Annotated in this window: 59 protein-coding genes and 3 pseudogenes (1 of these 62 cut by a window edge); 36 read left to right on the top strand and 26 right to left on the bottom strand. The window is 63.9% G+C overall.

All coding sequences use genetic code 11. The annotated features are described in order from the left end of the window. Positions 1 to 225 precede the first annotated feature (225 nt). The 3 genes from CA237_RS10825 to CA237_RS10835 form a co-directional block, all read right to left on the bottom strand. Positions 226 to 510, bottom strand: a complete 285-nt coding sequence (locus CA237_RS10825; RefSeq protein ID WP_066782290.1) for a hypothetical protein — start codon at positions 508 to 510, stop codon at positions 226 to 228. 140 nt (positions 511 to 650) lie between these two features. After that, complete coding sequence (locus CA237_RS10830; protein WP_066782291.1) at positions 651 to 983, bottom strand: helix-turn-helix transcriptional regulator; 333 nt, start codon at positions 981 to 983, stop codon at positions 651 to 653. Positions 984 to 1,121: 138 nt separating this feature from the next. Beyond that, the gene (locus CA237_RS10835) at positions 1,122 to 1,619 is read right to left on the bottom strand and encodes a hypothetical protein (protein ID WP_126014072.1); all 498 of its coding nucleotides are present in this window, start codon (positions 1,617 to 1,619) and stop codon (positions 1,122 to 1,124) included. A 162-nt stretch (positions 1,620 to 1,781) separates the two neighbouring features. On the opposite strand from CA237_RS10835, the gene CA237_RS10840 reads away from it, so the two are divergent. The 25 genes from CA237_RS10840 to CA237_RS10955 all read left to right on the top strand — a co-directional run bounded on the left by CA237_RS10840 (position 1,782) and on the right by CA237_RS10955 (position 23,951). Further along, positions 1,782 to 2,105 (top strand): hypothetical protein, encoded by a 324-nt coding sequence (locus tag CA237_RS10840; protein WP_007406353.1) that lies wholly within the window; start codon positions 1,782 to 1,784, stop codon positions 2,103 to 2,105. Between the two features lie 40 nt (positions 2,106 to 2,145). Continuing rightward, positions 2,146 to 2,430 carry a type IV conjugative transfer system protein TraL gene (traL, locus tag CA237_RS10845; RefSeq protein WP_007406330.1) on the top strand — a complete coding sequence of 95 codons (285 nt, stop codon included), beginning with the start codon at positions 2,146 to 2,148 and terminating at the stop codon, positions 2,428 to 2,430. Continuing rightward, a complete protein-coding gene (locus CA237_RS10850) occupies positions 2,431 to 3,018 on the top strand; it encodes a type IV conjugative transfer system protein TraE (RefSeq protein ID WP_007406332.1) in 588 nt (195 codons plus the stop codon). It begins immediately after the preceding gene. Further along, positions 3,015 to 3,827, top strand: a complete 813-nt coding sequence (locus tag CA237_RS10855; RefSeq protein ID WP_007406304.1) for a type-F conjugative transfer system secretin TraK — start codon at positions 3,015 to 3,017, stop codon at positions 3,825 to 3,827. Before CA237_RS10850 ends, CA237_RS10855 begins: the two co-directional genes overlap by 4 nt. Beyond that, complete coding sequence (locus tag CA237_RS10860) at positions 3,824 to 5,143, top strand: TraB/VirB10 family protein (protein ID WP_066760161.1); 1,320 nt, start codon at positions 3,824 to 3,826, stop codon at positions 5,141 to 5,143. Before CA237_RS10855 ends, CA237_RS10860 begins: the two co-directional genes overlap by 4 nt. A gap of 20 nt (positions 5,144 to 5,163) precedes the next feature. After that, a complete protein-coding gene (locus CA237_RS10865) occupies positions 5,164 to 5,976 on the top strand; it encodes a DsbC family protein (protein WP_064312057.1) in 813 nt (270 codons plus the stop codon). Beyond that, positions 5,973 to 6,758, top strand: coding sequence for a hypothetical protein (locus CA237_RS10870; RefSeq protein WP_064312058.1), 786 nt, complete (start codon positions 5,973 to 5,975; stop codon positions 6,756 to 6,758). Before CA237_RS10865 ends, CA237_RS10870 begins: the two co-directional genes overlap by 4 nt. A gap of 5 nt (positions 6,759 to 6,763) precedes the next feature. Then, complete coding sequence (gene traC / locus CA237_RS10875) at positions 6,764 to 9,328, top strand: type IV secretion system protein TraC (RefSeq protein WP_064312059.1); 2,565 nt, start codon at positions 6,764 to 6,766, stop codon at positions 9,326 to 9,328. Continuing rightward, the gene (locus CA237_RS10880) at positions 9,325 to 9,699 is read left to right on the top strand and encodes a hypothetical protein (protein ID WP_064312060.1); all 375 of its coding nucleotides are present in this window, start codon (positions 9,325 to 9,327) and stop codon (positions 9,697 to 9,699) included. Before traC ends, CA237_RS10880 begins: the two co-directional genes overlap by 4 nt. Next, positions 9,692 to 10,372 carry a TrbI F-type domain-containing protein gene (locus tag CA237_RS10885; RefSeq protein ID WP_064312061.1) on the top strand — a complete coding sequence of 227 codons (681 nt, stop codon included), beginning with the start codon at positions 9,692 to 9,694 and terminating at the stop codon, positions 10,370 to 10,372. Before CA237_RS10880 ends, CA237_RS10885 begins: the two co-directional genes overlap by 8 nt. After that, positions 10,356 to 10,949, top strand: coding sequence for a S26 family signal peptidase (locus CA237_RS10890; RefSeq protein ID WP_126014073.1), 594 nt, complete (start codon positions 10,356 to 10,358; stop codon positions 10,947 to 10,949). Before CA237_RS10885 ends, CA237_RS10890 begins: the two co-directional genes overlap by 17 nt. Continuing rightward, complete coding sequence (traW, locus tag CA237_RS10895; RefSeq protein ID WP_126014075.1) at positions 10,946 to 11,605, top strand: type-F conjugative transfer system protein TraW; 660 nt, start codon at positions 10,946 to 10,948, stop codon at positions 11,603 to 11,605. Before CA237_RS10890 ends, traW begins: the two co-directional genes overlap by 4 nt. Next, complete coding sequence (locus CA237_RS10900; RefSeq protein ID WP_069320829.1) at positions 11,602 to 11,889, top strand: hypothetical protein; 288 nt, start codon at positions 11,602 to 11,604, stop codon at positions 11,887 to 11,889. The genes traW and CA237_RS10900 overlap by 4 nt, the downstream gene beginning before the upstream one ends. Before the next feature lie 26 nt (positions 11,890 to 11,915). Continuing rightward, positions 11,916 to 12,899, top strand: coding sequence for a conjugal transfer pilus assembly protein TraU (traU, locus tag CA237_RS10905; protein WP_241215474.1), 984 nt, complete (start codon positions 11,916 to 11,918; stop codon positions 12,897 to 12,899). A gap of 9 nt (positions 12,900 to 12,908) precedes the next feature. Beyond that, positions 12,909 to 13,652: a type-F conjugative transfer system pilin assembly protein TrbC gene (gene trbC / locus CA237_RS10910; RefSeq protein ID WP_007406318.1), complete on the top strand. Its 744-nt coding sequence runs from the start codon at positions 12,909 to 12,911 to the stop codon at positions 13,650 to 13,652. Between the two features lie 3 nt (positions 13,653 to 13,655). Further along, complete coding sequence (locus CA237_RS10915) at positions 13,656 to 15,791, top strand: conjugal transfer protein TraN (RefSeq protein ID WP_010409243.1); 2,136 nt, start codon at positions 13,656 to 13,658, stop codon at positions 15,789 to 15,791. Further along, entirely contained in the window at positions 15,788 to 16,195 is a 408-nt protein-coding gene (locus CA237_RS10920) for a hypothetical protein (RefSeq protein ID WP_126014077.1), read from the top strand. Before CA237_RS10915 ends, CA237_RS10920 begins: the two co-directional genes overlap by 4 nt. A gap of 1 nt (position 16,196) precedes the next feature. Then, entirely contained in the window at positions 16,197 to 17,105 is a 909-nt protein-coding gene (traF, locus tag CA237_RS10925) for a conjugal transfer protein TraF (protein ID WP_064312069.1), read from the top strand. Then, positions 17,105 to 18,547 carry a conjugal transfer protein TraH gene (locus CA237_RS10930; RefSeq protein WP_126014079.1) on the top strand — a complete coding sequence of 481 codons (1,443 nt, stop codon included), beginning with the start codon at positions 17,105 to 17,107 and terminating at the stop codon, positions 18,545 to 18,547. The genes traF and CA237_RS10930 overlap by 1 nt, the downstream gene beginning before the upstream one ends. Before the next feature lie 22 nt (positions 18,548 to 18,569). After that, positions 18,570 to 21,833: a conjugal transfer protein TraG N-terminal domain-containing protein gene (locus CA237_RS10935; protein WP_126014081.1), complete on the top strand. Its 3,264-nt coding sequence runs from the start codon at positions 18,570 to 18,572 to the stop codon at positions 21,831 to 21,833. A 375-nt stretch (positions 21,834 to 22,208) separates the two neighbouring features. Then, positions 22,209 to 22,565, top strand: a complete 357-nt coding sequence (locus CA237_RS10940) for a hypothetical protein (RefSeq protein ID WP_126014083.1) — start codon at positions 22,209 to 22,211, stop codon at positions 22,563 to 22,565. A gap of 26 nt (positions 22,566 to 22,591) precedes the next feature. Continuing rightward, positions 22,592 to 23,257 (top strand): SOS response-associated peptidase family protein, encoded by a 666-nt coding sequence (locus CA237_RS10945; RefSeq protein WP_277600135.1) that lies wholly within the window; start codon positions 22,592 to 22,594, stop codon positions 23,255 to 23,257. Between the two features lie 43 nt (positions 23,258 to 23,300). Then, positions 23,301 to 23,582 carry an HU family DNA-binding protein gene (locus CA237_RS10950; RefSeq protein ID WP_126014085.1) on the top strand — a complete coding sequence of 94 codons (282 nt, stop codon included), beginning with the start codon at positions 23,301 to 23,303 and terminating at the stop codon, positions 23,580 to 23,582. Positions 23,583 to 23,629: 47 nt separating this feature from the next. Further along, on the top strand, positions 23,630 to 23,782 hold the full coding sequence (locus CA237_RS19670; protein WP_164523865.1) for a hypothetical protein: 153 nt from the start codon (positions 23,630 to 23,632) through the stop codon (positions 23,780 to 23,782). Further along, positions 23,757 to 23,951, top strand: a complete 195-nt coding sequence (locus CA237_RS10955) for a hypothetical protein (RefSeq protein WP_126014087.1) — start codon at positions 23,757 to 23,759, stop codon at positions 23,949 to 23,951. Before CA237_RS19670 ends, CA237_RS10955 begins: the two co-directional genes overlap by 26 nt. Before the next feature lie 178 nt (positions 23,952 to 24,129). On the opposite strand, the gene CA237_RS10960 is transcribed toward CA237_RS10955, so the two are convergent. Next, positions 24,130 to 24,579, bottom strand: a complete 450-nt coding sequence (locus CA237_RS10960) for a hypothetical protein (protein WP_007406364.1) — start codon at positions 24,577 to 24,579, stop codon at positions 24,130 to 24,132. A gap of 116 nt (positions 24,580 to 24,695) precedes the next feature. On the opposite strand from CA237_RS10960, the gene umuD reads away from it, so the two are divergent. Further along, a complete protein-coding gene (umuD, locus tag CA237_RS10965) occupies positions 24,696 to 25,109 on the top strand; it encodes a translesion error-prone DNA polymerase V autoproteolytic subunit (RefSeq protein WP_007406310.1) in 414 nt (137 codons plus the stop codon). Positions 25,110 to 25,114: 5 nt separating this feature from the next. Further along, a complete protein-coding gene (locus CA237_RS10970) occupies positions 25,115 to 26,374 on the top strand; it encodes a Y-family DNA polymerase (protein WP_069321268.1) in 1,260 nt (419 codons plus the stop codon). A 2-nt stretch (positions 26,375 to 26,376) separates the two neighbouring features. Here CA237_RS10970 and CA237_RS10975 read toward each other — a convergent pair whose 3' ends face one another. From CA237_RS10975 to CA237_RS10990, 4 genes are all read right to left on the bottom strand, one after another. Further along, positions 26,377 to 26,685, bottom strand: coding sequence for a hypothetical protein (locus CA237_RS10975; RefSeq protein WP_010409222.1), 309 nt, complete (start codon positions 26,683 to 26,685; stop codon positions 26,377 to 26,379). A gap of 259 nt (positions 26,686 to 26,944) precedes the next feature. Next, entirely contained in the window at positions 26,945 to 27,178 is a 234-nt protein-coding gene (locus CA237_RS10980) for an arylsulfatase regulator (protein ID WP_231372556.1), read from the bottom strand. A 333-nt stretch (positions 27,179 to 27,511) separates the two neighbouring features. Further along, positions 27,512 to 28,078 carry a GNAT family N-acetyltransferase gene (locus CA237_RS10985; protein WP_082731249.1) on the bottom strand — a complete coding sequence of 189 codons (567 nt, stop codon included), beginning with the start codon at positions 28,076 to 28,078 and terminating at the stop codon, positions 27,512 to 27,514. Next, the gene (locus CA237_RS10990) at positions 28,075 to 28,749 is read right to left on the bottom strand and encodes a YgjV family protein (protein ID WP_082731248.1); all 675 of its coding nucleotides are present in this window, start codon (positions 28,747 to 28,749) and stop codon (positions 28,075 to 28,077) included. The genes CA237_RS10985 and CA237_RS10990 overlap by 4 nt, the downstream gene beginning before the upstream one ends. Before the next feature lie 492 nt (positions 28,750 to 29,241). Here CA237_RS10990 and CA237_RS10995 point away from each other — a divergent pair, with 492 nt between their 5' ends. Next, positions 29,242 to 29,676, top strand: coding sequence for a hypothetical protein (locus CA237_RS10995; RefSeq protein WP_093068363.1), 435 nt, complete (start codon positions 29,242 to 29,244; stop codon positions 29,674 to 29,676). Between the two features lie 65 nt (positions 29,677 to 29,741). Here CA237_RS10995 and CA237_RS11000 read toward each other — a convergent pair whose 3' ends face one another. The 3 genes and pseudogenes from CA237_RS11000 to CA237_RS11010 all read right to left on the bottom strand — a co-directional run bounded on the left by CA237_RS11000 (position 29,742) and on the right by CA237_RS11010 (position 33,572). Beyond that, positions 29,742 to 31,886: a TonB-dependent siderophore receptor gene (locus CA237_RS11000; RefSeq protein WP_037569529.1), complete on the bottom strand. Its 2,145-nt coding sequence runs from the start codon at positions 31,884 to 31,886 to the stop codon at positions 29,742 to 29,744. Positions 31,887 to 31,990: 104 nt separating this feature from the next. Then, a pseudogene (locus CA237_RS11005) lies at positions 31,991 to 32,272 on the bottom strand (transposase); the annotation flags it as partial. 301 nt (positions 32,273 to 32,573) lie between these two features. After that, a complete protein-coding gene (locus CA237_RS11010) occupies positions 32,574 to 33,572 on the bottom strand; it encodes an IS110 family transposase (protein WP_081610024.1) in 999 nt (332 codons plus the stop codon). Positions 33,573 to 33,638: 66 nt separating this feature from the next. Between CA237_RS11010 and CA237_RS11015 the strand changes: the two are divergent. After that, a pseudogene (locus tag CA237_RS11015) lies at positions 33,639 to 33,956 on the top strand (IS21 family transposase); the annotation flags it as partial. Between the two features lie 34 nt (positions 33,957 to 33,990). On the opposite strand, the gene CA237_RS11020 reads toward CA237_RS11015, so the two are convergent. After that, positions 33,991 to 35,162, bottom strand: a protein-coding gene (locus tag CA237_RS11020) for an IS3 family transposase (protein ID WP_126014090.1) whose coding sequence is annotated in 2 segments (ribosomal slippage) — positions 33,991 to 34,898 and positions 34,898 to 35,162 — 1,173 coding nt in all. Because the reading frame shifts where the segments join, the coding sequence is not laid out codon by codon here. 68 nt (positions 35,163 to 35,230) lie between these two features. On the opposite strand from CA237_RS11020, the gene CA237_RS11025 reads away from it, so the two are divergent. The 3 genes from CA237_RS11025 to CA237_RS11035 all read left to right on the top strand — a co-directional run bounded on the left by CA237_RS11025 (position 35,231) and on the right by CA237_RS11035 (position 36,284). Further along, complete coding sequence (locus tag CA237_RS11025; RefSeq protein WP_198356474.1) at positions 35,231 to 35,596, top strand: hypothetical protein; 366 nt, start codon at positions 35,231 to 35,233, stop codon at positions 35,594 to 35,596. Positions 35,597 to 35,712: 116 nt separating this feature from the next. After that, the gene (locus tag CA237_RS11030) at positions 35,713 to 35,991 is read left to right on the top strand and encodes a type II toxin-antitoxin system ParD family antitoxin (protein ID WP_021233332.1); all 279 of its coding nucleotides are present in this window, start codon (positions 35,713 to 35,715) and stop codon (positions 35,989 to 35,991) included. Then, complete coding sequence (locus tag CA237_RS11035; protein WP_021233331.1) at positions 35,988 to 36,284, top strand: type II toxin-antitoxin system RelE/ParE family toxin; 297 nt, start codon at positions 35,988 to 35,990, stop codon at positions 36,282 to 36,284. Before CA237_RS11030 ends, CA237_RS11035 begins: the two co-directional genes overlap by 4 nt. A gap of 11 nt (positions 36,285 to 36,295) precedes the next feature. Here the strand turns inward: CA237_RS11035 and CA237_RS11040 are convergent, their stop codons facing one another. The 14 genes and pseudogenes from CA237_RS11040 to CA237_RS11100 all read right to left on the bottom strand — a co-directional run bounded on the left by CA237_RS11040 (position 36,296) and on the right by CA237_RS11100 (position 52,153). Then, positions 36,296 to 36,877: a PRC-barrel domain-containing protein gene (locus CA237_RS11040; RefSeq protein WP_062127261.1), complete on the bottom strand. Its 582-nt coding sequence runs from the start codon at positions 36,875 to 36,877 to the stop codon at positions 36,296 to 36,298. Positions 36,878 to 36,929: 52 nt separating this feature from the next. Further along, entirely contained in the window at positions 36,930 to 37,571 is a 642-nt protein-coding gene (locus CA237_RS11045) for a family 1 encapsulin nanocompartment shell protein (RefSeq protein ID WP_241215470.1), read from the bottom strand. 34 nt (positions 37,572 to 37,605) lie between these two features. Continuing rightward, positions 37,606 to 37,866: pseudogene (locus CA237_RS20195) on the bottom strand (family 1 encapsulin nanocompartment shell protein); the annotation flags it as partial. Next, positions 37,751 to 38,848, bottom strand: a complete 1,098-nt coding sequence (locus tag CA237_RS11050) for a Dyp-type peroxidase (RefSeq protein WP_126014092.1) — start codon at positions 38,846 to 38,848, stop codon at positions 37,751 to 37,753. The gene CA237_RS11050 and the pseudogene CA237_RS20195, both read right to left, overlap by 116 nt. A 56-nt stretch (positions 38,849 to 38,904) precedes the next feature. Continuing rightward, positions 38,905 to 41,559: an excinuclease ABC subunit UvrA gene (locus tag CA237_RS11055; RefSeq protein WP_126014096.1), complete on the bottom strand. Its 2,655-nt coding sequence runs from the start codon at positions 41,557 to 41,559 to the stop codon at positions 38,905 to 38,907. A gap of 22 nt (positions 41,560 to 41,581) precedes the next feature. After that, positions 41,582 to 43,558: an excinuclease ABC subunit UvrB gene (gene uvrB, locus CA237_RS11060; RefSeq protein ID WP_062126562.1), complete on the bottom strand. Its 1,977-nt coding sequence runs from the start codon at positions 43,556 to 43,558 to the stop codon at positions 41,582 to 41,584. 64 nt (positions 43,559 to 43,622) lie between these two features. After that, the gene (locus CA237_RS11065; protein WP_241215472.1) at positions 43,623 to 44,945 is read right to left on the bottom strand and encodes a DUF3422 family protein; all 1,323 of its coding nucleotides are present in this window, start codon (positions 44,943 to 44,945) and stop codon (positions 43,623 to 43,625) included. After that, a complete protein-coding gene (locus tag CA237_RS11070; protein ID WP_062126557.1) occupies positions 44,938 to 46,272 on the bottom strand; it encodes an NAD(P)/FAD-dependent oxidoreductase in 1,335 nt (444 codons plus the stop codon). Before CA237_RS11070 ends, CA237_RS11065 begins: the two co-directional genes overlap by 8 nt. 20 nt (positions 46,273 to 46,292) lie before the next feature. Then, the gene (gene fghA / locus CA237_RS11075) at positions 46,293 to 47,123 is read right to left on the bottom strand and encodes an S-formylglutathione hydrolase (protein WP_062126555.1); all 831 of its coding nucleotides are present in this window, start codon (positions 47,121 to 47,123) and stop codon (positions 46,293 to 46,295) included. Positions 47,124 to 47,270: 147 nt separating this feature from the next. Further along, positions 47,271 to 47,669 (bottom strand): VOC family protein, encoded by a 399-nt coding sequence (locus CA237_RS11080; protein ID WP_062126553.1) that lies wholly within the window; start codon positions 47,667 to 47,669, stop codon positions 47,271 to 47,273. A 52-nt stretch (positions 47,670 to 47,721) separates the two neighbouring features. Further along, a complete protein-coding gene (locus CA237_RS11085) occupies positions 47,722 to 48,831 on the bottom strand; it encodes an S-(hydroxymethyl)glutathione dehydrogenase/class III alcohol dehydrogenase (protein ID WP_017980840.1) in 1,110 nt (369 codons plus the stop codon). Between the two features lie 341 nt (positions 48,832 to 49,172). Further along, complete coding sequence (locus tag CA237_RS11090; protein WP_020486678.1) at positions 49,173 to 50,384, bottom strand: glutathione-independent formaldehyde dehydrogenase; 1,212 nt, start codon at positions 50,382 to 50,384, stop codon at positions 49,173 to 49,175. A 231-nt stretch (positions 50,385 to 50,615) separates the two neighbouring features. Continuing rightward, a complete protein-coding gene (locus tag CA237_RS11095; protein WP_062126550.1) occupies positions 50,616 to 51,536 on the bottom strand; it encodes a LysR family transcriptional regulator in 921 nt (306 codons plus the stop codon). Positions 51,537 to 51,862: 326 nt separating this feature from the next. Then, positions 51,863 to 52,153: a metal/formaldehyde-sensitive transcriptional repressor gene (locus tag CA237_RS11100; RefSeq protein WP_062126547.1), complete on the bottom strand. Its 291-nt coding sequence runs from the start codon at positions 52,151 to 52,153 to the stop codon at positions 51,863 to 51,865. Positions 52,154 to 52,441: 288 nt separating this feature from the next. On the opposite strand from CA237_RS11100, the gene CA237_RS11105 reads away from it, so the two are divergent. The 4 genes from CA237_RS11105 to CA237_RS11120 all read left to right on the top strand — a co-directional run. Beyond that, positions 52,442 to 53,854, top strand: a complete 1,413-nt coding sequence (locus CA237_RS11105) for a cytochrome ubiquinol oxidase subunit I (RefSeq protein WP_062126544.1) — start codon at positions 52,442 to 52,444, stop codon at positions 53,852 to 53,854. 2 nt (positions 53,855 to 53,856) lie between these two features. Further along, positions 53,857 to 54,861 (top strand): cytochrome d ubiquinol oxidase subunit II, encoded by a 1,005-nt coding sequence (cydB, locus tag CA237_RS11110; RefSeq protein ID WP_062126541.1) that lies wholly within the window; start codon positions 53,857 to 53,859, stop codon positions 54,859 to 54,861. Further along, entirely contained in the window at positions 54,861 to 54,977 is a 117-nt protein-coding gene (locus CA237_RS11115; RefSeq protein WP_082824896.1) for a DUF2474 domain-containing protein, read from the top strand. The genes cydB and CA237_RS11115 overlap by 1 nt, the downstream gene beginning before the upstream one ends. A gap of 67 nt (positions 54,978 to 55,044) precedes the next feature. Next, positions 55,045 to 55,684, top strand: partial view of a bestrophin family protein gene (locus CA237_RS11120; RefSeq protein WP_062126538.1) — the 5' portion only. The gene runs 257 nt beyond the window's last position; the window shows 640 of its 897 coding nt (coding positions 1-640); the start codon lies at positions 55,045 to 55,047; its stop codon lies off the right edge, out of view.

Raw genomic sequence — 55,684 nt, forward strand, 5'->3', positions numbered from 1 at the left:
CGACAGACCATCGAACATCGGCGCTTGCAGCACCGCAAGTTCGCCGCCTAACATCAACCCCCTGACGAGGTCCGCACTCCGCTAATCTACGCCGCGAGTTGTGCCGAATGTTCTGACGACGGACAGTCAGCACCTTCGAAATAGGTGTGAGCGAAGCCGTAATTCTCGGGGCTGTGCGGCAGTCGATGCTCGTCGAGAAAATCGACAATGGCATGACCCGACTCGTCAGCTGGTGGCCTTTGCCGCATGTCCGTGGTCCGCTGTCTCGTGGTTTGAAGCCTCGGGTTCGGCCAGCGATGGTGGCGAACGGAAGCCCTCTGGCCCTAGAAATTCGTATTTGAGATATCGATCGGAGTCGATGCGCTCGAAAACCGCGTTGATGACAGCTTCCCTGGAGCCGAGGCCCAGACGATCCTGAAGTCGCTCTGCGATCGCTAATGCTACGGGCGACAGCGCCACGGTCGACCGCCGGTACCCCGCATTGTCTTCCCGCTCCTTTTTCAGGCGCATGGACCGCGTGCTTTTTTTGATCTCGGATGGGTCGCTGGGCATAAGCAAGCGTCATTCTGCCACTCGGACGCTTAGCGCAAGGTGATGTGACGGTAAGACGGGGCGGTACATTTCGAGACTGGTAGTGTCGACGACCGACTTCAGCCGGTCAGCCCAGTTCGACCGATGCCGCGTTCGGAGCCAGTCACTATCTCGGGGATGTCGGGATCGGAAAGGATTGCCGAGAAATACTCGAGGCTTTCGGTAACTGCGGTCGCGAACCTCGGGCTGTAGTACACCATCGGCTCGTGAAGGATGTCGACGGCGATATAGGCGCGGACAGGGTCGATCTGCAGGATATCAACAAACTGGTCGATCAGTCGCCCTGTGAAGGGCGTTTGGCCGGCTCGGATTTTGTTGACGAGGCTAAGGCTCTTGCCGAGGCGGCGAGCCATTTCGGCATTTGTCACTTTCTTCAGACGCCACTCAGCCATGAACAACGCGTGAAGACGTTGTTGCCGCTCTTCGCAGACTGAAGCCTTTGTAGACTGGTGGTACATACTGCGACCCCCGTTAGGGGTCTAATACGCATCTATCCGTTCACGTTGTCAACCACCGCCACGCAGCGCGATTCATGAACTCTCCGTAAATGTTCCATGAAATGCGGCGAGTAGCCCGATAATGAAGGTGAGCCGAATTGGCGCAAGCGATCCGGATGCGTCGCCAGCATGGGCACGCGCGCGCTGAAACAGGTCATTCTGGTGCATCTGAATGCGTAACGTGACCCGAATCGGACCGGGGATGTCGGCATCTCGCGCCTCGTGAACAAAGGGGGCAGGATCACGGCAAACGACGAAATTCTCCAACCCTTTCATAGAGGTAGCGGAAACAGTCTCAAATCCGCATGTGGCCAATGAATGAATGCGCATCGCATCCACGGCGAGGCGGAACAGCGAGTGATCCACTTTGAAGGTATAAAGCGCCTGGGGCATATCGGACCGTACGACAAAGCGGCGGGTGTCGCCATCGGCCGCATAAAGCCGACCAGATGCGATACGATGCGTAACCGGATCTCCTCCGGCAAGGCGCATCAACAAATAGTGTAATTTTTTTACACTGATCCAAGTCATACCGCCTTAGAATCCGCAGTAGGCGGGGCGTTGTTCCGGGCGACCAAGATGTACTTGGCGCGAGACAAATAGTGTAATTTTTTTCCATCTTGCGGGAGTCAGTTTCTTCCTCCCTTTTAAGGGTGACGCAGCAATCCGCTTCGTCTTTCAAGGGGAAAGAGCATGTCTGCACTTTCAATGCCGAAGGGTGGCCAGATCAATGGCGTCCTTCTCGGCCTGGCGATCATCGCGATGGTGATGGTCCTGGGCGCGTCGGCGGCGTTCGCCGGCGCCGATACGACGTTCAATACCGCGCTGACGAAGTTCACGGACTTCCTCGAGGGCTCGGGCGGCAAGATCATCACCGTCATGAGCCTGGCCGGCGGCATCGTCGCGCTGGCGTCGGGCCGCTTCAGCCTCGGCCAGGTGGCCGTTCCCGTCGCCGTCGGTGTCGGCGCGGGCACGGGTATCCCGATCGTCACCTCGACCGTCACCGCGACGATCTGAGGCGTCGGCTGGATCAACCGCTGGGAGGGCGGCTTAGCTTATGGACCGGTACACCATCCCTTCGCATCTCGACGACCCGGAGCTGATCGGCTTCTGGACGCTGGACGAGTTCCTCGCGATGGCGATCCCCTTCATCTGGGGGATCCTGTCGCAGCACGTCGTGATCGGATTGATGGTCTCGTTGCTCGGATGGTGGGGATTTCGGAAACTCAAAGCCGGCAAGGCCACGTCGTGGATTCTCCACATGGCCTACTGGCACCTGCCGTCGAGTTTTACCGGGCTGAAGGCGACGCCGCCCTCCCACCTTCGCGTGATGGTGGGCTAAATGGATTATTCTGTCGGTCTCGCGCAGTCGCAGCGCGTCCTCAAGCAGCGCAACATGCTCGGCATCGTCGCGCTGGTCCTCGCGGGCCTCGTGGTGCTGCTGTTCCTAGTCGGCGCGACCCGTGACCGGGAGATCGTCCTGCAGCCGATCGTCCGCTCCCCGTTGACGCTCTCGTCGAGCGGGGTCAGCGAGCAGTATCTGGAGATGGTCACGCGCGACACCGCGCTGATGACGCTCAACCGCTCGCCCGAAAATCTCGAATACTGGATGGACTCGATCCTGGCGATCGCCACGCCGGAAGCACATGGTTCGCTCAAGCGCGACCTGATGAAGATCCTCAACGAGCAGCGCGGATCGAGCATCAGCCAGTATTTCACGCTCGCCGGCATGAAGGTCGATCCCGAGAAACTGACCTCGGAAGTGACCGGCACGCTGCACACCGTCGTCGGCTCGAAGTCGGTCACCGCCGAGCCGAAGACCTTCCGCTTCTATTGGGCGTATCGCGGCCTGACCCTCCAGCTCAAGGGCTTCGGGATGGTCACCAAGGCCGACAAGGACGCCGCGGCAACCATCGGAGACGACGCATGACCGCCTGGGTCGCAGTCGGGCTGATCGGGGGCGGGACCGCCTTCGCATCGCGCCTGTGTTCGCTATCGCGCCTGATCGGGGCGGGGATGATCGTGGCGGGCGGCGTGGTCCTCGCCGCGCCGGCCTTCGCCGACGAGCATGTGCTGGCAAAGGACAACAGCGAGGTCGCCTGCACGATGTCGAAGTCGGGGCTGACCCGCGTCAGCCTCAAGGACGATCGCTTCGCCAGCGTCTCGAAGCTGACCACCGGGGTCGATACCGACGATTTCACCGTGGTCAATGAACCGACCCGGGGCGACATCTATGTGTCGGTCCCGGAAGCCTATTCGCGGCCGAACGTGTCGTTCTTCGGCACGACGTCGAAGGGTTATGTGTACAAATTCTCGTGCCGGCTCGCCGGCGACGACGCGCAGCAGGTGTTCGTCGAGAACAAGGATATCGGTGGCGCCGCGGAAACGCAGGTCGCGGCCGTCGCGGCATCGCCGCAGGAGGCGTCCGCCACGCTGGTCCAGGCGATGTTCCAGTCCGCGCCGCTCGAAGGGTTCGAGGTCAGGCCCGCGGTCACCGACCCGGTGATGATTGGCTCGCTCAAGGTCCAGATGGTCGCCGAGTATCGCGGCGCCAGCCTCGCAGGCCGCACGCTCAGGATCGAGAACCGGGGCAAGGTTCCGGTCGCGCTGGGCGAGGGAACGATCGCACCGTCGAACGCGATCGCGGTCTCGGTCGCCAACCCCAACCTCAAGCCCGGTGAAGCCACCACCGCCTATATCGTCACGCCTTCGGGCCTCGCCAACGGAGTGCGGCCATGAGCCTCAAGGACATCTTCCAGCGTAACCGTGCCAAGCAGCTCGATACCGAGCCGGAGGAGGGCGGGGACAGCGAGCTGATGGCCGGCAACGATGCCGTCCGCAAGAAGCAGCTGCTCTACCTCGGCTGTGGTGGCGCCGTCGCGCTGGTGCTGGGCTCCTGGTACGTCATGGGCGACGATGCCAAGCTGAAGCCGGTCGGCACCGACGGGAAGGAGGTGAAGATCACCACCGACGACATGGTCAACCGGAACATGTCGCAGCGTGAATGGCAGGCCGCATCCGAAGCGCAGATGCAGTCGATCAACAATCAGCTGAAGGGCGTCGACGGCCAGCGCGCGCAGATGGAGCAGTTGCAGGCGCAGATCGCCGCGCTCCAGGGCGAGAAGCAGTCGATGGCGAGCGATGGCCAGCGGGTCATGAGCGCCTATCAGCAGGAGAACGACCAGCTTCGCCAGCAGATCGCGCAGCGTAACGCCGCGCCGGCCGCGCCGGCTCCGACGCAGATGTATGGCCCCGGCCAGCCCAATTACCGCACTCCCGGCGCGCCGATGACGGCGGGCGAGGCGGCAGCGGCTGCGGTGTCGCAGTCGCGCTCGATCAAGCTGGTGTCGTTCGAGGGCGGCCCCTCGGGCACCGCGACTCGGATCTCGGGTGGCACGACCAGCTACACCGACAGCCCCAATTACCTGCCGCCCAACTCGATCGCGAAGGCGAAGGTCATCGTCGGCGTCGACGCCTCGGCGGGGGTGCAGTCGCAGACCGATCCGCTGCCGGTGATCCTGCGCATCACCGGCCCGGCGCGCTCGGTCTACCAGAACGGCAAGCTGCTCACGACGCGGATCGAAGGCTGCGTCATCAACGGCGCGGCGCGCGGCGATCTCTCTTCCGAGAAGGTCTATGTGAAGCTGCAGCGGATGACCTGTCCGCAGGCCAATGGCCGGTTCGCGGTGTCGGACGTGAAGGGCTTCATCAGCTTCGCCGGCAAGACCGGCGTGCGCGGCCGTGTCGTCAGTCGCGAAGGCGGGCTCGTCACCCAGGCCTTCATCGCCGGGATAGCGGGCGGGTTCGGGCGTGGCTTCTCGGCCAACACCGACATGCTGCTCCAGGGCACCAACGTCACCGTCAACGGCAAGCGCCAGCAACTCGGCATCGGCGATATCGCCCAGGCCGGGATCGGCAACGGCGTCGCGCAGTCGGCCGACATGGTCAGCAAATACCTGATCGAGCGCGCCGAACAGTACCAGCCCATCATCGAGATGCCGACCGGCATCGATGTCGAGATCGTCTTCCTCGAAGGCGTCTTCATCCAGAACTGAGCCCGGGAGGAGGCGGTCACATGGCAAATACTATCATGATCGGCGCGATGGCGGGGGCGGCGATGCTGCTGACCGGCTCGGCCGAGGCGCCGATCGGCGCGCAGGTCCAGGTCGCGCTGCAGAAGCGGCTTCCCAAGACGAAGGTCGACGCGATCGACTGTTCCAAGGTCGACGGGCTGTGCGAGGTCGTGGCGGGCGCGAACCTGTTCTACGTCGACAAGTCGGCGCGCTACCTCGTCATCGGCCGCGTCTATGACATGGAGACGCGACAGGATCTGACCGCCGCCAAGCTGCTCGCGCTTAATCCCGACATGCTGGTGGGCGGCGCGGCGAAGGCCAATGCCGCGCCCGATGCGCCCGAGGCAGGCGCGGCGCGGGCGGGTGCGCGCGTCACGACCCAGCCCGCTGTCGCCCGCACGCTCGATGTGTCGCGGCTGTCGAGCAAGGGCGCGATCACCTGGGGATCGGGTACGCAGACGGTCACCGTCTTCTCGGACTTCCGCTGCGGCTACTGCCGCGCGCTCAGTCAGGCGCTCGAGACGATGAACGTGCGCGTGATCGAGCGACCGATCTCGGTGCTGGGAAGCCGCGAGATCGCCGACCAGGTGCTGTGCGCCCGCGATCGTCATGCGGCGGTCCGCGCGGCCTATGCGCAGAACCCGGTCCCGGCAGGCGCGAAGTGCGACACCAGCGGTCTCGATGAGAACGAGGCGTTCGCCAAGGCGCACGGCATCAACGGGACGCCCGTCATCGTCCGCTCCGACGGGGCGGTGATCGAGGGCTTCAGGCCCAAGGCCCTGCTCGTCGAATGGTTGAAGGGAGCCAAGTCGTGACCCGATCCGTGATCCGCCTGCCGGCCTGCCCGGTTTCCGACTATCGCCCGCACGCCCGCGCAAAGCGTATCGCCGCGCTGGCGATGACCGCGAGCCTGGGACTGCTCGCCAGCTGCACCACGCTGGGCACCAACATCTCGGGCAAGTTCGCGTGCGGCGCGCCCGAGGGTGGCAGCTGCGCGCCGGCGACCGTCATCGATGACAAGGCGCTGGCCGAGATCACCGGCGACAGCGGCTATCATCCAGCCGGACCGTACCAGGCTCCGCCGCGCAACACCGGGGGAACGCAGCGGATCGCCTATGCCTCGACGCCTGTGCCGGCGCAGGCGGCGGGGGTCGGGCCGCAGAAGGTCTTGCGGATCGTGTTCCCCTCGCATGTCGACGCCGCGGGGCGGTTCCATGAGACGGCGGTGGTGCAGGCGGTGGTCGACAACGGCCAGTGGCTGGCGGCGACCGACGGCCACGGTTCGGCGCTCGCCGCGACGCAGACGCTCAACGTCAGCCCCGAGATCCTCTCGCAGCTCGGCGCGCCGATCGCCGCGCTTCCCCCGGTGCCCGCCGAGGTCGCGCAGGTCGCCGCCCCGGCAGCGGTTGCAGGTGCGGCGAGCGCGGTCGGCGCACCGAGTGCGGCAGCGGTCGCGGCCGCGCGGGCCAGGGCGCGCGACGCGGCTGCTGGCAAGGGTGTCCCGATCGCCGCGACGCAGAAGCCGGCGCCGCCCGAACTCGCGTCGAGCGCGCCGGGCAACCGTCCAGCGACCTTCTCGCCGCGCGTGGAGGACTGATCGTCATGGCGAAGACCGGCTTCATCGCGCGCCTGCTCGGCGATACGCGCGCACCCGATCAGGGCACGCCGTCGCACGGTGCGCCGATGCTGTCGCAGTGGCTGCCGTACCGCAGCTATGACGCGCGGCACGACCTGTTCTACCAGACCGACAGCATCGCGTTCGCGCTGGAACTCGCGCCATTGATGGGCGCGGACGAGCGCACCGGCGAGATCATCGCACAGATGCTGTCCGAGAGCGTGCCCCCCAGCGCGCGCGTCCAGTTGCTCGCCTTCCAGAGCCCGCGCGTGGGCGCGCTGATCGCGCAATATGCGCTGCCGCGCTACAAGGCGGGCGGCATCCATCGCAAGATCGCCGAGCGGCGATCGGCGTTCCTGCGCCACGGCGCATGGGTGTCGATGTCGAAGGACGGACCGTTCCACGTCCGCAACCATCGCATCTTCCTGTCGGTCTCGATCCGCAGCGGCAAGGCGACGCCCGAGGAGCTGACCGGCGTTCGCGACAGCATCGTCTCGACCCTGCAGTCGATCGACATGCCGGCAACCCGGCTGAAGCCGGTCGATCTGATCGCGCTGATCGACGACATCACCGCGCCGGCGTTCGACGTCTCCGACCACGTCTCGGAATATTCGGACCTCGATCCGATCGCCGACCAGTGCGTGCGGCGCGACGTCCAGACCGTCGTCCAGGCCGACCGCCTGCTGGTGTCGGTCGAGCCGCTGCGCGCGGTGACGAACCTGTCGGGCGAGACGCAGTATCAGGAGATTCGGCCCGACACGTTCGACTATCGCTTCTTCTCGGTCAGGAACCTGCCGAACCGCTGGGCGCCGTGGGACGTGCAGAAGCTGATCGGCGACATGTTCTCCGACAAGCTGCGTCCGGGGTGCCCGACGCTCACGTCGCTGTGCCTGTGTTACCAGGACGAACAGGCCGCCTCGTCGAAGGCCGGTTACAAGTTCATGCGCACGTCGAGCCTCGCGGACTCGAAGTCGGCGCGGCTGCTCCCGCAGCTGAAGGACCAGAGCCGCGAATGGGAGCATGTCACCCAGGAATTGCGCCTCGGCAAGAAGCTGGTGCAGGCCTATTATGCGGTCGGCATCATCAGCCCGAAGGGGCAGGGTGACGCCAACGAGCGCACCGTCAAGTCGATGTACAAGGCGGCCGGTTGGGACCTGCTCGACGAGCGGTTCCTCCAGATCATGGCGTTCATGTCGTGCCTGCCGATGACGCTGGGCAACGGGCTCGACAGCGACCTGAAGCGCATGAAGCGGCTGCGCACGATGCTGACCTCGACCGCGGCGAACATGCTGCCGATCCAGGGCGAGTATCTCGGCGGGCATCTGCCGCACCTGATGTTCATCGGGCGGCGCGGCCAGCCCTTCTTCTGGTCGCCATTCGAGAACAAGGCGGGCAACCACAATGTCGCGGTGTTCGGCAAGTCCGGCTCGGGCAAGTCGGTCGCGCTGCAGGAGTTGTGCGCGGCGTTCGCCGGCGTGGGCGCGAAGATCATCGTGATCGATGACGGCCGCTCGTTCGAGCATATGGCCAAGAGCCTGGGCGGCAACTTCGTCGAGTTTCGCCTACGCGACGGGTTCAGCCTCAATCCGTTCTCGATGATCGACGAGACGCTGGTGGCGCAGGACGAGGACTATCTCGTCGACGCGCTCGCAATGCTCAAGTCGATCATCGGGCAGATGGGCCGGCACATCGACAAGCTCAACGACACCGAGCGCGGCCTGATCGACCGCGCGGTCAACCAGGTGTGGGAGGCCAAGGGCAGGGGAGGGTGCGTCGACGACGTGATCGAGGCGCTCGGCTCCGACGGCTCGGTGCAGGGCACGGATCTCGCGATTGCGATGTTCCCGTTCTCGGGCAAGGGCACCTACGGCAGCTTCTTCACCGGCGAGGCGTCGGTGGACATGTCGAACGCGCTGACCGTGTTCGAGCTCTCGGACCTGTCGAGCCGCGAGGAACTGCGCTCGGTCGTGCTGACTGCGATCATGTTCATGTCGTCGCAGACGATGCGCCGGATGGATCGCCAGATCCCCAAGGCGCTGCTAATCGACGAGGCGTGGCAGATGCTGCGCGGCGGGTCGATGGCCGATTTCGTCGAGACCTACAGCCGTACCTGCCGCAAATATGGCGCGTCGCTCATCACCGCGACGCAGTCTCTCAACGACTATTACAAGTCGGAAGGCAGCCTTGCGGCGCTGGAGAACTCCGACTGGTCGGTCATCCTGATGCAGAAACCCGACACGATCTCGGATTTCCAGAAGCACGGCCGCTTCGACATGGACCCCTACACCGAAAGCCTGCTGCGTTCCTTGAAGCGCAACGGCGCGGAATATTCCGACATCCTCATCAAGGGGCCGGAATCGATGGCGGTCGGGCGGCTCGTCCTCGATAAATATTCGGCGACGCTCTATTCCTCGAGCCCGCAGACCTTCGCCGATATCGAGCATCTGATCGAGCTCGGCTGCTCGATGGACGAGGCGATCGAGCGCGTCGCCTTCCCCGAGGAATATCGAGACAATCCTCCGGGCGAGCCCTGGGTGGAGGCGGCGGAATGAACGCCTTCACGCATGAGCGCGACTGGCACGCGCCGGCTGCGACCGACTGGAAACGCACGGGCACGCGCGCGATCGGCGACGCCTGCTATATCCTGCTGCGCGTGTCGGGCTGGATGGCGATGACGCTGCTCGCGACCTTCGGTGTCGCGATCCTGTTCTTCCTGATGCTCGGCGACTTCACCGCGCTCGGCTTCTTCTCGCAGGTCGCCAACCTCGGCACGCGCTTCGTCGCGGCCGACCAGGCGCGCCGCGCGGCGTTCGGCGACCAGCTGTTCGTCGTGTGGCTGGTCGCGTTCGGCATCGTCGCCGTGACCCGCGTGCGCCTGCTCGGCGCGATCATCACTTCCACGAAAGGCCCCCGTCATGGTTGATGTTCTCGATCGTCCCGAGGCCGCGTCCGCGGCGGTGGAACCGTCCGCCCCGGCGCCGGCACCCCGTGAGGACGCGGCCGGCGCGGCACCGCGGCGTCCGGTCGCGGACAAGGTAGACCGACGCAAGCCGCAGGGGCTGCCCGTCATCGCCTATGTCGCGGTCGCGCTGGCGGTCGCGGTGCTGCTGTGGGGGGCGTGGGTGACCAAGCATCTCCTGGCCCCGCCCGCGACCGTGCCGATGGCGAGCGTCCGGCTCGAAGGCATCGTCTCGGAATATGTCCAGGCGCAGAGCCACAGCAATGGTCAGCCCCAGCAGGTGGCCGCGCAGACCCAGGCGTTCATGTCGGCGCTCGACGACGAGATGAAGAAGGTCGGCGCGAGCGGCACCACTGTCCTCGTCGGCGAGGCGGTGCTGTCGAAGAACGTCCCCGATATCACCGACCAGATCCGCCGCGCGGTCTTCGCGCGTGTGCCGCTCCCCGCGGCCGCGCCGAACGCCCCGGCCGGTCCCGCGGTCGGTGCGATGCTTCCCCAGGCCTCCGGGAACGTCGCGCCGGCCGCGCCAGGGGCGGCGGTCCCGACCGCTTCGCCGTTCGGGCCTGCGCCGGTCTCGCCGGTCGAGGCGACGGTCACCCAGTCCGCGCCGGGAGGGGTCGATGGCAGCGGCAACTGAGGCGCTGGCGCGGGTCGGTCATGCGGCCCACACGGCGGTTGACGTCGCCGGGCACCGCGCGGCCCGAAAGGCGCTGATCGTCAAGCGGGTCCGCCAGTGGAGCGCGGTCGCGCTGCTCGGGATCGTGTGGGGCGGCTACAACTCGATCGCGGCGTGGCGCGAGACCCACGCCTTCATGATAAACGCCAGCGAGAGCCTCCCCAACTGGGCGTTCTTCATCCAGCGCGGCCGCGTACCCGCGAAGGGCGACTATGTGTTCTTCGCGCCGCCCGAGGGCGAGCTGGTGCGCCGCCACTTCGGACCGGATTCGGGACCGTTCGGCAAGCGCGTGATCGGCGAGGCCGGCGCGCTGGTCGAGCATCGCGGGGAATGGGTCTATGTCGACGGCGTCCGCGTCGCCCACATGAAGCCGCGCTCGCGCTTCGGCGAAGTGCTGACGCCGGGGCCGGTCGGGCGCGTACCCGAGAGCTGCTATTATGTCGGCACCGCGCACCCCGACGGGTTCGACAGCCGCTATGGCGAGATCGGCTTTGCCTGCGCGAAGCAGATCATCGGCACCGGGACACCCATCCTGTGATCCGGCGCGCGGGCCTTTTCGGCGGAACGCTGGGCGTGGCGCTGGTTGCCTCGTCGTCCTGGCCGATCGTGCAGGGCGCGCTCGCAAAGGATCACGGCGTGATGGGCCAGACCTGGGCGATCGCCGAGCCGGATCTGCTGGCGACGATCGACACCAGGCTCAAGACGCTGCAGGCCAATGGCGGCATCGAGCGGATGCAGACCGCGCTGCGTGAGAAGACCGAGGAGCGCGTGCGCAACCCGATCCCCGTCGCCGGCATCGGCGCGGTGCGCGAAAGCCGCAGCTGGACGTTCGACCCGACGATCGTGCTCGATCAGGATATCCAGGACCAGAAGGGCCGGCTCGTCGCGCGCGCGGGGCAGCGCGTCAATCCGCTGTCGTTCGTCGCGATGAAAACCGACCTCGTGTTCATCGACGGCCGCGACGATGCGCAGGTCGACTGGACGCTGAAGCGGTGGACCGCGCAGAATGCCAAGATCATCTTCGTCGCCGGCTCGCCGTTCAACCGCATGGGCGAGAAGAAGCGCCGCTTCTTCTTCGACCAGCAGGGCAAGCTCACCAGCCATTTCGGGATCGCGCGCGTCCCCGCCGTGGTCGAACCGGCGGGGCAATTGCTCAGGATCAGCGAGATCGAGATGCCGGGAGCGGGCGCATGATGTGGCTCGACATGCTCAGGACGCCTATGGCCGCGCCCGAGACGCCGGCCCTCAAGGCGATGCGGCGCGCGATCCTGTGGTCGGCGATCGCGCTGGCGATCGCCATCTGCGCGTTGCAGCCGCTGCGCGCGGTGCTCGGCGCCGGGGCAGGGGGCGCGCTTGCCGGACTGGTGCTGGCGCTGGTCGTGCTGGTGCCGGTCTATGTGATCGCCAAGAACCGCGCCGATAACGCCTACCTTGACGCGAGCCTCGCGGCGCAGCCGGACGCGGAGGGCGCGGCGTGATCCGCCGCCTGCTCACCCTCCTCGGCATGATCGCCGCGTTCGCGCTGCTGCCGGCGCCGGCGAGCGCGCTCCCGGCCAACTGCACCGGCAAGTTCGTCAACCCGATCACCGACGTCTGCTGGTCTTGCCTGTTCCCGCTGTCGGTGGGCGGCGCGCATATCTGGCCGGGAAGCCGACCCGACACCAAGAACCCGAGCCTGCCGGTCTGTGCGTGCGGTTCACCGATCCCGCGCATCGGCATCTCGATCGGCTTCTGGGAGCCGGCGCGGCTCGTCGATGTGACCACCAAGCCGTGGTGCTTCCCGAACCTGGGCGGGCTTCGCCTCAATCCGGGGCTCGATATCGGGCAGGGGCAGTATACCGGCCCGCTCATCAAGGGCGGTTCGACCCAGGCCAGCGCCAACTGGCAGGCGCATTATTACGTCTATCCCTTGCTCTACTGGATGGAGATCCTGACCGACTTCCTGTGCTTCGAGCAGGCCTCGTTCGACGTAGCCTACATGACCGAGATCGATCCGCTCTGGAACGATGACGTGCTGACCACGCTCATCAATCCCGAGGTCGCCTTGTTCAACAATCCGATCGCGGTCGCCGCCTGCGCGGCTGACTGCGTCGCGGCGAGCGCGAAGCTGCCGATCGACCCGATGTTCTGGTGCTCAGGCTGCAACGGCTCGATGTTTCCGATGAACGGCAACATCGCGGCGCACAATTCGCCGGTCCAGTCGTCGCGTCTCGCGGCCGAGCGACTCCTGTTCAAGATGCACCGGCAAGGGCTGGCCTGGGGCACCGCTGGATCGAAGGCGCTCTGCAACAAGTACGTCATGCCGATCCTGAAGAAGTCGCAATACCGCATCCAGATGACCAATCCGACGCCCACGGTGAGCGGCAAATATGCCTGCTCGCCGATCGGCGCGACGACGCTCCCGCCCGACGCGGGCCGGGCCTTCCCCGTCAAGGGCGAGGACTTCGGCTACCTGCTCTGGCGCAAGCGCAACTGCTGCATGCTGTGAGGACCTGACATGAAGAAGTTCCTCCTTTCCGCGCTCGCTATCGCCTCGGTCGGCACCGGCTGCGCGGTTCTCGCGCAGACCGTCGAGGGGCTCGACCTCGACGCGATCCGCGCGCGATCGGCGAAGTCCGAACAGGACGCGACCGCGCTCGTGAACGAGGTCGAGCGGCGCGGCGACGCGTTCCGCAAGGATGCGCAGACCGTGCAGGCGGTCGCGCTGGAGCAGATGCGCACGATCGACAAGGCGAGCCTGCCCAGGGGACCGGCGGGCGCGGTCGACTTCGACGAGATGATCCAGGCCGCCTCGGCCAACCTCAAGGAGAACCAGGGCACCGCGCCGCAGTTCATGGTGTTCGTGTCCACCTCGATGCCCGAACAGGCGCTGAAGCGGATCATTGCCGATACCTCGGCCGCTGGCGGCGTCGTGGTGTTCCGGGGCTTCCCCGGCAATTCGGGGAAGGCGTTCATCGCCGCGCTCTCCAAGGTGGTCGAGAAGGACCAGCAGTTCGCCTCGATCGGGATCGACCCGCGCCTGTTCCGCGCGTTCGATGTGACCGCGGTTCCGACGATGGTGGTCTCGTCGAGCGACTTCACGCCGTGCGACGGCCTCACCTGCAAGACGACGCCGCCTCCGTTCGATCGCATCGAGGGCAACGTCACGGTGCGCTACGCGCTGGAGACGTTCGCGGGCGAGAATGGCCCTGGCGCGCTGGTCGCGCGGACCGCGCTCGCCAACCTCGGCCGGAATCCCTGAACCATGCGGGGGGGCCGTATCCTGATCGGTCTTCTGGCGCCGGTCCTGGCAGCGCAGGCGCTCGCCCAGGTCCAGTCGACCCAGCAGGGCCAGCAGGGCGTCGGCGATTTCTACGGCCTGGGCGATTACACCTACTTCAGCGACACGACCCCCAAACCCACCCCGACCCCCACACCCTCATCCGCGCCGGTCGCAAAGACGACGGTGACCAGCGTCGCCGAGCCGAGCGCGGCTCCCGCGCGGACCACCGCCAGCATGGCCCGCACGGTTCAGCCTGCGGCAGCGAGTAATGCGGTCGCGGCCGAGCCGAGCGCGCAGTCGAGCAGTTCGACCTACACCTATCCCAAAGGGGACATGGCGGCGGCACGCGCCGCGGCGAAGGCACTGGCGACCCCGGCACGCCAGGCTTCGGGCGGCATCATCTCCTCGACCGATCTGCCCTCGACCATCCCGGGCTTCAGCAGCGGCACCCAGCCCGGCGAAGCCTATGCCGACGATCCCGACGCGCTGATCGCGGCGGGCGGGTCTGCCGCTGGCGCGAACGAGGCGTGGCAGCTCGTCACCGATCCGGGCCGCAAGGTCGTGACCGTGCCTGCCGGCGATCTCACGCGCGCGCAGGACGTCGAGAAGGACCCGAACAGCTATCTCGCCGGTCAGTCGGTGGGCGGCGCCGACGGTAGCTGCAAGCCGCTGCCTCCCAATGGCACCACCGATTATTACGAGGCGACCTGCAACAAGGGCGCGAAGCTCGAGGAAACCCCGGCGACCTGCACCGGCAGGATGGACCCGGTAATCGTCGATACGCTCAGGTACTTCTATTATGGCGTGCGCGACCAGAACGAAGGCGGCGGGTTCGCGCGCAACAGCGTGATGCAGGCCAAGGTCGGCGCCGGTCTGTGCCGGGTCGAGGCGGGCACGCCGCATATCTGCGATGCGCAGATCGAACTGGGGGCGGGCGGCGGCAACGTCGAGGCCTATCGCAAGTGGTGCAAGAAGCAGTCGTCGATGAATACCACGGCGCAGCTTTACTCCTGCTCGGCCGAAATCCCCCAGGCCGAGATCCCGGCGCACCAGAATTACGCGACCGGCACGGTGTACCTCAGGAAGGAGGGCACGCGCGAGGTCACGCTGACGCGCAATGAGGGAAGCTGTCCGGCGCTGGTGTCCGACACCGCCTGCATCGCGACCGGCCCGGAGGTCTGCACCGAGGGGCCTGAGACGCGGATCATCGACGGTGTGTCGGTCACGGCATCGTGCTGGGCGTGGTCGCGCCCGTTCACCTGTCAGCGCATCACCCAGGCGTCCGATTGCAGCGATCTGGAGAACGGCGGGAAATGCACCTTCCTGCGTGACGAGTGCCTCGACGATCCGCAGTCCGGTCCGTGCCAGGTCACGACGAAGGTCTACAAATGCCCGGTCCCGACGCCGCCTTCGACCGATCCCAAGCAATATATCTGCGGTGATGACGTCTATTGCATCGACGGCGAATGCGAACCGGTCGAGCGCGAGGCGTCGACCGAGTTCAAGGACGCCGTGGTCGGGCTGCACGCGCTGGGCCAGGCCAATGCCGAGTTCGATCCCGATACGCTTACCCTGTTCTCGGGCAAGCGGCAGACCTGCCACAAGCCGGTGTTCGGGCTGGTCAACTGCTGCGCGGGCAAGGCCTCGGGCCTCATCACGACCGCTGCCGGCGCGGCCGCGATCGCGGGCGGGCCGGTGGCGATCGCCGCGCTCGCGACGCCGTTCCTCACGATGTTCATGTGCTCGAACGACGAGAAGCTGCTCGACGTGCAGGACCGGATGGGGATGTGCCACAAGTTGGGCGAATATTGCTCGGACAAGGTGCTGGGCATCTGCACCTCCAAGAAGACGGCCTATTGCTGCTTCGAGAGCAAGCTGTCGCGCATCCTGCAGGAACAGGGCCGCCCGCAGATCAACAAGCCGTGGGGCAGCGCCAAGAAGGAAACCTGCAAGGGGTTCACGCTCGATGAATTCTCGCGCCTCGACCTGTCGGTGATGGATTTCACAGAGGTCTATGCCGAGTTCGTCGACGCCGCGAAGCTGCCCGACGAGATCGAAACCTCGCGCCAGATCCAGGAACGGATCAAGGCCTATTACGAGGCGAAGAAAAGCCAATGACCGGCGTGACGCAACTGTCGGACCATCGTCCGTTTCCCGACCTTTCGGTCGCGGAATTCGCGGTGCTGATCGCGCTCCTGCGCGCCGGACCGCACCCGGCCGGGTTCCTCATCCCGACGCTCGACAGCTGGTTCGATACGAAGCTCTGCGTCGCCGATCTCGAACCGACGATCGCGCGGCTGATCCGCGCCAATCTCATCCTGCGCCGGGGCGAGACACTCTACCCGCGCCGGCACGCCCGCAACCTCATCATCGGGGTGTACGGCAACCTGTTCCGTATCCTCGCCGACGACATGGCGCAGCTCGTGTCGCTTCAGGAGCCGTCGCTCCTCGGGACGCTCAAATCCTACCTCACCCGCCGCGAACAGGAAGATCGCGAAAAGCAGAAGAAGAAGGACGACTGACATGCGCAAGGCCCTGACCCTCGCTCTCATCCTCTCGGTCGCGTCGCCCGTGCTGACGCCGGCGACGGCGCAGGACCTGACGCCGCTGCCGGATTCGGTGTCGTCGAGCCGCGATGTCGGTGACGACGGCCGCGATGGCGGCCAGGACAGCTACGGCGGCGCGGACGATCTCGGCTCGGCCGACCGCGTCGCGGCGCAGACCGGCGACGACTTCTACTGCCGCGAGCGGCGGCTCGGCACCTGGTTCTATTGCGACAAGCCGAAGGCCAAGCCCGCCGAGCAGCGGTCGGCGCAGCCTACGCGGTCGTCGGCCGAGCAACTGGCGGCGATCTCCAAACAGCTCGAGGAACTGAAGGCGCGGGCGATCCTCGAGCCGACGCCCGAGAATATCAGCCACTATATCGCCTTCCAGCGCGAGCAGCTCGACCGCGCCTCGTCGTTCGCCGACATGTGGCAGCGCACGGTGTGGCAGAACCCTGACCTCGACTACACGCTCCAGCGCCCCGTCAGCCAGCTGGGCAAGCGGACCTGGCTCGATACGCGTAACGCCGATCGCGAGCGCGTCCTGTCGCAGATCTCGCAGCGGTACGGCGTGTTCTATTTCTATTCGTCGGCGTGTGCCGCCTGCGAGACCTTCGGGCCGATCATGCGCAGCGTGTCGGATCGGTTTGGTCTGACCGTCATGGCGATCTCGCTCGATGGCGGGCCGACCCGGGCCTTCCCGAACTACACGGTCGACACCGGCCAGTACAAGGCGATGGGCATGCGCGGCCAGCAGGTGCCCGCGCTCGTCCTGTTCGACACCGTCACCAAGCAGCCGATGCCGATCGGCTACGGCGTGATGGCCGCCGACGAGGTGATGAACCGCATCTTCACACTGACCAGCGTCAAGCCCGGGAGTGACTTCTGATGGTCCGCTCGATCGTCCGCTTCTGCGCCGCGGTTCTCGCGCAGGCCAGCATGATCCTCGCGATTGGAGGTCTCGTCGCGACGCCGGCGATGGCCGACGTCCAGGGCGAGATGAACAGCTATTTCAACAAGTCGGGCGCGGCCGCGAACGTGACCGGCCCGACCGCTTTCCAGGGGCAGTCGGCGGGCTATTACTCGGGTGGTTCGCTGTGGAGCCGATTTCCGCAGAAGTCGATCAACCCGGTCAGCGTCGCGCTCCCCAGCGCGCGCGGCGGCTGTGGCGGCATCGACCTGTTCGCCGGGTCGTTCTCGTTCATCAACGCCGACGAGATCGTGGCGATGCTCAAGGCGACCGCCAACAACGCGATCGGCTTCGCCTTCCAGCTCGCGATCGACAGCATCTCCGCGCAGATCGGCGGGGTGATGAAGGACATGAGCCAGCGCGTACAGCAGCTGAACGCGTTCAACATGTCCTCCTGCGAGGCGGCCCAGCAGGCGGTCGGCTCGCTCTGGCCGGCGATGGACGGGGCGTCCTCGACGATCTGCCAGCAGGTCGGCGGGGCGAAGGGGTTCTTCTCCGACGCGGCCGCGGCGCGCCACGGCTGCACCAACAAGGGCGAGCGTGAGGATACGATCGCGCGTGCCGGCGACGACGCCGAGCTGGTCCAGTCGAAGAATTACACCTGGTATGCGCTGAACGCCAAGAGCGCGACCAAGCCGTCCCGCGAATATGCCGAGTTCCTCATGACGATGGTCGGCACGATCATCTATGACGCGACCAAGGCCAAGGACAGCATGGGCGCGTTCCAGTTCATCGCGCCGGCCAGCTGGGACACCTATCAGGCGCTGCTCGACGGCACCGCCTCGGCGCCGACCGACGTGTGGCAGTGCGACACGACCGACGACAAGGGGTGTCTGAAGCCCACGCCGACCAAGCTGAGCATCTCGACCAACGAGGCGCTGCGTACGCGTGTCCTCAAGGCGATGGACAGCATGTCGGGCAAGATCCGCTCGAACGCCGCGCTGTCGGGCGACGAGATCGCCCTGCTCGGAATGACCTCGATCCCGCTCTACAAGATCCTCGTCGTCAACGAGGCGGCGCACATGGGCCTGTCGGGCGGCGATCGCGCGACGCTCGCCGAGATGGTGGCGATCGACATGCTGATGTCGATGCTCGACCGGATGCTGGACACGATCTCGCAGGCACAGGCGGGCGCGAAGTTCGTCTCGACTGACGAGTTCAAGGCGTGGCGCGCCCAGGTCGACAGCGTGAAGACCGAGCTGTCGCGGCGCAGCGAGAAGATGGCCGGGCAGATCTCCAATACCTACCGGGTGATCCAGTACACCCAGTTCATGGAATCCACCCTCAAGAACACGATGAGCCCGCAGTTGTCGGCTTCGCTCCGGTTCGGACGCGGCCTCAGCGCGCAGGGCTTGCGGTAACGGCGGCAAGGGAGCGACGGCGATGGGCGGGCTCGAAGTCTTCACGATCGGCGGGGGCGAATATATCGTCAACGTCTTCAACGCGGTCGCGGCATGGACCGGGGGCGGGGGCTACCGCTCGATGCTCCAGGTCGTGATGGTGATGGGCTTCATCTACTCGCTGTTCGTCGTCGCCTTCTCGCTCGACTGGCGGGCGTGGTTCAACTGGTTCCTCCAGTCGACGCTCATCTACATGATGCTGATGGTCCCGACCGTCACGGTGAAGGTGACCGACCGGATCAATCCCGCGCTCGCGCCCTCGGTGGTGGACAATGTGCCGCTGGGCTTGGGCGTGATGGCCTCGTTCACCAGCCAGGTCGGCGACTGGATGACGCGCTCGGCCGAGACCGTGTTCGTCATGCCCAACGCGCTCGCGCTGACCAACAACGGCATGATCTACGGTGCGCGGCTGATGGACAAGGCGCGCACGTTCCAGATCACCGACAGCGTCTTCCGCGCGAACCTCGACGAGCATCTCAAGCAATGCACCTTCTATGACGTGCTGCTCGGCTTCAAGGCGATGGACGATCTCACCAAGACCAGCAACCTGTGGGAGTCGATCGGGCCGGGGTCGCCGGCGCGCAGCCAGCGCTGGATCAGTTCGACCGGTCCCGGCACCACCGAAAATTCGATCATCCCGTGCAACGAAGCCTATTCGCGCATGGATGCCCAGTGGCAGACGGCCTACGACAAGGATCTGATCCCGTTCGCCAGGAACGCCTATCCTGGCATCGCCGACACGATCGCGGCGCAGCGCATTCGCGATGACCTGCCGGTGGTCGCGGCGCAGATGCACGGCACCTCGACCGATGCCTATTCGTACCTGAAACAGATCTCGATGATTGACGCGTTCCTGGCCGCGCGCGAGAGCTTCTCAGACGCCGGGTGGGACGCCTATGCGTCGCAGCGCGCGGACGCCCAGGCCAAGAACACCTACACCTCGATCGCTACGCAGGCGATGACCTGGGTGCCGCTTCTCGGCATCGTCCTGACGGTCGTATTCTACGCGATGTTCCCGGTGCTTTTCCCGCTGTTCCTGTTCCCCAGGACCGGCCTGCAGACGCTCAAGGGCTATGCGACCGGGTTCTTCTACCTCGCCTCCTGGGGGCCGCTCTACGTCATCCTGCACATGTTCGTGATGAGCAGGGCGGCGAGCCTCTATCACGCGGCGGCGCCGATCGGGCCGACGCTGCTGGTTTCGGACGGCATGGCGAGCGTCAATGAATCGATCTCGACGCTCGCCGGCTTCCTGATGATGAGCGTGCCGTTCATCGCCGGCGGGATGGCGCGCGGCGCGATGGCGATCGCGGGGCATGCGACCTCGATGTTGCAACCGGCGCACAGCGCGGCCGAACAGGCCGCGACCGAGCGCACCACCGGCAACTACTCGTACGGCAATACCTCATTCCAGAACCTGACGTCGGGCATGACCCAGGCGAACAAGTTCGACGATCAGCCCAAGTTCAATTCGGGCTATTCGGTCGGCACGTTCACCAACGCCGACGGTGGCGTGACGTACGGCTTCGCGGACGGGACCAACGCGTTCGATACCCGCCAGGGCATCTCGAACCTCGCATTCACGCCGACGCGGACCGCCGGGTTCGACAGCAGCATGAGCCGGGCGCTCTCGGACGGGCAGACGCACACCCAGTCGCTCCGCAGCGCGGCATCGCAATCCTGGAACGCGACAGCGACGACGGCGACGGATCTGTTGACGGCCGCTGAGCATCGTCGCGGGAGTTCGACCGAGACGGGGTCCGGGTTCAATAATAGCGTCGCGCGGATGACAGAGGCGTCCCGGAGCCTTTCGACAGGTTTGACGGACAAATTTGGACTAAGCGTATCTGACAGCCAGAATGTTTCCAGAGTTACGCAAACTACTGGTGATGCCAATGCGGGTCTAGAGGCCCTTGGAAAGATGTGGGGAGTTACCGGAAGGGCAGGGATCGGCTTGCGCCTAGCTTCAATTATCAACGAGAACACAGGTCGTAACATATCGGGAGATCAAGCCTACAGTGAAACTCGTGATTATCTGACTAGAGAAACAAACACTACTCAAGCGCGTGCGGCTCGCGACGAATTTATGCGCGAAACCAGCACAAGCGGAGATAGTGAAGTTCGGTCGCTGTCGCAGAAGCTGGGCGTCAGCGTCGGGGAATCGCGGTCGGCGTCGTTGGAAGCAACTCGAGCCGAAGAGACGTTCCAGCGGGTCAGCAACGATGTCAGAGAGGCCTCGGCGCGGGGCTGGTCCCTCAACCGGAACGAGAGCCAGGAGTTTGTCGTGTATGCCCAGGAGCGACTGCTCGGCGACGACACGCTGTCGCAGTTCGGGTGGACGCCGGGCATGGTTATGCCCCGCACGCCGCAACAGGAACAGGTGCGCGATATCCTGCTTGGCGAATTCATGGAGCGTCGCGTCTCATCGGTCCGCGACGAACTGGGTGTAAGCGTGCCTGAGCGTCTGTCAGGGCAGTTGCATGGCCCTGCTTCGGCGACCCCGGGTGCGGTACAACAATGGGGCAACCAGCGCGCAGCCGGCGTCAGGGCGCAAGGGCCTGACGTGTCGATCCGGGAAAGCTCGCGCGATCTCGATTTGGCCGGCAATGTCGCTGACGCGATCCCGAACGCGTCAGCGCGCATCACGCGTGGTGCATTCGAGGTCGGGAACGGTGTCGACGAGGCGAGAGGGACGGCGGGTCAGCTAGGTGACCATGTCCAAGAGCGCAATGATGCGTGGATCACGACGACACTTCCCGGTGTTGAGGGCGCGCGCAACTGGGTCCGTGACAATCTCGGGATCGGAGCTGGCACCAGCCATGTTTACGAAGTCCCGCGCGGTGAACGTGCGATGCTGCCGATTTCGGGGCGGCTGAGTTCGGGAATGGGTGGTCGGATCGACCCGGTCACTGGCGAGCCCGGGCGGCATCACCGAGGGGTGGATATCGCAGCGCCAGCCGGGACGGAGATCCGCGCGCCAGCTTCGGGTCAGGTCATTCGGAACGACTTCCAAGCCAACGGTGCCGGGAACTATGTGGTCCTGCAACACGGCGACGGCTCACAGAGCAAATACTTCCACATGCAGGATCGGTCTGGCTTCCAGGTAGGAAGTACGGTCGAGGCCGGGGCTGTGATTGGCCGCGTTGGCAGCACCGGAAAATCGACCGGGTCGCACCTTCATTATGAATTATGGAAGGATGGCGCTCCGGTCGATCCGAGGAGGTTCCAGCTTAGGAATGGCCGGGAATAAGGAAATTGCCGACGATCATAAGTCCGATAATGACAGCGAAGAGGATTTTGTTACCTCGCGCTGACGTTATCGGTTTTTGGGTGTATTCGATAAAATTGGTTCGCTCAGAGGCAAGTTCAATGCCTCGTTGCGTCATTGGATCGAGTACATTGTTAGGATTGAAATAGATATTCGCGCCAATGGGCGGAACGTCGTTCTGCCTGTCCCAATCCCGGCTAGGAGCGTCGTACTCATATTGGCCAGTAACATTGTTAAACACGGCCGCTCCTTCCTCAATCCATAGCCGACCGTGCTGGTCAGAATTAGGCTTGCAAAGCCTAGCATATCGGATTGAGTTTGGCGAGGATTTTCACCCGCACTGACGGAGTGGGCACGGTGGAGCAGGACGGCGAAAACCCGCGCACGATCGAACGCTACGAGGCGCTGCTGCGCGAGCATCTGCTGTTCTACGATGCGCTGCGTCTGCGCGAGCGCCGGCCGAGGGGCGCGGCGCAGCGCCAGTTTCAGGACGTGGCGTGGGGCAAGGCCCCGCCGGTAACCGATCACGAGCTCGCCTATGTCTGGCACCTGAAGGCGCGTAGGATCGCGCCTTTCAACACCCCGGCGCCGGCACCGCATATCGACGACGTGATGGCCGGGTACGACCTCGGGGCGCGGCCGGTGAGTGGCGACGTCGGCACGAAATGGGATAATGCCTGGCGCGAGTATCGTGGTGGCCGGGAGTTCTTCTGAGCCAAACAGATTAAAGGAGTGGACCGATCTGCAACCGATATCGCCTGAGCGCCAAACAGGCCGCGGTGATGCGGTCGGTCGGGTTCGAGCCGCCGTATCCCGAGGACGAGACCCACCCGGTGCCGCGCGAGATCTTCCCGACCGGCAAGAAGACCGCGCGCTATGGCCTGGTCGTCAGGCGGGCAGGGGAGCGTAACCGCCCGCTTGAGCCGATCGCGATGGAATGGGGCTTCCCGACCAAGGTAGCGAGCAAGCGCGACCCGGCGGTCAAGCTGGACAAGTTCGTCACCAATGCGCGGAATCTCTCATCGTCGATGTGGAAGCCGTCGATCGCCAGTCCCGATCGCCGCTGCCTGGTCTCGTTCACGCATTTCGCCGAACCACATCCCGAGGGCGGGAAGGGCGATGACGGCAAACCCCGCCAGATGTGGTTCTCGCTGCCTGACCAGCCCATCGCCTTCTTCGCCGGTCTGTGGCGGCCGACCGAGCGCGGCGATGCCTATGCCTTCTGCACCACCTCTCCCAACCCCGCCGTCGCGCCCTGGCATCCCAAGGCGATGCCGGCGATCCTCCACCCCCGCGATTTTACGACATGGCTCGACGGGAGCCATGAAGATGCCCTGAAGCTCGTCCGCCCCTACGAGGGTGAGATGAGCGCGCAGGAGGCAACTCCCGATGGCGGTTCGGCATGAACCGGGCTAGGCCGGTACAATCATTCACCACCGGGACGTGTTCATGACGACTACATCCGATCTGGCCGAGCAGATCTCCAACACCCATGGCCTCGCAAAGGCCGACGCCAGGAAAGTCATCGATGCGATCCTTGCGAACATCACCGCGGCCGTCGCGACCGGCGAGGAAGTCAGCCTCAACGGGTTCGGCAAGTTCAAGCTGAAGGACACCCCCGAGCGTCAGGGGCGCAACCCATCGACGGGCGAGGCGATCACGATCGCGGCGTCGCGCAAGCTGACGTTCGCGCCCGCCAAGGCGGTCCGCGATCGGTTGAATGGCAAGTGATATACGGGCCAGCGTATAAAAACGCTGGCCTAAGCTGAGGGGACGTCATGGCCGATACCGCAGCCGACTACCGCGCGAGGGCTGCGGCCGATCTTGCCCAGGCGCAGCGGCTCGATCTGCCACATGCTCGGGATCGTATGCTGTATTCGGCCGATCGCTGGTCGAAGATGGCTGATGCGGTCGATCGCCGTGTCCGGTAACGAAAGCACGTCGATCGCGCTCGACCTGGCTAACTGGTCAGCAGTCCAGGCAATGGTCGAGCGTCTCGGCGACAGGGCTGTGATAGCGATCTACGAGCTGGCCGAAGGCGCTGGGCCGGTCGCGGATCTCGCGGCCGCACAGATGGAAAAACGCAACCTCGACTATTGAGCCAAGTTAAGTGTTCGGCCCCTGGTTAAGCCACTGTTGCCGACCCGATAAAGAAGCGTTCCCATTTTGTTCGATAATATATCTTATGTTAAATCAATGGCTTAGCAGATTTCCGGCATCGTTCTTGCAGAGACTGACGTGGCTTTTTCGCAGCTAAGGCTTGCCAGTCAGTCGCGAGTTAGCCGCGCCGTCGTTCTCGCGCGCGAGCGTGTCGCGGATCTTCGTAAAGATCCTGCAGCGCGCGCAGCCGAAACGCATTCCACCAGCGTTGCCAGCGATGCTCCTCGGCATCGTGGAGCATGTGACATCGCTGGCATAGCGCGGCGAGATTGCGCGGCGCGCTATTGCCAGGATCATGATCCAGATGCGCGCAGGCCAGCACGACATAGGTGATCCGCACGACGTCGAGCGCGAAGAGGTCGCCGACCTTCACCCGTCGCCCCTCTCCCGATCGCCAGCATCGCGCTTCGCTATCCCACCAGCGCCCATCGCCCAGATGCGCGACGTGCCGAAGATGCGGTCGCCGGCAGCGTTCGCAGCGCCCTCCTGCCCGCACGAACCGGATCTGGTCCGACAGCAGCGGCCAGTCGATCGGGTACAGCCAGCGGTTTTCGGGGCGGATCGGCATCCATGACTCTATGAGTCATGCGAAATGAGAACAAAAGGAAAATCTCGTTCCCTTCATGTTCTTATCCAGCATATCATGCGCGCATGTCCGCGTGTGTGATTCCCCTGTCCCAACCGATGCCGATCGCCGATCTGCCGCCAGCGTTTCGCCTGAGGGTGGTGAGCGCGGCCGGCGCTGGCTTCCCCTCGCCTGCCCAGGACTGGGAGGAAACCGCGATCGATCTCGTGGCGCTGCTGCGCCTCGACCGCGCCGCCAGCTTCGTGTTCCGGGTCAGCGGACAGTCCATGATCGACGCTGGAATCTATGATGACGACGTGGTGGTGGTCGATCGCGACGCCACGCCGGTTAGCGGCCGCATCGTCATCGCCGTGGTCGACGGGGGCTTCGTGATCCGCCAGTTGGTCTGGCGCGACGGCAAGCCGGTCCTCGAGGCCCGCAACGCGCGGATGCGCTACGACGCGGTGATCGCGGATGAGAGTGTCGAAGTGTGGGGCGTCGTCCGCGCCTCCGTGCGCAACCTGCAGGGCTGACCGCCATGTGGGCGATCGCTGACGTCTCCAACTTCTATTGCTCGTCGGAGAGGGTATTCGACCCGTCGCTGCGCGATAAACCGCTCATCGTGCTGAGTAACGGGGACGGCTGCGCCATCGCGCGCTCCGAGGAGGCCAAGGCGCTGCACATCAAGATGGGTGCGCCGATGTTCAAGATTCGTGATATCGTCCGCGAGCATGGCATCCAATACCGCAGCAGTTCCTACGAATTGTATGCCGACATGAATCGTCGCTTCAATCAGGTCCTCGCCGAGCACAGTTGCACGGTCGAGGTGTACTCGATCGACGAATCGTTCTTTCGCCTGCCGGTGCTCCCGAACGGCCTGGGCGACGTGGCGGCCGCGCACCGCGTGATCGCGGCCGTCAAGCGTGCGACGGGCCTGCCGATCCGCATCGGGCTTGGCCCGACCCGGACGCTGAGCAAGGTTGCCAACGCCCTCGCCAAGGCGTCGGAGAAGGTCTGGAAGGGCGTGGTCGACCTGCACGACATCGAGCTGCGGCGGCGCCTGTTCGCGCAATGGCCGGTCGAGGAGGTCTGGGGCATCGCGCGAGCGATGACCGAGCGGCTGCGACCGCTCGGCGTCAGGACGACGGCCGATCTTGCCGCCCTCCCCCCGGAGGTCGCGCGCGACGTGGGGACGGTGATGCTGGAGCGGCTCGTGCGCGAGCTGAACGGCGTCGAATGCACCGATTTCGAGCCGGAGCCGCCCCCGTCCAAGGCGACCGCGGTGACCCGCTGCTTCGGTGAGCCGGTGCGCGAGGTCGCGGCGCTGCGCGAGGCGATGGTGCGCCGCGCGGTCCGCGCGGCCGAGAAGATCCGCGCGCAGGATCTCGCTGCCACCCGCCTGATCGCCTTTGCCCACGGAAGCCGGTTCAAGCCCAACGCGCCGTCCGCCTCGCGCATAGCGCGGCTGTCGCCGGCGACCAATGATCCGCGCGTGATCGGCGGTATGGCGGGCCGCATGGCGGATGTCATGTACGAAACTGGCGGCGTCTACACCAAGTGCGGCGTCATGCTCGAGGGGCTGGAGCCGATGACCGCGCACCAGGCCGACCTGTTCGCGGTGCCCGATCCGCGATCCCCTGCCCTGCTCGCCGCGATCGACGGGCTCAACGGGCGGTTCGGCCGCAACACGATGCGGCTTGCCTCCGAGGGCTTTGGCCAGAAGAGCTACGACACCAAGCGTGCTTTCAAGAGCCCGTCCTGGACCACGCGGATCGATCAGGTGCCGATCGCGCGGTGAGATCAATAGCGATAGCCTGCCTGCCGGCAGGCCGCTGCCAGCTTCATCACTCGCCCATCCTTCGCGCCGTACTGGCGCAACCGTGCGGAATAGCTGTCGCAATAGCTTTTCGCGCGAGCGGACAGTGGCACCCCGTTCGGACCTCGCGCGGTCGCCGCCCCGCCCCGTTCGGCATAGCCACGAGCAGTCGCTGACTGAACCTGGGTGCGCGCTTGCGCGCCCAGATCGACTGCGCCGGGCATGTCCTGCGCGCCGGCAGGGGTCGCGATCGCGAATATCCCGACCGTGAACACAGCAACCAGGCTACGCATTCGATGTTCTCCCTCGAATTTCCGTCAGGCCATCAACGATTTGGCGGCAGCATCGTGCCGGTCGCGGGAGCGATTATGGATGCATGTAGGCGCTTGCAATCGTAGCGGCGTGTGCTCGCAAACGGAGCGATTTTCTGCTCGGATTATCTGACAATGGGCGGAGCAGTCTGCTCACGCTAATTGCCAATGTGCTCGCCATCATCCGGCGCTGCTCGCAGTCATGGTCGCCTGCTCACATTATCTGCCAGCGGGAGTGGCGTCAGCGTGGCACCCGGATGGAGCCGTCCGCGATCCCTTCGGCGATATTTGAGAGCATGACGGCGTAGCGGTGCAGGCCGGGGAAGCGACCGGCGTTTCTCTCGATCTCTTCGCCGTATCCGGCATCGAGCAGCGCCTTGAAGTCCGGCATCACGTCGAACATGCCGCCGAGCAGATCGATATCGGAAGCACCGATCAGCAGCAGGGCATTCGCATGGGCGTCGAGGCGTTTCATCGTCTCCAGCATTTCGGTTTTGGTCATCGCACCCTTTCCGCTTGCGTGGTGTCATCGCCTATTATGCGCTGGCCCTGTTCGCGAAAACCTTCCTTTCTGACGACCTCGCGGGCGGGCCATGACGACAACGCATTTCTGCGGCCCGCCGCTTGTCAGAACTGTTCTGGAAACCTGCTTCGCAAAAGCGCTTGCCGGCTACGGGTTTGGAGAGCCCATTGGCACGGAGCGTGAGCACAACGCCCCGTTTGCAAGCAGCGCCGGTGATGGCGAGCACACTGGCAGATAATTCGAGCAGGACGCTCCCCGCCAGTGGCAGAAAGCGTGAGCAGGAAATCAGGCTGTTTGCGAGCACACGCCGCTACGTGTAGCGCCCGATTCTTTGTTGGCCGCCACCACATCTCCGCACACGGTATAGCCAAGCCGTTGGTAGAGTGCGAACGCCCGGTCGTTGCGAACAGCAACGTGGAAGATCAGGAAAGGTATCCTGCGGCGACGTACCCATTCCTCGGCGGATTTCACCAGACTTGTTCCGAGCCCACGTCCCTGCCACCGTGTCCGGATAGCCAGATTAAACGAGGCAAATTCGGCAGCGCCTTCGATGCACACGCTCCGCACATCTATGTAGCCGACGAGGTCGCCTATGCGTTGCAGGACGAAGATGCCTCGTTCGCCGGCTACGGCGGCGCTCAGCTCCACAGTTGTGCGGCGCAGGAGTTCCCCTCGATCTCGGACATCGAAGATCATATGTTCCGCTTCGCGAGCGAGGGCGATCTTCAAGCGTACCAAAGCTTTAGCGTCGGCAAGGTTCGCCGGGCGTGGCTCGCTCCAACTCCGCTTTCCGCCTACTTGAGCTATCGAACGCGCCGGCGGGAGTGGGGGCGCGTATATCGCCTGTGTCATGTGAAGACTTGGGCTCCCTGTAACGCGCGCGCGCGCTTTGGAATCGCGAGTTTGCCGAGGGATAGGTGACCAGAGCGGAAAGCGTGACGTGGGGAAAGCTGCGTCGGACAGCTTAGGCTGCGTGGCCCGTCCGCTCCACGCTGTTTCCGCTTCCAAAAGGCAAAAAGCCCAAGCAGATTGCCTGCGACAGATACAAGATCAACGGCCAAGGCGAACGGTGCGCCAATGAGAAGATTGTGGGCCAGCCAGAAGGGGGCGGCCACGAGAAAGACCATCTTCATCCGCGTCGTTGATCGCTGGGTCCGTGCCATGAAGGAAGCAGCCCCGCCGCAAGCGGCAAGGCCGGATAGGAGCCCATGCCAGGTCGCCACGGTAAGCAATAGCAGCGCGAGCAACGTCGCGCCGTCGAGCGCGAGCTTGGCAACCCGGTCACGAACCACCAGCGCGACGGTGAGCTGCATCAGGGAAAGAACGCATGCGGCCGAAGCGGTAGGCGCGCCGATCAGCGCGAAGTGCAGCGCGAAGGCGCACGCGCCGGTGCCTTGCACCATGAGCGCTCCCCGGCGCGAGGGTAGGAGCGGCCAGCTCACCACGCAGCCGAGGCCGACGATGCCGAATAGGATCGCAGCTAACCCGGTGCTCGCAAACGTCTGATCGAGGAAAAGCGACATCTATGCTCGCGTCGGGGTTGGTCCGGCTTCCACCGTGAAGGAAGAAGGTTAATGTGACGTTGTTGTCGACCGCTTTCCCATCGCGAGTCCCGGCCACAATGGCATTTGGCTTTTGTTGCGGACTGGTTCATTCTGCGCCTAGGGCGGCGCTCTTCCCTTTGGGTTCCGCCCGTGTTTGGACCAGGACAATGGTGCGTGACGCTTTCAAGCTTCTCGCCATCTCGACGTCGCTCGTGCTTTCTGGCTGTGTCAGTCCGCGAGAAATGGCCGCTCGCCATCGGGCGGCGTGTGCGAGTTATGGCTTCCAGCCTGGAACGGAGAGCTATGCGAATTGCCTTCTTCAGCTCGACGTAGGTGATTACGGCTACGGCCATCACAGGGGTGGCGTGCCGTTGTTTCCTGCCCGGCATCGGGCGCCCGCACCGCCTTTCCCTATCGCCACGCAAGACTAGGGTCGGCTACAGTTCACTGACGCTCCTTCGTCCTCACCTATTGATCTGCGCACTTTCGCTCGGCAGCGCCGCGCCCGTGGCGGCTCAGCAAGCGGTGCCTGCCGCGCCACGAACCGTGGCGGGTGCTTCGAAATTCATCCAGGACATGCTGACCCGCGGCACAGCCGTCGCAAAGCCTTGGCCGGGTTTCGTGCGGAGCAGCAGGATCACGAGCGTAGGAGTGAAAGGTGGTTGCCTCGTTACGCTCACGCTCGCCGACAAAAGCGCCCTCAGCGTGAAACTCGATCAGGTGGTTGCGATCCGACCGCTTTACTCGGCCAACGCGCCCCAGGCGTCGGTGGAGATCAAAGGGGGCGCGCAGCCCTACGAGGGTCTCGATATATTCGTCGGGGACAACGACGCGGTGCGCCGCGTCGGTGATGCCCTGGAGTTCATGCGCCAGTCCTGTGATCCATCGGCGAAGACTGGTTTCTAAACCGGCCAGCGGCGTCTCACCGACTTTTGCAAGGTTCATATGCTCGCAACCGACCAAGTTGGCCGTTATAACCTCATTCTAACCGTCGCGCGCACCGTCGTCGGCGCGCCGGGCATGATGTTGTTGTCGTTGTAGGCGGACGAGAAATAATCGCTGTTAAGCAGATTCTCGACGTTGATTTGCGCCTCGATCTGGGGGGTGAGCTTGAAGAATGCTGCGGCATCGACGCGCGTGAAGGCGGGTAGGATGGCGGTATTGCTGATGGAGGTGAAGCTCTTCGACTGGTGATAGACCCCGACCCCGGCCCCAAGGCGAGGGGTGAGGTCGTAGCGGGTCCACAGCGAAGCCTGCTGTTTGGGAACCAGCGGAACCTCGCGCCCGGCCGGGGCGACACTCGTCGTTTTGCGAATTGTCGCGTCCTGCAGCGCATAGCCCGCGCTGATCTGCCACTGTGCTGTGATCGCACCGCTAAGGCCGAGTTCGAACCCCTTACTGCGCTGAGCACCCGTCAGCACCGTCCGCGCGGCGTCGTTGGGGTCGGCCGCGCGGGTGTTGGTGCGGTCGAGCTGGTAGATGGCGGCCGTCAGGTTCAGCGTGGGCAGGATATCCCACTTGAGGCCAAGCTCGTAGTTGTCGAACCTTTCCGGTTCCAGCGCGGCGCTAGTGATATCGAGTGATGAGAATTGATCCCCCGACTGCGGCAGGAAGGACCGGCTATAGCTGGCGTATATCGAGACAGGTTGCACCGGCTTGAGCACCACGCCCACTCGGGGAGACCACAGGGTGTCCGTGCGGCTATAGCTCTGTGCGGCAACCAGGTCGTCGACGTTGAGCGTGAAGCGGTCGCGGCGAACGCCGCCGATGACATCGACATGGTCGCCGATCGAGATCTGGTCCTGCACGTAGAAGGCAGTGACGTCGGCGTTCGTGCGGACCGACCGGTAGCCGGTGTTGGCGGCGGTGCGCAGCGTAACCGGCGGCACCGTGATCGGGTCGGCCAACCCGACAAAGACGCGCCGCCCCCCATTGACGATATCGCCACCCCCGAAAAAGCCGTTGATCCGCTGGTTGCGCGTGCGCTGGTCGCTAACTTCGAAGCCGGCGAGCAGCACGTGGCGAACGGGGCCGGTGGTGACGGTCCACACAAGGTCGTTCTGGTTGAGCAGGTTCGTGCGCGTCGTGGGATCGCTATACGCTTCGAGGCCGACGCTGCGGACGCCGCCGCGCGGCGTGACCGGGGTTACCGCAAAGGCGTTCCGATAGAGCTTGTCATAATCACCGTACAGGATCCGGCTGGTCAGGGTCAGATTGTCGCTGAAGCGGTGCTCAACGCGGCCATTTAGGACCTTGGCCTCGAAATCGCTGACGTTGAACCCCGGCACACCGAAGAAGGTGTCGCGGACGCCGGTAAGCGGACGTGATGGGCTCGTGAGCGAGCCCTGGACGGCCGAGGGGACGCCTCGGTCGATCGTTCGCTTGTCGCTGTTATATTCGAAGCCCAGATCGATCCGAGTCGCACCGCCGAGCGAGAGCGCGACGGTCGGGTTGATCGCAACCCGGCGCCCGTCATAGAAGTCGCGATTGTTTCGGAACTCCTCGTAAACGGCGTTCATCCGGGTGGAGACGGACTCGCTGAGTGGCTGACTGATGTCGGCGTCGACATACCATGCGCCATATGTGTCCGCCGAACCGCTGCCGCTGATGAAGGCGTTGGCGACAGGGCGCTTGGTGACGCGGTTGATCACGCCCCCGCCGCCGCCGCGCCCGAAGATCATCGCGTTGGGACCTTTCAAAACCTCGATCCTCTCTGCATTGTAGAGGCCGCGATAATATTGCACGTCGTCACGCAAGCCATCGACGAAGAAGTCCGCGGTGCTGCTGTTCCCGCGCAGGATGATCTGATCGCGGTGTCCCTCACCTTGAGAGATTACGGCGCCGGGGACATAGCGTAGTACATCGGCAATAGAGCGCATCGCCTGGTCGTCGATCTGCGTTTCCGTGATGATCGATACCGCTTGGGGGACATCGTTGAGCTCGGTCGGTGTGCGCGTGGCGGTGCTGGTCGCATCGATCTGATAGCCGTCGCGGACGCCGGTCACGATGATCGTTTGCGAGGTGCTGCCGGGGCCCGGCAGGAACTGGTCTTGAGCCATTGCCGGGACGGTGAGCAGCCCGAAGCCGAGTGCAGTTCCAATACCAAGATTTCTCACCGTTGACCCTTTTGCGAATCTCTCTCACCAACGCAATAGGTGATTTGAGAGTGCGTCGCAATAGCCTTCGTGAGCAGCCCCCACCGGGTGGTCCGGGTAGATAGTTAGTGCATTGTCGTCTCCGCCGCCATTGCCGGGCGCAGGTGGAGCGAAGCGGAACCGGAGGCCGGCAATGGCGGCGTCGCCGCTTCTGGTGCGGGTGGGCGATAGCCCAGGCTGCTATGTGGCCGGATGGTGTTGTAGTGGCGCCGCCACGCCTCGATCAGCACTCTGGCCTCGGCGAGGCTGTAGAAGATCTCTCCGTTAAGCAGCTCGTCACGCAGCGAGCCATTGAAGCTCTCGTTGTAGCCGTTCTCCCATGGCGAGCCTGGCGTGATGTAGAGCGTGTTCACGCCGCCTTCTTCGGAGGCGTGCCGACGCGCGGCATCTACGACAATCTATGGACGCCTCCCGCCGCAAGGTAGTTCTGATCGTTGCATCCGGCTTGGGTTGCGTGAATCTATCCGGCCTGTGGTCGGAGCGGTCACGCTCCTGGCCTTGATGGGAGTCCGCTACTTCTTGCCTCATAACATGATCGGCCTCGATGGCCTTGTCGTAGATCAGGCTTCGAAGCGGCGGCCCTTGCCGTTGCACCATCAACATCCACCTCGCAATCGTTCGGGGACCTAGCCCTGTTCAGCCAATGCGTTACGCTGGCAGGTAATCTTCCTTCCGGGCCAGCAGCACCCAGGCCAAGCGGGCGGTCTTGTTGGCAAGCGCCACGAGCGCCTTGTTGAAACCTGCTCGAGCAACAATGCCCTTCAGCCAGACTGATCGCCCATCGTCCTTTGCAGCAAGTCGGCTGATCACCGCCCGGGCCCCATGAATAAGCTGGCGCCGCAGATAATGGTTGGCGCGTCGCCCGATGCCGCCGAGCCTGGGCTTGCCGCCGGTCGTGTACTGTCTTGGCACTAAGCCGATCCACGCGGCGAGCTCCCGGCCTGAGCGGAAATGCCGACCGTCATCCACCGCGGCAACAAGCGCGGTCGCAATAACCGGCCCGACGCCCGGCAAGGCTGCAAGCCGGCGACAGGCTTCATGCTCGCGGCAGATGCTGACGAGCTTGGCGTCGAGCTTTGCAAGGCGGGCTTCTACGTCGGTGAGCTGATCCATCAGCTCAGTAAACAACTCGCGGGCAAGGTTGGACAAATCAGCCTCAGCCACGGCTGCCGGGACTTGCTGACGAAAGCGCCACGGGCCTTTAGGTAAGACTACGCCGTACTCGGCGAGAAGCCCCCGGGCATGGTTGATGAGCGAGGTGCGTTGGACGACCAGCCGCTCTCGCACGCGGTGCAGGCTTTGAAGATCCTGCTGCTCGGTCGTCTTCACCGGGACGAAGCGCATCGTCGGCCTCGAAGCCGCATCGAAGATCGCCTCTGCGTCGATGGCATCGTTCTTGGACCCGCGCACGAACGCCTTGACGAACCTTGGGTTGACCAGGCGCACTTGGCGACCGGACGCTGAGAACCGTCGACCCCAGTGGTGGGCGCTCGCACAAGCCTCCATAGCAACAATCGCGGGATCAAGTTCGGTCACTGCGTTCTCGAGCTTGGCACGACTTACCTTGCGCGAGATAACTACCCCATCGGCGTCGATCCCGTGCAGGTGGAACGACTGCTTGCCCAGATCGATCGCGAGAATCTCCATTGTCATTGCCTTCCTCCTTCTTGTTGACCGACATGTTGGTCGGAAGACGGGAGGCGTCCATCCCATAACATGAAGACGGCGGTGACGAGCGTGTTCACGGGCAAGGAGCGGGTCTTCAACCGGCGTTTCCTGGTCATGGCCAACCATTACATGGTCGAGCCGACCGCCTGCTCACCGGCGTCGGGCTGGGAGAAGGGTCAGGTCGAGAACCAGGTACAGACCGCGCGCGGCCGCTTCTTCCAGCCACGCCTGCGATTTACCAGCCTCGAGGAGCTGAACGGTTGGCTGGAGGCCGAGTGTCGGCGCTGGGCCGACATGCACCGGCATCCCGAGCGGAAGGAACTGACGGTCGCCCAGGCATGGGCAGCCGAACGGGCGGTGCTCTGAGCAGCCCCCACCGGGTGGTCCGGGTTGATAGTTAGTGCATCGTCGTCTCTACCGCCATTGCCGGTCGGAGGTGGAGCGAAGCGGAACCGGAGATCGGCAATGGCGGTGCGGCCGCTTCCGGGGCTGGCGGGCGGTAGCCCAGGCTGCTGTGTGGCCGGACGGTGTTGTAGTGGCGCCGCCATGCCTCGATCAGCACCTTGGCCTCGGCAAGGCTGTAGAAGATTTCGCCATTGAGCAGTTCGTCGCGCAGCGAGCCGTTGAAGCTCTCGTTATAGCCGTTCTCCCAAGGCGAACCCGGTGCGATGTAGAGCGTCGTCACGCCGATCTTCCCGAGCCATTTCTGGACCGCAGTCGCGATGAACTCGCTGCCGTTATCGGACCTGATATGGGCTGGTGGACCGCGCTCGATGAACAGCTCGGCGAGTGCCGCCAGCACATCCTCATGGTTGAGCCGACGCGCGACCACCAGCGCCAGACATTCCCTGCTGGCCTCGTCGATGATGGTCAGAATGCGGAACTTGCGCCCATCATGGGTGCGCCCTTCGACGAAATCATAGGCCCAGACATGCCCTGGATATTGTGGTCGCAGCCGGATGCACGAACCGTCGTTCAGCCACAGCCGCCCGCGCTTGGGTTGTTTCTGCGGGACTTTCAGCCCTTCGCGTCGCCAGATACGTTCCACCCGCTTGTGGTTCACTGACCAACCCGCCGCATGCAGCAGCGCGGTCACCCGCCGATAGCCGTAGCGCCCGTACTGTCTGGCCAAGGCAATGATATCCTCGGTCAGCAATTGCTCGTCATCTGCCCCGCACGGTTCCTTGCGCTGCGTAGACCGGTGCTGGCCGAGCACGCGGCACACACGCCGCTCGGACACATCCAGCACAGCCCGCACCTGATCGACGCAGCGTCGGCGCCGTGCGGGGCTCAGAAGTTTCCCTTTGCCGCCTCCTGCAAGATGAGCTTGTCCAGCGTCAGGTCCGAGATCGCGCGCCGCAACCGGGCATTCTCCTTCTCAAGATCCTTCATTCGCCGAGCCTGATCCGTCTTCAGGCCCCCATATTCCTTGCGCCAGCGATAGTAGGTCTGCTCGCTGACTGCGATCCGCCGGCAAGCCTCAGCGGTCGTGCCGCCCTGACCCAGCATGATCTCAACCTCACGCAGCTTCCCGATGATCTCTTCGGGCTTGTGCTTCTTCGCAGGCATTCGTCGTCCCTTCCTTGGTCCAGACTGTCATAGTCGATGGACCACTCAGAAGGGGGCAGCTCAAGGACATGATCGTCCTGCGCCTCGGCATCCCGCCCGTCTATGGCAAGAAAATCCGCTATTATACGGAGAAGGCCATGGTCGCACTGACCAAGATCCCCGCACCGCAAATGCCGAACATTCGACCCGACCCCACCGCACCGATAAACAGCCTGCGGGTGATCGCCGCGGCCGAGGCGGATGATAATGGCGCCCCTGGCTCGGCCCCGCCTGCTCATGGTCCTGGGCCGCAATCCGGAGGCGGCGGCACGGCCCCGACCCACCACCGCTTGAACCAAGCCGCGATCGCCGCCGCCATGGCCGCCCCTGCCGGGGAACGCACCAGCAAGCTTTTCCAACATATTGTTATGGTGGGCGAGGCAAAGGTCGCTTAGCGTTATGTGATCTTGCCCTCGCCGGTGGGATGACCCGAAGGGGGAACGGCTGCACAAGAGAGGCAGGCGCCTTGAAACCAATGGCAGTTTTTGCCATAATGGTAGTGAGGTGATTTATGGCTTCGATGAACGTCTCCCTTCCAGACCCCATGCGGGATTACGTCCAGCGCCGCATCGACAGCGGGCATTATGCCAGCGTGAGTGATTATGTTCGCGATCTCATTCGGCGCGATCAGGGTGAGACGCAGGATGTCGAACGGTGGCTGCATGATCTTGACGCCTCGATCGAACGCGGCCTTGCCGATGCGGAGGCGGGGCGCACCCACGACCTCGACGACGCCTGCGATGCTATCATCGACAGGATTCGGACACGGGCAAGCGCTCAGCCGCAATGAAAGTCATCCTGACGCCGGATGCGCTGGCCGACCTCGATCACATCGCCGAACATATCGAAAAGGACAATCCCGCGAGAGCCATCAGCTTTGTCGAGGAATTGCGTGAGGCGGCCCGTCGCCTTGCCGATCTGCCCCAGGGCTATCCTCTGGTGCCTCGCTATGAGCGCTACGGTATCCGTCGCCGTTCCTATCGCCGCTATGGCATCCTCTACCGGCCAGAAGCCCACCGTATCCTGATCCTGCGCTTTCTTGGCCCCGGTCAAGATCATGATCGCGCGCTCCAATTGGTTTGAGCGATCGCTTGCTAGGGATTGATCGGAGCGAAGGCGGGCCAGTCACGACTTTTGAGGCCGGGCTGTGACAGGAAGCTCGGGCCGTCCAGCAACAGCGTCATGCGCGTGTAGCCGATCCTGAGGGATTCGAGCGGCACCGCTCGCAATGTCTCTTCAAGACCGGCATATCGCTCGTCCGAGATCACCACATAGTTTATCCTGCCGGTCGAACATTCGATCAGGGCCTCGACAACCCGGCCCAGATTCATCCCGCTCTTGTCATCAACCGCCATGCCGATCAGGCCGGTCGCGGTGAACAGGTTCGGCGTATCGGATCTTTGGCTGGCTGTTTCGGCCGATCGGCCGCCATCCTCATATTTGGTCTGCTGCCCCAACCATCGCCAGATACCGACGAGGTTCGTCAGCATCAGGAATCCATTGGTGGCAACCAAGGCTGTCTGTCCTGTGGCGTAGCCCAATGTGGTCCAGCAAACCGAGCTGATGCTGAACACCACGAAGCCCCAGCCCGTCACGCGCGCGCCCAGGTTGGAAGCCGTCATCATCGCCGCGATCATCGTCGCGATCGTGGCGAGCCAACCGACGAGACTTATCATCGTCCCACCCCTCGCTGCGGCCCGCGTGGGGGCGGCGCAACCGGCAACGCCTTCACGCCGGCTGCGCCGACGCTTCCGCTGTCGGGAGCGAAACAGCCGCCTCGCTCGTCAGCAGCCGGAAGGTGAAGCTCTCTTGCAGGTACAGCTCAACCACCTCGGCGGTGTGGCTGAGATAGCCAATCGACAAGTCCTGTCCGAGATCGAGTTCGAAATCGCCGCCCCGTGTTGTCAGGACGACGCCGCCCGTGATGCCCGGCGCCCAGATGATATCGCCATCCACCAGACGATTGATGTGCTGGAGCACCGGATAGCCCTCCTCGCTGCCGCCGCTGATCGCGGTGAACGGATCATCGCCCAGCACCAGTCGATAAGGCCCCTCGACCCCGGCAAGGCGCAACCGGTCGACGGCTTGGGCGACGATGGCGGGATATCCGGCGACGGCCGTGGGCAGCGGCACCGGCTCGTTGCTCGCGCCGGGACGGATGCCGCCGATATCGGCAGCGGCATAGCCATCAAAGATCGCACGATTTTCGGCAAAGGCGATCGTGCGGGCAGCTTCCTTGAGCGGCTGCCAGTCGGAATCTTCGGAGCCACGCTCCACATCGTCGATCGCAGCGCGGGTCAGCGTGAAGGGCACGCGCAGTTCGACTACGGCATTGGCCGCACGCCGCACGCCGCACGGCCTGGACGCCATCGCTCGGCGCATCGATCGGCTTGGTGTGGCCCGTGCCCACGGCCGCGAGCGTAGCCCCCTTCGGGTCCGGCACGTCCACGACGCGGCGCGCGGCCAGATAGCGCTTGAGGGTTCGGGTCGCCTCTTGTTCGATCTGTGCCCAGGCGGCGTCTGAGATCGGGGCGAGTTCGCGATGGAGGTTATTCATGTCCGGCCTCGTCTTTGAGTGATCCAATGCGGAGCGATCCGTCCAATGCCGTTGGAGCCTCCGGGGTCGGAGCCGTGGGTGCCGGCGCAGCCACCGCTTCATCGCCATTGCTATCGTCGCCATCGGCCGCAGGCGGCCCCGGCGTCACGGCGTCCAGAAAGTCGGCCGACGGCACGAAATAGAGCGAGCCGGTCACGGCCCGGCTGACATCGAGCAGGCGATCGTAGTTGCCGGGCGGCAGGCCGATGAACATATTGTCGAGCATCCGCTCGATCCGCGTGGGTGAGCGGGCGTAACCGATGAAATAGGTGCCGAACTCCCCCTTGCCGACATCGCCGAACGGCATGTTGTCGCGCAGGATCTGGAGTTGCTCGCCGTCCTCCTCGATGTTGGTGAGGACGTTGTGCGCGAAGCTCGGCTTCGCTGCCTCGTCCAGCTCGATGTCCGACAGTTTCTCGCGCCCGACGATCTTCTCCTGTTGCTCGACGGGAATCGCGTTCCACTTGTCGAGGTCATGGAGGTATTTCTGGACGATCACATAGCTGCCGCCAGCGAAGACCGGATCGTCCGCCGCCCCGATCACCGTGGCATCTCTCGCCCCCTGCTCGACGGGGTTTTCCGTCCCATCGACGAAGCCCAGTAAGTCGCGATCATCGAAGTAGCGGAAGCCATGCACCTCGTCCGTGACCGAGGCGACGCCGGCGAGGCGCTTCACGATCTGCGCGGCCATCTCGAAGCACAGGTCCTGCCGTGCGGCGCGAATGTGGAACAGCAGGTCGCCGGGTGTCGAAGGCGCATGATGGACGCCATGAATTTCCCGGAACGGATGCAGCTCCTTCGGCCGCGGTGCCCCGAACAGTCGGTCCCAGGCATCGGAGCCGATCCCCATGATGCAGGAAAGCCCTCCATCCGCTGCCCTAAAGCCGACGCCACGCACCAGCGAGGAAAGGATTGCGCAGAGATTTCGCACCGCCATCTCGGGCTTTGCACCCGCGCCCATCGACACCCCGAGGAAGATGGCTGCACGAGTGAGCCGGGCATCGACGGCCTGGGAACGTGCGGTAACATCCTGAGCGACAGTGGAAGGCAAGCTCGTCTCCTATGGCCGGACCCGGCCCATCGTTATGGCACACACCCAAGAGGCGGCTAAAGCGCCGCCTTGAGATAGGGCGCGGTCAGACTGCCTTCCGCCTCTGCAACGTCGCTAGGGACGCCGCTGGCGATGATTAGGCCACCTTCCTCCCCGGCTCCCGGTCCGAGATCGATGACCCAATCCACCTGTGCGATGGCGCGCATGTCATGCTCGACGACAACAACCGTATTGCCCACGTCGACAAGGCCCTGCAGGTGCCGCATCAGCCGGTCCGCGTCGGACGGGTGAAGCCCCGAAGTAGGCTCGTCGAGGATGTAGATGGTGTTGCCGCGCTGGGCGCGTTGCAGCTCGGTCGCAAGCTTGATGCGCTGCGCCTCGCCGCCCGACAGTTCCGTCGCCGGCTGCCCGAGCCTCAGATATCCAAGGCCGATCTCCCGCAGCACATCCAGCGAGCGCATGACGGACGCCTCACCCGCGAAGAAGTCGCACGCCTCGTCCACCGTCAGCTCCAGCACCTGGGCGATGTTGCGGCCGTTCCATTCGACTTCGAGCGTTTGCGGGTTGTAGCGGCTGCCGTGGCAGGTCGAGCACGGCGCATAGACGCTTGGCAGGAACAGCAGCTCCACCATCACGAACCCCTCGCCCTCACATACCGGGCAGCGGCCTTCGGCGACGTTGAACGAGAAGCGGCCGGGGCTGTAACGGCGCTTCTTGGCCAACGGAGTGCCGGCAAAGATCTTGCGCACATGATCGAACAGGCCGCTGTAGGTGGAGAGGTTCGAGCGTGGGGTGCGGCCGATCGGCTTCTGATCGACCCGCACCAGTCTGCGCACATGCTCCATGCCCGCAACGATGCGGCCTTCGGTCTCTTCCTGCGCAACATCAAGCAGCGGATCGGCATCCTCTTCCTCGGCAGCCGGCGAGCCGCCGAGCTGTTCCGCGACAAGCTCCGGCAGCGCCTGGCTGACCAGACTGGACTTGCCCGATCCCGAAACCCCGGTGACAGCGGTGAAGCAACCGATCGGAAGCTCGACGTCGAGGCCGCGCAGGTTGTTGCGCGTCACCCCCTCTAGACGGAGCCAAGCCTTTGCTTCGCGCGGGGTCCGGTCATGGGCGACGGGCTCTGCGAACAGATAGCGGCGCGTGATCGACGCCTCGACGTCGGCCAGTCCCGCGATCGGCCCGCTGTAGAGCACTTCACCGCCCTTTTCGCCTGCTCCTGGCCCTACATCGACCAGCCATTCGGCATGGCGGATCACGTCAAGATCATGCTCGACGACGAACAGCGAGTTGCCCGCCGCTTTCAGCCGCTCAAGGATGGTGAGCAAAGCTTCGCCGTCTGCCGGGTGCAGCCCCGCCGAGGGCTCGTCCAGCACATAGACCACGCCGAAAAGCTGCGAGGACAATTGAGTGGCAAGGCGCAGGCGTTGCAGCTCGCCGGAGGAAAGCGTCGGCGTGCTTCGGTCGAGCGAGATGTAGCCAAGGCCAAGATCGATCAGCGGGCCGAGCCGTTCGAGCAGCTCGGATGCGAGACGCTGCGCGGCGACCCGCTTCTCATCGGAGAGGTTGGGCGTGCGGCGCACGTCGGGCGCTGCCTTGTGCGCCGAGCCTCCCGCCGCGACCCTGCGTTCAACTGCCGCATCGCGGGCCGCCTTGCCAAGAACATGGCCCTTCGGGGCCGCCGCGGCGCCCCCATACTCGCCATGCGCGACAGGCGTGAGCAAGTCCCGGAGCTTCAGCACCGTCAGGTCGCCAAACTCGGCGATGTCGAGGCCCGCGAACTTCACCGACAGAGCCTCGCGCTTCAGCCGCTTGCCGTCGCAGGTCGGGCAATCGCGGCCTATGATATATTGCGAGACGCGCTTCTTCATCAGCGCGCTTTTGGTGTTGGCGAACGTCTCCAGCACATAGCGACGGGCGCCGGTGAAGGTGCCCTGATAGCTCGGCTCCATGCGGCGCTTGAGGGCGACGCGCGTCTGCTCGGGCGTCAGACCCGCATAGACCGGCACCGTCGGCGTCTCGTCGGTGAAGAGTATCCAGTCGCGATCCTTCTTCGGAAGATCCCGCCATGGGGTGTCGACATCATAGCCGAGCGAGACGAGGATATCGCGCAGGTTCTGGCCGTGCCACGCGGGCGGCCATGCGGCGATGGCGCGTTCCCGGATCGTCAGCGTGTCGTCGGGCACCATCGTCTCTTCGGTCGCGTCATAGACGCGCCCGATGCCGTGGCAGGTCGGGCAGGCGCCCGCGACTGTGTTTGGCGAGAAGTCCTCCGCATAGAGCATGGGCTGATTGCGCGGATATTCGCCGACGCGCGAGTAGAGCATCCGTACCAGGCTGGAGAGCGTCGTCACGCTCCCAACCGAGGACCGCGCATTGGCCGAGCCGCGCTGCTGCTGCAACGCGACTGCGGGAGGCAACCCGTCGATAGCGTCAACCTCCGGCACACCGGCCTGATCGATCAGGCGGCGGGCGTAGGGCGCGACCGATTCCAGATAGCGGCGCTGTGCCTCGGCATAGAGGGTGCCGAAAGCGAGGCTCGATTTGCCCGATCCGGATATGCCGGTGAACACCACGAAGGCGTCGCGCGGCACGTCCACGTCGACATTCTTGAGATTGTTCTGCCGCGCGCCGCGTACCTGAACGAAGCCGGAGCGCGGCGCGCGTTCCTTGCCGGGGGTGGTTTGAGGCTCCTGATCCTTGCTCATACGGTCACTTTCACTCGGCGCATCACAGATAGATGAACTGACGGTACAGGCCGTCCAACTCGCCCCGGATCGTCTCCGCCCGATCCTCGTCATCGTTATCTACTGCCGTCAGCAGCGCCTGTTCCTTCGCGGTGATCCGGTCGCACAGCTCGTACAGATTTTCGCAGAAAGCCTCCGAATGGACCGACGGCTCTTCCCGGTCGGGCTGCGCCGACGCCAGGCCGCGAACCGACGAGAGCGGGGTGACATCGTTCTCTTCGTTGAAGGCGATCTGGCGCTGTCGCCGACTCTCGGTCTCGTCGATCGCGGCCCTCATCGCCGGCGTCACGGTATCGGCGTAGAGAACTGCGGTGCCGTTCACGTTGCGCGCGACGCGGCCGATCATCTGGATCAGCGCCTGGGCCGAGCGCAGGAAGCCCGCGCGGTCCGCATCGAAGATCGCGATCAGCGACGCTTCGGGGATATCGAGCCCTTCGCGTAGCAGGCTGATACCGATCAGCACGTCGAACTCGCCCGCGCGCAGGCCCTCGATGATCGCGACCCGATCCTCGACCTTGACGTCAGAGTGCATGTAGCGCGCGCGCACGCCCTGGCTTTCGAGGAATGCGTGCAGCTCCTCGGTCGCGACCTTGGTCAGCGTCGTGACCAGCACGCGCTCATCGCGCTTCGTGCGCTGCGCGATCTCGCGTAGCAAATCATCCCGCGCGCCTTGGGACGGGCGGATTTCCACTTTCGGATCGAGCAGGCCGGTCGGCCGAACGATCTGTTCGACCACCCTGCCTTGCGAGGCCCTTACCTCATAGGCGCCGGGGGTGGCGGACACGAAGATCGTCTGCGGCTTGACCTGTTCGAACTCGTGGAAGCTCAAGGGGTGGCTGTCCTTCGAGGATGGCAGGCGGAAGCCATAATCGATCAGCGTATCCTTGCGGGCCTGGTCGCCCCGGAACATCGCCGAGATCTGCGGGATCATCACATGCGATTCGTCGACGAACAGCAGCCCATCCTTGGGCAGATAGTCGAGCAGGGTTATGGGCGGGAGCGCTGGGTCACGGCCGCTCAGATAGCAGGCGTAATTTTCCATGCCCGAGCAATATCCGACCTCGCGCAACATCTCGGCATCGTTGGTGATGCGATCATAGAGGCGCGCCGCTTCCGTCAGGCGATTTTCGCTGGTCAGCCGCTCGACCTGCGTCTCCATCTCTGCGAGGATCGCCGTTGCGGCCTTGCGGGCCTGATCGGCGGTCGCCGCCAGAACGGTCTTGGGCGATACGAGATAGTGATCGGTGCTCTCTAGCTGCCTTCCGGTCGCCGCATCGAACCACTGGAGGGACGCGATCAGGCCGTTCGCCAATCCGACCCGCAGGGCCTTATATTCCGAATCCGCCGGGTAAACCTCAACAGCGTCGCCATCAGCGCGATAGGTGCCGCGCTTCAGCTTGTGCTCGGCCCGATCATATTGCAGACGCGCCAGGCCGCGAAGAAGCTCTTCCTGTCCCAACCGCGCGCCCTCGGTCAGCGGAACCTGGAGCGCGCGATAATTGTCGGGATCGCCCATGCCATAGATCGACGATACCGAGGCAACGACGATCGTATCGCGGCGCTCAATCAGGGATTTTGTCGTCGAAAGGCGCAACCGTTCCAGATGCTCGTTGATCGAGGAATCTTTCGGAATGAACTCATCGCGGCCCGGCAAATACACCTCTGGCTGGAAATAGTCGTAGTAGGAGACGAAATACTCCACGGCGTTTTCAGGGAAAAATCGCCGCATTTCGTCATAGAGCTGCGACGTTAGCGTCTTGTTGGGGGCCAGGATCAGCGTGGGACGCTTCAGGCGATGGATCACGTTGGCCATCGTGAACGTCTTGCCCGACCCCGTGATGCCCTTGAGGGTCTGATGGTGCGCCCCCTCCTCGATGCCGGATATGAGCCGCGCGATCGCTTCGGGCTGATCGCCCGCCGGGGTATAGTCGGAGTGCAAAATGAATATGCCAGTCGACATCAGATATCCTCCTGCCAGGGCCAGGCCATGAACGCCTCAAGCGTGCCCAAAAACGATTGTCGGGTCACATCTGCCCCTTCGCGGGCGGCTGTCCATGGTCCTTGTGTGCGTGCCTGATCCGCCGAACGGTCCACCAGACACCAAGGAGGACAAGGGGAACCAAAGCTGCGATCACCAGCTCAGGCGCCACTGCGTCGTGAATGCCCGGTATGCCCTTGATGAAATAGGAGAGCAGGCCGATCACATAATAGGAGATTGCGGCGACAGACAGGCCCTCCACCGTCTGCTGAAGCTGCAATTGCAGCTTCGCCCGGTTGTTCATCGAGGCGAGCAGGTCGCTATTCTGGCGTTCGAGCTGCACATCGATCCAGGATCGCAGCAAGGTGGTCGCGCGCGCCAGCTTGTCCGAGAGATTGGCCTGCCGCTCCTCGATCACGCGACAGGTCCGCATGGCGGGGGCGATCCTGCGATGCAGGAAGCTGCGCCAGCGATAGCAGCCGGGGACGAAGGTTTCGCCGAGTGCGGCAAGCCGTTCCTCGACGATCTCGTAATAAGCGCGGCTCGCGCCGAAGCGGTAGAGGCTGGACGCCGTGTCCGCCTCCAGCTCGGCCGAGAGATCCGTCAATCTGGAAAGCAGCGCCTCGCTGTTGCGCCGAGCCGACTTGCGCATCTCATCCGTGATCGCGGCGAGGCGCTTTTCTATATTGCGTAGATGCGGACCCAGCGATTGGGTCAGGGGAATACCGAGCAGGGCCAACGTCCGATAGGTCTCGATTTCAAGGAGCCGCTGCGCCAGCGCGCCAAGCCGGATCGGCGTCAGGCCGCGATCGAGGATGAGGATGCGGGTCAGCCCATCTGCATCCTGACGGAAATCGGTAACGATATCCGCCATGCCGTCCTCGACGAGCGAATGGCAGCGGCTGATCGGATCGAAGCGGTCAATGTAGGTCGCGGTCTCTTCCGTCCACGCCACCACGTCCAACCGGATGCCGCAAATGACCGGCCCAGGCGGGGTGAAGCCGTGCTTGAACGGGTCTTCGCCCGCCAGATCCCCGGTGTCGGGATCAACAGGCGCGCTCCACAGGTAGGTCGAAAACTCCGTATGCTTCTCACAATGCAATTTGCCCTGATCCCAGGTCAGGCCATGAAGGGGGGAGTTCTGATCGGGCAGCGACGCGCCCATTCGGCTCGATATTTCCGCGAGCGTCGCCTTATCCTTGGCCAGATTGCCTTCATTCATGAAGGCGAGCTGCACCAGGGCGCGCGGTGACTCGATCAGGAGATATGGGCGCGCATGTACCTCGTCGATGGCAACCCGCCTATTTTCATAGGTCGGCATACCATAGACAGTCGAACCGCCATTCGGAGCGCTGCCCGCTTCACTCAATCGGCTTTCCCCCCTTGTCATCCTTCTCCCCCACGTCGCGATGATCTAGATCGCCATAAGTAATCAGCCGAGAGCCACGATATCCTATGCCATGGGTCCACAGCCAGCTTAGTGCCACACTAAGCCGGTTCTGCGCCCCGATCAGGAAATAAATGTGGATGAGCTTCCACATCCACCACGCCAGGGCCCCGCGCAACTTAAACCGACCCATGTCGACGACGGCAAGGCTGCGGCCTATAGTCGCCAAATTGCCCTGATGCCGGTAATGGAAGGGCGCGACCTCGTTCTGCCCCTTCAGGCGCTGGCGGATAAGCCGGGCGACATATTGACCCGCCTGCTTCGCAGCCGGCGCAAGACCGGGGACAGGCTTGCCATCGAACCCGTTCGAGGCCGCGGTGTCGCCGATCACGAAAATGTCGCGATGACCCGGCACCGTCAGGTCCGGTCCGACAATCACGCGGCCAGCGCGATCGGCTTCAGCGTTCAGCCAATGCGCGGCGGGCGATGCCTGGACGCCTGCTGCCCACAGGATCGTTTCGGCGGGAATCTGCTTCCCATCCACGACGACGCCATCGGCGGAGCATTCCGTGACCGGCGTGCCGAGCTTGATTTCGACGCCGAGCTTTTCGAGCGCCTGCCGGGTATAGGCGGAGAGGTCTTCCGGGAAAGCCTGCAAGAGCCGTTGCCCGGCTTCGATCAGCACGACGCGGGTCGCACGCGGGTCGATCGACCGGAAATCCCGCACCAGCGTCAGGCGGGCAAGCTCCGCGATCGTGCCGGCCAGCTCCACGCCGGTCGGGCCACCACCGATGATGACGAAGGTCTGCAAAGCGGCACGGCGCGCGGGGTCCGTCTCACGCTCGGCTTCCTCGAAGGCGACCAGAAGGCGCCGGCGAATGGTGGTTGCATCCTCCAGCGATTTCAGGCCGGGAGCAAACGGTTCCCATTGATCGTGGCCGAAATAGGAGTGCCGCGCGCCCGTCGCGATGACGAGCGTGTCATAGGCAACCGTCGAGCCGTCCTCCAGAATGACGCGCCGACCGCCTGTATCGACACCTTCAACCTCGCCGAGCAGGGTCCGCACGTCCTTCCGCTTGGCGAAGAGCGAACGGATCGGCCATGCGATCTCCGATGGCGACAGCGAGGCGCCCGCCACCTGATAGAGCAGCGGCTGAAAGAGATGGTGGTTGCGGCGATCGACGAGCGTGATGTCCACGCCGCTCCCGGCGAGCCGCTGCACGGTTTCAAGGCCGCCGAAGCCCGCCCCCACGACCACCACGCGATGGCGGCCGTGAGCCGGCTCATGGCTGGGCGCGATTTCGCGCATGGTTGAAGGTGACGGCCCGGTCATTGGGACAACGCCGCGGCATGGTGGGCGATATGTTCGCCGATGAAACTCGCGATGAAATAATAGCTGTGGTCGTATCCAGGCAGCCGATGGAGCGTCAGCGGGTGCTCGGCAGCCTTGCACGCCGCCTCCAGCAAGTCGGGGCGCAGCTCGCGCTCGACAAACTCGTCATCCAGACCCTGATGGACGAGCAACGGCAGACGCTCGCGGGCGGCCTTGATAAGTTCGATGGCGTCATATTGCTTCCACGCCTCGCGATCGTCACCCAGATAGGCCGTGAAGGCACGCTCGCCCCAAGGCACCTGGCTCGGCGCTACGATCGGCGAGAAGGCCGATACGCTGCGATAGCGTCCGGGGTTGCGCAGGGCGGCAACAAGGGCGCCATGCCCGCCCATGGAATGGCCCGCGATAGCCCGGCGATCATCGGCCGGGAATGTGGCTTCGATCAGCGCCGGCAATTCCTCGACGACATAATCGTACATGCGGTAGTGTGCGGCCCAAGGTTCCTGCGTCGCGTTGACGTAGAAGCCGGCGCCCTGCCCCAGATCATAGCCGGGATCGTCGGCCACGCCTTCGCCTCGCGGGCTGGTGTCCGGCACGACGAGGATGATCCCGTGCTCGGCCGCGAAACGCTGCGCGACAGCCTTGGTGATGAAATTCTGCTCGGTGCAGGTCAGGCCGGACAGCCAATACAGCACCGGCACGCGACCGTCCTTCACCTGGGGAGGCAGATAGACGCCGACCTTCATCGGACAACCGAGGCTGATCGAGTCATGCTGATAGACGTCCTGCCAACCGCCGAAGCTGGCGTGATGTTCGACACGTTCCATTTTTGTTTCCTTGCTTCGACGGTTGGTGGACGGTGTGGCGATAGGAGCCCTTTTGCTGGCTGTTGTGCGGGGGGAAGCGCCGGCGCCTGTTTCAGCGCCGGCGACAGCCAGTCATAGGGTTGCGGGTATCGCCCTCACCTTCCGGCTTCAGATGAAGGTGTACGAGCAGACCTTGTTGCCCGCCGGATCACGCAGATAGGCCGCATAGGCACCCGGCAGATGGCCACGCGGGCCGGGCTGGCCCTCGTCGGTGCCACCGGCCGCGAGGCCGGCCGCGTGGAAAGCGTCCACTTCGGCGGGCGTCGCGGCGGCAAAGCCAACCGTCACGCCGTTGCTGGAGGGCGCTTCGCCATTGCCGGGACGGGCAATGATGAAGGCGGGCTTGTCGCGACCGTACAGCACCCAGCCATTGCCGAAGGGGCCGAGGTTCTTGACGCCCAGGGCGCCCAGAGCGGCGTCATAGAACGCCGACGACTGCTCGACGTCGGCAGCGCCGATGAAGACGTGCGAGAACACGCCGTTGCCGGAGATAACGGGGTCAGCCATGATATTCTTCCTTGAGGTTAGTGTTTGAAACTAAACGGCGTAATCTGTCGGATCAGTAGTGGATCACGGTGCGGATCGACTTGCCTTCGTGCATCAGGTCGAACGCCTCGTTGATCTCATCGAGACCCATGGTGTGGGTGACGAAGGGCGCCAGATCGATCTCGCCCTTCATGGCGTCCTCGACCATGCCGGGAAGCTGGGTGCGCCCCTTGACGCCGCCAAAGGCCGACCCCTTCCAGACGCGGCCCGTGACGAGCTGGAACGGACGGGTGGAGATTTCCTGGCCCGCGCCGGCAACGCCGATGACGATCGACTGGCCCCAGCCACGATGCGCGGATTCCAGCGCGGCCCGCATGACATGGACGTTGCCGATGCACTCGAACGTGTGGTCGATGCCCCATCCGGTCATCTCGATCAGCACTTGCTGGATCGGCTTGTCATAGTCCTTGGGGTTGATGCAGTCGGTCGCGCCGAACTGACGTGCCAGCTCGAACTTCGTCGGGTTGGTGTCGATCGCGATGATGCGGCCTGCCTTGGCCTGACGCGCGCCCTGGATCGCGGCGAGACCGATGCCGCCCAGACCGAACACGGCAACCGAGTCACCCGGCTGCACCTTGGCGGTGTTGTGGACCGCGCCGATGCCGGTGGTGACGCCGCAGCCCAGAAGGCAGACATGCTCGGGGTTCGCTTCCGGGTTGATCTTGGCGAGCGAGACTTCGGCGACGACGGTGTATTCGCTGAACGTCGAGCAGCCCATGTAGTGATAGAGGGGCTGGCCGTTGTAGGAGAAGCGCGTGGTGCCATCAGGCATCAGGCCCTTGCCCTGCGTTTCGCGGACCGCGACGCACAGGTTGGTCTTGCCGGACAGACAGAACTCGCACTTGCCGCACTCGGCGGTGTAGAGCGGAATGACGTGATCGCCCGGCTTGACGCTGGTGACGCCCTCGCCGACCTCGACGACGATGCCCGCGCCCTCGTGACCGAGAACGACCGGGAAAATGCCCTCCGGATCGTTGCCGGACAGCGTGAAAGCGTCGGTGTGGCATACCCCGGTATGCGTGACCTTGATGAGCACTTCGCCTTTCTGGGGCGGTGCGACATCGATCTCGACGATTTCGAGCGGCTTGCCTGCCTCGAAGGCTACGGCGGCGCGAGATTTCATTTTGATTTCCCTCGTTGGTTGAATCGGACCGCCGGTTGTGAAGCCCGGCGAAGCGCGACTCTCGGACAAACACATACTGGCGGGAGTATGTCTAATATACTCCTAGCCAGTATGCAAGAGGGATATCGACTGAGGGATGGAGGCGCCTGACAGGACGTCATGGCTTGGGAAAGCGCAGCGCGATCGTTGATGCTGCGTTTCCGGAAAGGGGCGGCTTGCCGATCCGGGGGGGAGTTAGATCGACAAGCCGGAAGGGGGTGTTCGTGCGGAAAGCAGTCCGCCCCCTACGACTCAGAATATCCCCCGGTCATGACCGGGGGATATTCCGGGTTAGAAGAAGATCAGGCCGCTACGGAGCCGTGCGGATCGATGACGTACTTGAACGCCGATCCGTCATCGAACTCCTTGTAGGCCGCCGGCGCATCCTCCAGCTTGATGATCTTCGTGTTCATCATCGGGGTCAGATAGGGCATCCGATCGTTCAGGATCGCCCGCATGAGGGCGTGGTTGTAATTCGCCGTCGGCGACTGGCCTGCCGACATCCGCGGCGACTTGATCCAGCCACTGGCCCAATCGACTTCCATGCTGCCCTTCTTGTTGTCCCTATTCTTGGAGATCGGATTGGGGCAGTAAACGCCGACCGTGCTGGTCATCCCACCGAAGCGGACATATTTCAGCAGCGCGTTGGTGACGGCGTTCTCGACGATCTGGTCGGACTCCGCCCCGAACCCGCGACAGTCGAGGCCCACATAGTCGATGACGCGATCGGCCTCGCGCTTGCCGGTGATCCGTTCCAGATGATCCTCGATCGGAATGCCGTCCGACAGGTTGATGGTCTCGACGCCGTGCGGCTTGAGCAGATCGAGCCGCTCCTGAATGAAGTCGGCGACGATGATGGCGCCGGCACCGAGGAGCTTCGCGCAGGCTGCGCCCGCGCGACCGACAGGCCCCGCGCCGAAGATCAGCACGTTCTCGCCGACGATATACGCAGGCTGCGCCGGCCAGTCGGGCGCGGCGAACCCGTGGAACGCGGTCGGCAGCACGTCCGAAAGCAGCGTCAGATCACGGATCTTCGCCATGGCCGCGTCCTTGTCGGGGAAGGCCAGCAGATTGAAGTCTGCATAGGGCACGAACAGGTAATCCCCCTGACCGCCGGTCCATCCGCCCAGGTTGAAGCCGTAGGCGCCGCAATCGACTTCGGGGTTGGTGTGCTCGCACACGTCCGAGCGCATGTGCTTGCAGTTGTAGCAGCGTCCGCAGCCGACGTTGAAGGGAACGGACACGATATCGCCGACCTTGATATATTCGACGTCGGAGCCGACCTCGATCACCTCGCCGGTCATCTCGTGGCCCATCGTCATCCCCTTGGGGACTTCGAACGAACCGCGGTAGATGTGAAGGTCGCTGCCGCAGATGTTGGTGGTGACGATCTTGAGAATGGCGCCGTGGGGGGCTTTCTTGCCCTGCGGCGTAATCAGCTCCGGGAATTTGAAGGTGTTGACCTTCATCTCCATCGGCTTCTCGAATGTGACGATCCTGTTTCCGGTAGCCATCGAATTATCTCCTAGCTCTCGTCCGCCACCCCTCAATAATGTTGAAGTTTCTACCGGACGCGCCAAAGGAGCTGCGCTGAATTAAATCAACACAATACGCCTTTGGCGATCCAGACCTCTTCATTATCGTCCATGCAGAATGGCTTTGGCTGCATGTGACAGCAAACTCGAAGTTTCTATCTTGAGATAGGAAATTCCTATGAGCGTTTTTCGCACCGCAACATTGCCGGTTCAGCCCTTTCGAGGCTGAAATTGGCGATGCAATGCAAGGATTTCCTGCAAAGGAGACACGACTTTGGGAGTGTGGACCAGCTCAAGAAGGGCTGCCGAGGGCGGCGACTTTGCCTCCCCCTTGACGCTGACGAATCCAACATCTGCGTGCGCGCCCGCACCCGTCAGTGCTGAAGCCTGAAGGTTTGGAATGTGGGCGAGGCGGGTCGCAAGCGATTGGGGCAAGACTGCCGCGTAACGCCCTGTGGCCAGATGCGCCGCCAGAATGTCGATCGTGTCCGTGTTGATCGTCGCGGCCGAGCAGTGCGCGAGCTGCAACTGTGCCTCGCTGGGGAGCGCGCCTGCCAGAATGCAAAGCGGCAGGCTCACGACATGATCCCACGCGACTCGCTTGGGCTGCGGCTCTTTGCTCATCTGGAACAGGGTCGTATGTTCCCGGTAGAGATGATGGGTCTCGAACTCGTCCTTCGGAACCTCGCCGAGATAGGTCAGCGCCATGTCCATTTCGTGATCCAGCAAGGATCTCAACAGCGAAGCAGTGCCACTCGCCGTCACGGTTTGCCCCAGCAAGGGGATTTGATCCGCAAGAGCGGCGCTGACGATCGCGCCGACAGCCGAAGTGCCTGATACCATGCCCAAGCGGAACAGGCCCTCCAGCCCTCGCTTGAGGGCCGACAGGTCACTCTCCAGCCCGTCACAGTCCCGTTCGATCTTCTTGGCCCAGGCGAGCACTGTCCCGCCTTCCAATGTGAGACCGTCATATCGCCGGCCATGCCGCACGATCTCGACGCCCAGATCTTCCTCTAGCTGCTTGATCCCCGCCGAAAGCGTCGGCTGCGACACGTTGCAGCTCTTGGCGGCCCGCCCGAAGTGACCCTCGCGATCGAGCGCTATGAGATATTCGAAATTCTTGACGATCATATGCTATCCCATCTGCCTGCGGCATCCGGCGCAGCGACAATTCGCAATTGCGCTCGACTCGCTCGGGCATGGCGGCGGCAATCCTGCACTGAGACCCTTGGAAGATAGATCGGTCAGGATGCGGCGGCGTGTTGAAGCTGAATCATCAATCCAAGACACGGAACCGGAAAAATATATATCCGCCTCTTCGGACGATCTATGAAAACGCCAACCCACAAATCGTACCAAGCGAAGATTGGTCGTATCTTCATTATTACCACCACATTACCGATACATACGCATCAGATATCCAGATAATTACCTATACGGGATGATCTTGGCCGCGCTCATTTGAGATATGTTCTCAATATCTTCATGACCCCCTCCATGTCATTATCGTAAGAGTCACCGTCCTGCCCCCCAATCGCCTTGCTTGAGGGTCCGAACGTCTCTTTAAGATGGCTCTCCATCACCTCCGCCATCAATCCGTTGGTCGCTCCCCGCATTGCCACGATCTGTTGGAGCAGGGGTGCGCAGTCCGTACCTGCCTCGATCGCCCTTTCCAGCGCTTCCGCCTGCCCTTTGATACGGCGAAGGCGTGTGATGGCCCGCTTCTTGTCCTCTGGTGAATGTGGCATCGCGCTTTCCTGAAAGATCACCACTACATACTATACAGGGGGGGAGTTTCAAGCCGCTTGTGAATTAAGGGTCGCGGCTCGTCGACGGCCTCTGCCGATTCATAGCTGCAACGGCCCGCTTTCCCCCTCCAAACATCAGGAGCTGATCTATGGTTCCCTGCCCCCTTGATACTGGTGGGGAGTATGGTATTAAAGTGCGCAAGGCTGTTCCACCTTTCGCCGAGCACGCGCCGCAGCACCACAACGCTGGTCGCAGTTGAGGAGGCCGAAAGTCAGGGAGAAAATCTGGTGCTTGCGAATCTCGATCCGGTAATCCTGGCGCGCGCGCAATTCGCGTTCACGGTCTCCTTCCACTTCATTTTTCCGGCCTTCTCCATCGGCACGGCAAGCTACCTGATGGTGCTTGAAGGGTTGTGGCTGAAAACGGGGAGCGGCGTTTACGCCAACCTCTACCGCTATTGGCTCAAGATCTTCGCCGTAGCCTTCGGCATGGGCGTGGTCTCGGGCGTGGTCATGTCCTATCAGTTTGGGACGAACTGGTCGGTCTTCTCGGCCAAAGCCGGCCCCGTCATCGGCCCGTTGATGGCCTATGAGGTTCTCACCGCGTTCTTCCTTGAGGCGGGCTTCCTCGGTGTCATGCTGTTCGGAATCAACAAGGTGGGCAAAGGGCCGCACTTTTTCGCGACCTGCATGGTCGCCGTCGGGACGCTCATCTCGGCGACCTGGATCATTTCCGTGAATAGCTGGATGCAGACGCCGGCAGGCTATGCGATCAATGCCAAGGGCCAGTTCGTGCCCGCAGGTTCGTGGCTTCCGATCATCTTCAACGCGAGCTTTCCATACCGCCTCGTTCACACGGTCATCGGGGCCTATCTGACGACGGCGATGGTCGTCGGTGCGGTCGGGGGATGGCACCTTCTGCGCGACCGCGCGAATCCCGGCGCGCGCAAGATGTTCTCGATGGCGATGTGGATGGCGGCGCTCGTCGCTCCGATCCAGATTCTCGCGGGCGATCAGCACGGCCTCAACACGCTGGAGCATCAGCCGGCGAAGGTTCTCGCGATGGAAGGTCATTATGAGGCCAGCCCCGACGGCGCTTCGCTCATCCTTTTCGGCCTCCCGAGCAACAAGGATGCGGTGGTCCACGGCAAGGTCGAAATCCCCTATCTGGGATCGCTTATCCTCAAGCACGATCCCAAAGCGCCCCTCCCCGGCCTCAACGACTTCCCGCGCGATCGCTGGCCGCCCACGCCGATCGTCTTCTGGTCGTTTCGGATCATGGTGGCGATGGGCCTCGCCATGCTGGGGCTGGGACTTTGGAGCCTGCTCGCCCGCTGGCGCGGCAAGCTCTATGACTGGCACTGGCTTCACCGCGCCGCTGTCGCGCTTGGTCCGTCAGGTTTCGTCGCGGTCATAGCAGGATGGGTCACGACGGAGGTTGGGCGACAGCCCTTCACCGTTTACGGCCTGCTGCGAACCGCAGAGTCCCATTCCCCCTTGGCCGCACCCGCCGTCGCGGCGTCCCTCGTCGCTTTCATCCTCGTCTATTTCGGCGCCTTCGGGGCCGGCACCTATTATCTGCTCCGGATGATGGCAAAGCCGCCCGCAGCCGGTGAGCCGGAACCGTCCAAGGTGCCGCAACGCGCGGCGGGCATTACGCCGGCGAGCGGCGTCGTGGCATCGACCGGACGGGAGGCATGAACATGGAGCACCTCGATCTCACCATAATCTGGGCCGGTATCATCGGTTTTGCTGTCTTCGCCTATGTCGTGATGGACGGGTTCGATCTGGGGATCGGCATCCTCTTCCCGAGCCTTTCGGTCGGAGGGGAGCGCGATCAGGCGATGAACTCGATCGCGCCGGTCTGGGATGGCAACGAAACATGGCTGGTGCTGGGCGGAGGCGGTCTCTTCGCGGCCTTTCCCCTTGCCTACGCCATCATCCTTCCCGCGACCTACCCGCTCATCATCGCGATGTTGCTCGGTCTCGTGTTCCGCGGGGTGGCATTCGAGTTTCGTTGGCGAGATCCACGCCATCGTCCCTTCTGGGATGTCGCCTTCAGCTTTGGGTCCGTTCTCGCGGCGTTCTCGCAGGGGATCACGCTGGGCGCGATCCTGCAAGGCGTGCGGGTCGAGGCCGATGCCTATGCCGGGGGATGGCTGGATTGGCTGAGCGCGTTCAGCCTCTTGACCGGCGCGGCAGTCGTAATCGGATATGCGCTTCTCGGCGCGGCCTGGCTGGTCTGGAAAACCGAAGGGCCGGGCCAGGAACGCGCCCGTCGACTGGCATTTTGGCTCGGCGGTGCGACGCTACTCGCGCTTTTCGCCGTCAGTGCGGCGACGCCGTTCCTGACCTATGACTATTGGCGACGCTGGTTTGCGATGCCCGGCGTGCTTCTCACCGCGCAGGTTCCTCTGCTGGTGGCAATCTGCGCTGCAACCTTCTTCTGGAGTCTGAAGCGCGGCGCGGAGCGTCTGCCCTTCATTATGGCGCTTGGCCTGTTCTTTCTCGGTTTCGTTGGGCTGGGGATCAGCATCTATCCCTATGTCGTTCCCCGCGCCGTCACGATCTGGGATGCAGCCGCTCCCCCGCAAAGCCAGCTCTTCATGCTGGCGGGTGCGGCCATCATCATTCCGATCATTCTCGGCTATACCGCGTGGGCCTATTGGGTGTTCCGCGGTAAGGTCGGCGCCCACGGCTATCACTGATGGATGAGCAAAAACCGCTCGGTCGACGGCTCGCCTGGATGGTCTTAATCTGGGCGGCCAGCGTTTTGGCGCTGGGGGCTGTCGCGCAGGTCATTCGCCTCATCCTCAAACCCTGACGGCAGCTCGTTTCGACGAGCTGCCGAGGGAAATGCCGGCAAACAGGCGAAGGACATTCCACGGACCATGATCGTTCGATCGCAACCGAGCTTCCAAGATATCATTTTCACCGTGCATGGCTCGATCTTGCCGCGCATCGCGCGGAGGCTGGCGGCGATAGCGATCGTCAGTGTGATCGCCATCCTGGCCGCCCAAGCCCATCCCGGCATTTTCGCGCGTATCTCGACGATCCCTTTCACCCTGATCGGCATCGCGCTCTCGATCTTCATGAGCTTTCGCAACAATGCCTGCTATGCGCGATGGTGGGAGGGGCGGCAGCTATGGGGCGAGCTGATTATCTCGGCCCGTTCGTTCGCGCGCGAGACATCGCTTCTCCCTGACGAGGATCGGCGAGCGTTGCTCCACAGCATATGTGGCTTTGCCTGCGGCCTCACCGCACGCCTTCGCGGCGAGGACGAAATCGCCGCTATTGCGCCGTGGGTCGAAATCGGCCCGGCGACAAAGAGCCCGAACGTCACCAACCTCGTGCTCGATCGTATGGGGCGTAGGCTGCTCCACCTGAAGCAGACTGGCGTCATTACGCCGATTCACTATGCCGTCGTGGCAGAAGACATGCGATCCTTCGGCAAGGTTCAGGGCGCTTGCGAGCGGATATCCACGACGCCCGTGCCGTTCGCATATTCTCTGCTGCTTCATCGCACCGCAA

It is taken from the genome of Sphingomonas sp. ABOLH, from assembly GCF_003951715.1.
Taxonomy (GTDB): Bacteria; Pseudomonadota; Alphaproteobacteria; order Sphingomonadales; family Sphingomonadaceae; genus Sphingomonas; species Sphingomonas hankookensis_A.

Bases quoted from the DNA above. Each gene is read 5' to 3' on its own strand.
- CA237_RS10825 (WP_066782290.1), bottom strand. From the start codon at position 510: ATGCGCCTGAAAAAGGAGCGGGAAGACAATGCGGGGTACCGGCGGTCG.
- CA237_RS10830 (WP_066782291.1), bottom strand. From the start codon at position 983: ATGGCTGAGTGGCGTCTGAAGAAAGTGACAAATGCCGAAATGGCTCGC.
- CA237_RS10835 (WP_126014072.1), bottom strand. From the start codon at position 1,619: ATGACTTGGATCAGTGTAAAAAAATTACACTATTTGTTGATGCGCCTT.
- CA237_RS10840 (WP_007406353.1), top strand. From the start codon at position 1,782: ATGTCTGCACTTTCAATGCCGAAGGGTGGCCAGATCAATGGCGTCCTT.
- traL (WP_007406330.1), top strand. From the start codon at position 2,146: ATGGACCGGTACACCATCCCTTCGCATCTCGACGACCCGGAGCTGATC.
- CA237_RS10850 (WP_007406332.1), top strand. From the start codon at position 2,431: ATGGATTATTCTGTCGGTCTCGCGCAGTCGCAGCGCGTCCTCAAGCAG.
- CA237_RS10855 (WP_007406304.1), top strand. From the start codon at position 3,015: ATGACCGCCTGGGTCGCAGTCGGGCTGATCGGGGGCGGGACCGCCTTC.
- CA237_RS10860 (WP_066760161.1), top strand. From the start codon at position 3,824: ATGAGCCTCAAGGACATCTTCCAGCGTAACCGTGCCAAGCAGCTCGAT.
- CA237_RS10865 (WP_064312057.1), top strand. From the start codon at position 5,164: ATGGCAAATACTATCATGATCGGCGCGATGGCGGGGGCGGCGATGCTG.
- traC (WP_064312059.1), top strand. From the start codon at position 6,764: ATGGCGAAGACCGGCTTCATCGCGCGCCTGCTCGGCGATACGCGCGCA.
- CA237_RS10880 (WP_064312060.1), top strand. From the start codon at position 9,325: ATGAACGCCTTCACGCATGAGCGCGACTGGCACGCGCCGGCTGCGACC.
- CA237_RS10885 (WP_064312061.1), top strand. From the start codon at position 9,692: ATGGTTGATGTTCTCGATCGTCCCGAGGCCGCGTCCGCGGCGGTGGAA.
- CA237_RS10890 (WP_126014073.1), top strand. From the start codon at position 10,356: ATGGCAGCGGCAACTGAGGCGCTGGCGCGGGTCGGTCATGCGGCCCAC.
- CA237_RS10900 (WP_069320829.1), top strand. From the start codon at position 11,602: ATGATGTGGCTCGACATGCTCAGGACGCCTATGGCCGCGCCCGAGACG.
- traU (WP_241215474.1), top strand. From the start codon at position 11,916: ATGATCGCCGCGTTCGCGCTGCTGCCGGCGCCGGCGAGCGCGCTCCCG.
- trbC (WP_007406318.1), top strand. From the start codon at position 12,909: ATGAAGAAGTTCCTCCTTTCCGCGCTCGCTATCGCCTCGGTCGGCACC.
- CA237_RS10915 (WP_010409243.1), top strand. From the start codon at position 13,656: ATGCGGGGGGGCCGTATCCTGATCGGTCTTCTGGCGCCGGTCCTGGCA.
- CA237_RS10920 (WP_126014077.1), top strand. From the start codon at position 15,788: ATGACCGGCGTGACGCAACTGTCGGACCATCGTCCGTTTCCCGACCTT.
- traF (WP_064312069.1), top strand. From the start codon at position 16,197: ATGCGCAAGGCCCTGACCCTCGCTCTCATCCTCTCGGTCGCGTCGCCC.
- CA237_RS10930 (WP_126014079.1), top strand. From the start codon at position 17,105: ATGGTCCGCTCGATCGTCCGCTTCTGCGCCGCGGTTCTCGCGCAGGCC.
- CA237_RS10935 (WP_126014081.1), top strand. From the start codon at position 18,570: ATGGGCGGGCTCGAAGTCTTCACGATCGGCGGGGGCGAATATATCGTC.
- CA237_RS10950 (WP_126014085.1), top strand. From the start codon at position 23,301: ATGACGACTACATCCGATCTGGCCGAGCAGATCTCCAACACCCATGGC.
- CA237_RS19670 (WP_164523865.1), top strand. From the start codon at position 23,630: ATGGCCGATACCGCAGCCGACTACCGCGCGAGGGCTGCGGCCGATCTT.
- CA237_RS10955 (WP_126014087.1), top strand. From the start codon at position 23,757: ATGCGGTCGATCGCCGTGTCCGGTAACGAAAGCACGTCGATCGCGCTC.
- CA237_RS10960 (WP_007406364.1), bottom strand. From the start codon at position 24,579: ATGCCGATCCGCCCCGAAAACCGCTGGCTGTACCCGATCGACTGGCCG.
- umuD (WP_007406310.1), top strand. From the start codon at position 24,696: ATGCCGATCGCCGATCTGCCGCCAGCGTTTCGCCTGAGGGTGGTGAGC.
- CA237_RS10970 (WP_069321268.1), top strand. From the start codon at position 25,115: ATGTGGGCGATCGCTGACGTCTCCAACTTCTATTGCTCGTCGGAGAGG.
- CA237_RS10975 (WP_010409222.1), bottom strand. From the start codon at position 26,685: ATGCGTAGCCTGGTTGCTGTGTTCACGGTCGGGATATTCGCGATCGCG.
- CA237_RS10980 (WP_231372556.1), bottom strand. From the start codon at position 27,178: ATGAAACGCCTCGACGCCCATGCGAATGCCCTGCTGCTGATCGGTGCT.
- CA237_RS10985 (WP_082731249.1), bottom strand. From the start codon at position 28,078: ATGACACAGGCGATATACGCGCCCCCACTCCCGCCGGCGCGTTCGATA.
- CA237_RS10990 (WP_082731248.1), bottom strand. From the start codon at position 28,749: ATGTCGCTTTTCCTCGATCAGACGTTTGCGAGCACCGGGTTAGCTGCG.
- CA237_RS11010 (WP_081610024.1), bottom strand. From the start codon at position 33,572: ATGGAGATTCTCGCGATCGATCTGGGCAAGCAGTCGTTCCACCTGCAC.
- CA237_RS11025 (WP_198356474.1), top strand. From the start codon at position 35,231: ATGATCGTCCTGCGCCTCGGCATCCCGCCCGTCTATGGCAAGAAAATC.
- CA237_RS11030 (WP_021233332.1), top strand. From the start codon at position 35,713: ATGGCTTCGATGAACGTCTCCCTTCCAGACCCCATGCGGGATTACGTC.
- CA237_RS11035 (WP_021233331.1), top strand. From the start codon at position 35,988: ATGAAAGTCATCCTGACGCCGGATGCGCTGGCCGACCTCGATCACATC.
- CA237_RS11040 (WP_062127261.1), bottom strand. From the start codon at position 36,877: ATGATAAGTCTCGTCGGTTGGCTCGCCACGATCGCGACGATGATCGCG.
- CA237_RS11045 (WP_241215470.1), bottom strand. From the start codon at position 37,571: ATGGCGTCCAGGCCGTGCGGCGTGCGGCGTGCGGCCAATGCCGTAGTC.
- CA237_RS11055 (WP_126014096.1), bottom strand. From the start codon at position 41,559: ATGAGCAAGGATCAGGAGCCTCAAACCACCCCCGGCAAGGAACGCGCG.
- uvrB (WP_062126562.1), bottom strand. From the start codon at position 43,558: ATGTCGACTGGCATATTCATTTTGCACTCCGACTATACCCCGGCGGGC.
- CA237_RS11070 (WP_062126557.1), bottom strand. From the start codon at position 46,272: ATGCGCGAAATCGCGCCCAGCCATGAGCCGGCTCACGGCCGCCATCGC.
- fghA (WP_062126555.1), bottom strand. From the start codon at position 47,123: ATGGAACGTGTCGAACATCACGCCAGCTTCGGCGGTTGGCAGGACGTC.
- CA237_RS11080 (WP_062126553.1), bottom strand. From the start codon at position 47,669: ATGGCTGACCCCGTTATCTCCGGCAACGGCGTGTTCTCGCACGTCTTC.
- CA237_RS11085 (WP_017980840.1), bottom strand. From the start codon at position 48,831: ATGAAATCTCGCGCCGCCGTAGCCTTCGAGGCAGGCAAGCCGCTCGAA.
- CA237_RS11090 (WP_020486678.1), bottom strand. From the start codon at position 50,384: ATGGCTACCGGAAACAGGATCGTCACATTCGAGAAGCCGATGGAGATG.
- CA237_RS11095 (WP_062126550.1), bottom strand. From the start codon at position 51,536: ATGATCGTCAAGAATTTCGAATATCTCATAGCGCTCGATCGCGAGGGT.
- CA237_RS11100 (WP_062126547.1), bottom strand. From the start codon at position 52,153: ATGCCACATTCACCAGAGGACAAGAAGCGGGCCATCACACGCCTTCGC.
- cydB (WP_062126541.1), top strand. From the start codon at position 53,857: ATGGAGCACCTCGATCTCACCATAATCTGGGCCGGTATCATCGGTTTT.
- CA237_RS11115 (WP_082824896.1), top strand. From the start codon at position 54,861: ATGGATGAGCAAAAACCGCTCGGTCGACGGCTCGCCTGGATGGTCTTA.